This is a genomic window from Pseudomonas sp. ADAK13, from assembly GCF_012935715.1.
Classification (GTDB): domain Bacteria; phylum Pseudomonadota; class Gammaproteobacteria; order Pseudomonadales; family Pseudomonadaceae; genus Aquipseudomonas.
Window position 1 is genome coordinate 6724097 of the sequence record NZ_CP052860.1, and the last position, 55154, is coordinate 6779250.

Genomic DNA, 55154 nt, shown 5'->3' on the forward strand with positions numbered 1-55154 from the left:
CAAGCAATGGCTCTTACCCGCGAACAAATGGCTCAACGCGTCGCCCGCGAAATGCAGGACGGTTTCTACGTCAACCTCGGTATCGGCATCCCGACCCTGGTGGCCAACTACATCCCCGAAGGCATGGAAGTGATGCTCCAGTCGGAAAACGGCCTGCTGGGCATGGGTCCGTTCCCGACGGAAGAAACCATCGACGCCGACATGATCAACGCCGGCAAACAGACCGTCACTGCACGCATTGGCGCATCGATTTTCTCCTCGGCCGAATCCTTCGCGATGATTCGTGGCGGCCACGTCGACCTGACCGTGCTCGGTGCCTTCGAAGTCGACGTGCAAGGCAACATCGCCTCGTGGATGATTCCCGGCAAGCTGGTCAAGGGCATGGGCGGCGCGATGGACCTGGTGGCCGGTGCCGAGAACATCATCGTGATCATGACCCACGCCTCCAAGGACGGTGAATCCAAGTTGCTCAGCCGCTGCAGCCTGCCGCTGACCGGCGCCAATTGCATCAAGCGCGTGCTGACGGACCTGGCCTACCTGGAAATCGAAGATGGCGCTTTTGTCCTCAAGGAACGCGCACCTGGCGTCAGTGTTGAAGAGATCGTCAGCAAGACAGCCGGTAAACTGATCGTCCCGGACCACGTTCCAGAAATGCACTTCCAGTGAGGACAGATTCCATGCAAGACGTCGTGATTGTTGCTGCCACCCGCACCGCCGTGGGCAGCTTTCAAGGTTCGCTGGCGAGCATCCCGGCCCCGGAGCTGGGCGCCGCAGTGATCCGTCGCCTGCTGGAGCAGACCGGCATCGACCCAGCGCTGGTGGATGAAGTGATCCTTGGCCAGGTGCTCACCGCAGGCAGCGGCCAGAACCCGGCCCGCCAGGCGTCGATCCTCGCCGGCCTGCCCCACGCCGTACCGGCCCTGACCCTGAACAAGGTCTGCGGCTCGGGCCTCAAGGCCCTGCACCTCGGCGCGCAAGCGATCCGTTGTGGCGACGCCGAGGTGATCATCGCCGGCGGCATGGAGAACATGAGCCTGGCACCGTACGTATTGCCGGCCGCCCGCACCGGCCTGCGCATGGGCCACGCCAAGATGATCGACAGCATGATCACCGATGGCCTGTGGGATGCGTTCAACGACTACCACATGGGCATCACCGCCGAGAACCTGGTGGACAAGTACGGCATCAGCCGTGAAGCCCAGGACGCCTTCGCCGCCGCCTCCCAGCAAAAAGCCACGGCAGCCATTGAAGCCGGGCGTTTCAGCGATGAGATCACGCCGATCCTGATTCCCCAGCGCAAGGGCGACCCGATTGCCTTCGCGGTGGACGAACAGCCACGCGCCGGCACCACCGCCGAAGCCCTGGCCAAGCTCAAGCCGGCCTTCAAGAAAGACGGCACCGTGACCGCTGGCAATGCGTCCAGCCTCAACGACGGCGCGGCCGCCGTGCTGCTGATGAGTGCCGCCAAGGCCAAGGCCCTGGGCCTCCCGGTACTGGCACGCATCGCCAGCTACGCCAACGCCGGTGTCGACCCTGCAATCATGGGCATTGGCCCGGTATCGGCCACCCGCCGCTGCCTGGACAAAGCCGGCTGGAGCCTGGGCGACCTGGACCTGATCGAAGCCAACGAAGCCTTTGCCGCACAGTCACTGGCGGTGGGCAAAGAGCTGGAATGGGATGCAGCCAAGGTCAACGTCAATGGCGGCGCGATTGCCATCGGCCACCCGATTGGCGCGTCAGGCTGCCGCGTGCTGGTGACCCTGCTGCATGAAATGATCAAGCGTGACGCGAAGAAAGGCTTGGCCACCCTGTGCATCGGTGGTGGTCAGGGTGTAGCGCTAGCGCTTGAGCGCAGCTGATTTCCAAGAGCAACAGGGAGAAGGCCCGGCTGTGGCGAGGGGGCTTGTCCCCCGTTGGGCTGCGTAGCAGCCCCACTACATTGACCTTGGTGGTTCAGGTAGAACTTCATCGCGGGTTTTAGGGGCCGCTGCGCGGCCCAACGGGGGACAAGCCCCCTCGCCACAGGACTGCGATCGGTCAGTCCCGCGCCTGGGGCACCGCGAACACCGCGTTCGCGCGTACCACCACCTTCTCCCCCACCTGCACACTGACCGTGGCAAACGCCATCTGCCGCCCGCGCTTGTGATGCTCCAGCCGCACCTCGATCCATTCGCCCACCTGCACGGCGCCCAGGTAATCCAGGGTCATGCTCGCGGTAATCAATGGCAACGGCGGTTCGCTGGAAAATGCCATGGCGTAACCCATGCCCACATCCGCCAGGGTGGCCAACACGCCACCATGCACGGTGCCACGCCCGTTGGCGTGGCGGTTGTCGGCGCGCAGGCCGATCTCCAATTGCAGCCCTTCGCCCCGGCAGTAAACCGGCCCCAGCAAATCCAGCAATGGGCTGCTGCGACGCAGCGCGGTAAAACCTTCAGGGATGGCATGGGCGGTCATGGCGGAGTCTTCCTTGGGATCAAACGTCATGTGTAACTCACGCTCCCCCCCTCGGCCACCAAGATCAGAGCCGCAAATCCCTTACGATAAGCCTATCGCTTCATACAGCGCTGATAACGCTCATCCACGCGCTTGGCGAACCAGGCCGTGGTCAGGTTGCGGGTAATCTTCGGGCTTTTCAGCACGATGCCCGGCAGGATTGCCCGCGGCACCGGTTTGCCGGCGGCCTTGTCGGCCAGGGCAAACACACGCTGGTACAGGGTGGTGTCTTCAAAATCCAGGCGCTCGCCCTGCTCCAGCTGACTGCGGATGCTCGGGTTGCGCATGTCCAGTGCCTTGCCCAGGGAGCGTACTGCCAGTTCGGTGGTGCCTGGCAGGAACGAGCCGTAGTTGATCAGGTCACCGTCCAGCGCCAGCGTGGTGCCCGAGACCCGACTGACCGCTGCCTGGAATGCCGCATTACGGCTGGCGTACCAACCGGCGTTGAAGTCGGCGAAGCGGTACAGCATCTGGTCATAGTGCACCGGGTAGCCCAGCAAATGGGTGATGCCAAAGTACATGCCACCTCGGCGAGTAAACACTTCCCGACGGATGCTGCCATCCACGGTGTAGGGATAATCCCGGGCCTGCTTCTGTGCAAAGTCGATGCTGACCTGCATCGGCCCGGCGGTGTGCACCGGGTTGAAACCGCCAAACAAGGTATTGCCCAGCGGCACGACGCTGATGAAGTCGTCAAAGATCCCACTCAGGTCCCTCTCGGTACGCGCAGCACTCAGGCGCTCGGCGTAGGACTTGCCCGTGGGCGAGCGCAGTTGCAGCGCCGTGCGCACCAGCACCGCCGGCACGTGGACTTTAGCGGCGCGGCGCAGGATTTCGTCCTGGGCGATCTTGCCCATGTTCGGCACCGGCGGGTCGACCTGATAGGTGGACTCCTGCTCGGTCACGGCCAGCACCGCGCAGATGTTTTCGGTGCCGGGGTAGATGTTCTGCGTGTTGAAGGCGGTGTAGATGTCCTGGGCCCAGCCGTTGCGGTCCGACACACTGGTGGGCATCAGCCGCACGATCTGCGCCTTCACCTCGGCTTCGCTGCGCTCGGGCAATTGCTCGGTGCGGTGGCTGGAGCAGCCAGCCAGCACCAGCAAGGTGGTGAGGCACAGGATCAGGCGGGATGAATGCATGGGGCTTCCTTGGGCGACGATGGGACAGTCTTGGCAGATATCGACCGATAAGTCTAACCGGGGTTCGCCGACCTGCTGCACTCGCCAATAAATGCAGAACATGAAAGGATCAGGCACCCGTCGTTCCTACAAGGAGTTTGAATGCCATGCTCAGCCTGAACTTCCTCATCACCTGCCTGATCGTCGTGCTGATTCCGGGCACCGGCGTGATCTTCACCGTGTCCACGGGCCTTACCGCTGGCAAGCGCGCCAGCGTATTCGCGGCGCTGGGCTGCACCGCAGGGATTGTCCCGCACTTGCTGGCCTCGGTACTTGGCCTGTCGGCCCTGCTGCACACCAGCGCCTTGGCGTTCGAAGCCCTGAAGTATGCTGGCGCCGCCTACTTGCTGTACCTCGCCTACGCCACCTGGCGGGACCGATCGGCCTTTGCCATGAACGACACACCGACGATTTCCAGCGCCCGCAGCCTGATGGTACGGGGCCTGTTGCTGAATATCCTGAATCCCAAGCTGACGATCTTCTTCCTCGCGTTCCTGCCGCAGTTCGTCACCCCGGGCGCAAGCGCACCGGCCTTGCAAATGCTGTTGCTGAGCAGTGTGTTCATGGCAATGACGTTTGCGGTGTTTGTGATTTATGGCCTGCTGGCCAACGTGTTCCGCCGTGCGGTGATCGAGTCGCCACGCGTACAGAACTGGCTGCGCCGCAGTTTTGCGGCGACGTTTGCGGGGTTGGGGCTGAACCTGGCGTTTGCACAGCGGTAAGTCACCGGGCAGCAGATATCGGCTTTTTGTGGCGAGGGAGCTTGCTCCCTCGCCACAGGTTACTCAGATCCCGGCCAGTGCCAGGTCCATCGCAAAGTAGGTGAAGATCAGGTCCGCACCGGCGCGCTTGATCGAGCCCAGGGTTTCCCGGACCACGCGGGCTTCATCGATGGCGCCCGCCTGGGCACCGAATTTGATCATCGCGTACTCACCGCTCACCTGGTACGCCGCCACCGGCAAGCGCGAGGCTTCGCGGATGTCGCGGATGATGTCCAGGTACGCGCCCGCCGGCTTGACCATCAGCGCGTCCGCGCCTTCCTGCTCATCCAGCAACGATTCACGCACCGCTTCGCGGCGGTTCATCGGGTTCATTTGGTAGCTCTTGCGGTCGCCCTTGAGCGCGCTGCCGCCCGCTTCGCGGAACGGGCCATAGAGGGCTGAGGCGAATTTGGTCGAGTAGGCCATGATCGGAATATGGCTGAAACCTGCTTCATCCAAAGCCCGACGGATGGCCTGGACCTGCCCGTCCATCGCGGCGGACGGCGCGATCACATCGGCACCGGCACGGGCGGCGGCCACGGCTTGTTTGCCAAGGTTGACCAGGGTGCGGTCGTTGTCGACCTCGGCGCCGTGCATCACGCCGCAATGACCGTGGTCGGTGTATTCGCAGAAGCAGGTGTCGGACATCACGATCATCTCCGGCACCGCGTCCTTGATGATCGAGGACATGCGCGACACCAGGCCACGTTCTTGCCAGGTGTCGCTGCCCGAGGCGTCCAGGTGGTGGGACACGCCGAAAGTCATCACCGACTTGATCCCGGCATTGGCATAGCGTTCGATCTCGCCGGCCAGCTTCGACTCGGGAATGCGCTGCACCCCGGGCATGCTGGTGATCGGCACGAAGTCGTCGATTTCTTCTTCAACGAAGATCGGCAGCACCAGGTCATTGAGGGTGAATTCGGTTTCCTGGAACAGGCCACGCAACTCCGGGGAGCGGCGCAGGCGGCGTGGACGGGCTTCGGGGAACTGGCTGGACATTGATGCTCCTGAAAAAGGCAGGCCAAAAATCGTTGGGGCGAAAGCTTATGCCTCGTGCACCGCCGAGCACAAACGCCAAGTGCGGAACAGTTTATTGCAGGCCCGGTAACAATTGCATTGATCTAGAGCTGTAGTCGCCCTTCAATGCACAGCGCCACTGCGCCGCCGATCCAGATTTCCTCGCCGCTGCGCTCCACGCGGATGCGCCCGGCGCGGCCCATGGCGGTGCCCTGGCTGACCACATAGCGGCTCGGCGCCAGGCCTTCGCCCAGCAGCCACTGGGCGACGCCGGCATTTAGGCTGCCGGTGGCCGGGTCCTCCGGCGCACCGTCGCCTGCAATAAAGGCACGCACTTCAAATTGCCCCTCATTACCGTCCCGCGCGGGGTCCCACGGCGCGATCACGCCCACGGCCAACCCCAGCAATTGCGAGTAGTCCGGACGCAGCGCCAGTACCTGCTCGCGGTCCTCCAGCATTACCGCCAGCCAGCCCGCACCGTTATCCACCCACTGGCTACGCAAAATCGCTCCGGGTTCAAGGCCCAACCCCCGCCGCACGCGCTCAATCAACTCGCTCTCCAGCGGGCCGGAGCGCAGCAGCGGTGGCGCGATAAACGCCAGCTCATCGCCCTGGCGGCGGATGCGCACCAGGCCAATTTCACACTCCTGGATGATCTCCTCGCCAGCGGGCTGCCCACCGGCCTGCAGCCAGGCATGGCAACTGCCAAGGGTCGGATGACCGGCGAACGGCAGTTCCTGCAGGGTGGTGAAAATCCTTACGCGATAGTCGGCCCGAGGATCACGAGGCTTGAGCAAAAACGTGGTTTCGCTGAGGTTGGTCCACTTGGCGAAATCCGCCATTTGCTGGTCACTCAGGCTGTCGGCGCCCAGCACCACGGCCAACGGGTTGCCCTTGAGGGCCACGCTGCTGAAAACGTCCAGCTGTTTGAAGTCGAAGGAAGGCATGCGGGTCCTTATGCAGGGATGTTCAAGCCACGGATCACCGCTGGCCGGGCGACGAACCCGTCCAGTGCCCGCAGTACGTTCGGGAAGTCGGCAATGCCCACCAGGTCGCCGGACTCATAGAAGCCAATCAGGTTGCGAACCCACGGGAAAGTGGCGATGTCGGCGATGCTGTATTCGTCGCCCATGATCCAGGTGCGGCCCAGCAGGCGTTTCTCCAGTACCTCCAACAGGCGGCGCGACTCGGCCACGTAGCGGTCACGCGGACGTTTATCCTCGTAGGCCGCACCGGCGAATTTGTTGAAGAACCCCACCTGGCCGAACATCGGCCCGATACCGGCCATCTGGAACATCAGCCACTGGATCGTCTCATAGCGCATGGCCGGGTCTTCGGGCAGCAACTCGCCACTCTTCTCGGCGAGGTAGATCAGAATCGCCCCCGACTCGAACAACCCCAGCGCCTGGCCGCCCGGGCCATTGGGGTCGATAATCGCCGGGATCTTGTTGTTGGGGTTAAGCGACAGAAATTCGACGGAGAGCTGGTCCTGGGTCTCGAAGCTGACCTTGTGTGCCTCGTAGGGCAGCCCCAGCTCCTCCAGCATGATCGACACCTTGACCCCGTTGGGCGTCGGGAACGAGTAGAGCTGCAGGCGCTCGGGATGCCGGGCCGGCCATTTGGCGGTGATGGGGAAGTCGGAAAGTGAGTTCATCGTGAAACTCCTGATAAGCGCCTTGAAACAGGCCCTGATAAAAACCCTGATAGTAGTGGCTCGATGCGCGTCCTGCATCCGTCTTAAATCCGCAACATCAGCCGGTTAATCTCCTGCAAACGGCAAGGATGCCGCCCCATCTCCCCTGAGAAACGAACCAAACTGCCTGGGCGCACTCTTAGAAAGCGCCCGCTGGCTGGGCTTGTTCGCCCTGATTCCCCGCACCGAGACTTAGAACCATCATGAATATCAAGCCTCTGTGCCTTGCGAAACGCCTTAAACGCTACGCCTACATCATGCTGCCGGTATTGCTGGTAGGCACCGCTGTCGGCCTTACCCTCGAATCCAGAATCAGCCGCGCCCAACAGGTCGACGGCGTGCAAACCCTGGTCTTCCTGCGCCACGCCGAAAAACCCGTCGGAGGCCTCGGCCAGCTCAACTGCCAGGGCCTGAACCGCGCGATGAACCTGGCCACCGTCCTGCCCGAAAAATTCGGCAAGGCCAATTTCGTGTTCGCGCCCAACCCGACCCGTAATGTCGAGGAAGGCGAGAAAGACAACTCCTACAGTTATATCCGCCCCTTGATGACCATCAGCCCCAGCGCCATCAAACTCGGGTTGCCGGTGAACATCAAATTCTCGGCCAATGACACCAGTGCCCTCGCGGACGAGTTGGTGGAAGACAAGTACCACAACGCCGTCATCTACACCGCCTGGTCCCACGGCTACCTGCCGGACCTGATCAACAAGGTGGCGAGTGAGGCCGTCGGCGAAAAACACGTCATTACCGACGATTGGTCCGGCAACGATTTCGATACCTTGTACGTGCTGACGCTCACCTGGCACAACGGCAAGGCCAGCCTGCTCAGCCGTAACTACAAGCAAGGCCTGGATAACGGCCAGCAGACGTGCCCGGATGCAACACAGGTCAGTGCGGAGATCTGAGTTCCACAGCGTATGATGCGGCGCTATTGACTCACCTGCGGATCATCCACATGTCCAACCTCGCCTCCACCCAGCCCGCCCGGGGCTGGTCCTTCTGGTGGAAACCAGCCCTGTTCCTGCTGGTGGCCTGTATCGGCCTCTACTACGTGAAATGGTCGCCCTACTACGCCAAGGCGTTTATCGCGGCGGATAACCACAGTATCGGCGCCTCGATTCTCAACGATCAGCAAAGCTCACCGCTGGCTGCCGCGCTGGCCTATGCCCAGGTGTATTTCCTGGCGATCTGGAAAGCCGCCGTGCTGGCGGTCATCCTCGGTTCATTGCTGCAGGTACTGATCCCGCGGGACTGGCTGCTGCCTCTGTTTGGGCGCGCCGGGCTGGGCTCCACCCTGCGTGGAGGCCTGTTCGCGTTGCCGGGGATGATGTGCAGTTGCTGCGCCGCACCGGTGGCCGCCGGTATGCGTCGGCAAAACGTGTCGGTCGGCGCGGCGCTGGCGTTCTGGATCGCCAACCCGGTGCTGAACCCGGCGACACTGGTGTTCATGGGCTTCGTGCTGGGCTGGGGCTTTACCGCGTTGCGGCTGGTGGCCGGTGTCGTGCTGGTGGTGGGCGTGTCGCTGGTGGCGCAGCGCATCGCGCGGCCGGAGCAAGTGCCGGAAGCTGCGCTGGACGCCGTGACCCAAGCCAGCCAGAGCGAGACCGAACCGTTCCTGAGCCGCTGGCTGCGCACCTTGTGGCAGCTGTTCTGGAGCACGATTCCGGTGTACATCCTGGCGGTGCTGGTCCTGGGCGCGGCGCGGGTCTGGCTGTTTCCCCACGTTGACGGCGCGATGGCCAACAGCCTGGTGTGGCTGGTGCCACTGGCGATTGTCGGCACGCTGTTTGTGATCCCGACCGCCGCTGAAATCCCCATTGTGCAAACCATGATGACCCTCGGCATGGGCACCGGCCCGGCGGTGGCCTTGCTGATGACCCTGCCGAGCGTGAGCCTGCCGTCGCTGCTGATGCTGCGCAAGGATTTCGATGCGCGGGTGCTGGTGACCGTGGCCGGCCTGACCATGCTGATGGGCGTGGTGTGCGGGCTGATCGGGGCGTTTATCCTGTAGTTATTGGGTGAGGTTGAGGGCCTCTTCGCGAGCAAGCCCGCTCCCACATTTTGACCGCATTCCTACAGGATAAACGCGGTCTCCTGTGGGAGCGCGAAGGGGCCGGTAAACCAACCCATTACTCCCGCCGAGCAGCCCTCTCACGCAGGTACTCCAGTACTGCGCCCTGCTCCCCGGCAAACTCGATACGCGCCCCTTTGCTCTCCCGCTGGAACGCATACATCGGGTCGTAATACTCACGCAACAGCCCTTCGATCCAACCTCGATGCAAATCCACCGCACCGCTGCGGGCCTGTTCCGCCAGGGCGTCCTGCATGATCGCGTGCAACCGCGCAAACCGCTCACCGCCCAGGCGCTTGTGGATATTGCCCAGGCTCTGGGTCAGGCGCTCGGCAAACACGTCTTGGCCGGCGTCGCCAAATACGGCGATGAATTCGGCGCAGAGGTCCACCACGTAATCCTGCAGGATACGCTCCACACGGCCTTCAACGCTGTCTTCCAGCCAGACCATCGGGAAGCCCTGCATGCCCTTGTGCAAGGGCAATGGCAGCGCACAACTGCCGATCATGCGGCTCTCATCCTCGACCACGAACTGTTCGATACCGGCGGCACGTTTTTTCAGCAGGTCCACCGCCAGGCGGTTTTCGAAGTCGATGTTGGAGGGTTGTGCGGTAGCGCGTTTGCCAAAACTGGAACCGCGGTGATTGGCGTGGCCTTCCAGGTCCAGGGCGTTGCTCAATTGGCCAAGCACTTCGGTCTTGCCGGTGCCGGTCATGCCGCCCAGCAACACGAAGTCGCACTGAGCGGTGGCCTTTTCAACGGTATCGAGCAGGAAGGTTCGCATGGCCTTGTAGCCACCCCCCACCCGCGGGTAGTCGATACCCGCCTCGGTTTTCAGCCATTGCTGGACGATCTGCGAGCGCAGCCCGCCGCGAAAGCAGTACAGCACCCCGTCAGGATTGGCCCGGGCAAAGCGTGCCCAGTGCTCGATACGTTCGGCCTTGATCGCCCCCGACACCAGCTCGTGGCCAAGGACGATCGCCGCTTGCTGGCCCTGCTGCTTGTAACAGGTGCCCACTCGTTGGCGCTCATCGTCGGTCATCAACGGCAGGTTGATCACGCCGGGAAAGGCGCCCTTGATGAATTCGACCGGCGCCCGGGTATCCATCATCGGCCGGTCGTTGAGAAAGATGTCGCGGTAATCGGTGATGTCGACAGGCATCAGAACACCTCTACCGCGTTGGTCTGTCGCTCAACCAGCTCGCCGATCGGCTCAAGGTTCAGGCCCAGTTCCGCCGCCACGGCGAGGAATTCCGCATTGCCTTCGGCGGTGACCGCCACCAGCAGGCCGCCGCTGGTCTGCGGGTCGCACAGCACGCGCTTGTGCAGTTCGTTCAGGCGCCCCAGCTTGCTGGCGTAGCTGTCGAAGTTGCGCAAGGTACCGCCGGGTACGCAGCCCTGCTCCAGGTAGTACTCCACCCCGGGCAGGCGTGGGACTTTTTCGTATTCGATGCGGGCGGTCAGATGGCTGCCGTCGGCCATTTCCACCAGGTGGCCCAACAGGCCGAAACCGGTGACATCGGTCATGGCCGTGACACCGGCCAGCTTGCCAAAACGGCTGCCGGGCTTGTTGAGGGTGCACATCCAGTCACGGGCCAGGCCCACATCCGCCTCGCGCAGCTTGCCCTTCTTTTCAGCGGTGGTGAGGATGCCGATGCCCAGGGGTTTGGTCAGGTACAGCTGGCAGCCGGCGATAGCGGTGTCGTTGCGCTTCATGTGGCGCTTCTCCACCAGCCCGGTGACGGCCAGGCCGAAGATCGGCTCGGGGGCGTCGATGGAGTGGCCGCCGGCCAGGGGAATCCCGGCAGCGTCACACACCGAGCGACCACCGCGGATCACTTCCCGGGCAATCTCCGGGGCCAGCACATTGACCGGCCAGCCGAGAATGGCGATGGCCATCAGCGGGTCGCCGCCCATCGCGTAGATATCGCTGATGGCGTTGGTGGCGGCAATGCGGCCGAAGTCGAAGGGATCATCGACAATCGGCATGAAAAAATCGGTGGTGGAAACCACACCGCGCTCGTCGTCGATGGCATACACGGCGGCGTCATCGCGCGACGCGTTACCTACCCACAGCTTGGGGTCGAGGTTCTGTGCGCCACTGCCGGCGAGGATCACTTCCAGCACCTGAGGTGAGATCTTGCAACCGCAACCAGCACCATGGCTGTACTGGGTCAGGCGAATCGGCTCGTTCATGGGTGTCCCTCAAGGCGTCAAGTGGCGGGAGTCTAACAGACAGCAAAAGGCCGACTGCATGCAGTCGGCCTTTTGGTTCAGCCCTTAGTGCTTGGCAGCCAGCCGTTTATGCCGGTTGCGTCGCATCATGTTCAGGCACTCGATAGCCGCCGAGAACGCCATGGCCGCATACACGTAGCCTTTTGGCACATGGGCGCCAAAACCTTCGGCGATCAGCGTCATACCGATCATGATGAGGAAGCCCAGGGCCAACATCACAATCGTCGGGTTGTCGTTGATGAACTTGGCCAACGGCTCGGCCGCCACCAGCATCACGATGACCGAGACCACCACGGCAATGATCATGATCGGCAAGTGCTCGGTCATGCCCACGGCGGTGATGATGCTGTCGATGGAAAACACCATGTCCAGCAGCAGGATCTGGCCAATCGCCGAAGCGAAGCCCAGGGTCACGCTCGGCGCACCGGTGTCCACGTGCTCCTTTTCAGGGTCCATGCTGTGATGGATCTCGGTGGTCGCCTTCCACACCAGGAACAGGCCACCGGCGATCAGGATCATGTCCTTCCAGGAGAACGACTGCCCCAGGATGTCGATGACCGGCTCGGTCAGCTGCACGATGAAGGCAATGGTGCTCAACAGGCCCAGACGCAGGATCAATGCCATGCTGATGCCGATGCGGCGGGCCTTGGCCCGGTGCTTCAGCGGCAACTTGTTGGTGAGAATCGAGATAAAGATCAGGTTGTCGATCCCCAGCACGATCTCCATGACGATCAGGGTGGCCAGTGCGATCCACGCGGTCGGGCTGGCGGCCAGTTGTAAAAGGTAATCCATAGGTCAGTCCTGGTGTGATGTGCCGGTATTAGGTTTCTTGCGAGGTGGACTCAGGTCTGTTGCCTTCCTGTTCCTCCTTGTCCTGCTTGCCTTCCGGCGGCGCGATCAAGCCCTTGGTCGCGTCGCTCAATGCCTGTTCGGCAGCCTGGTGGGTGTCGTCAATCACTTGCTTGGCCGACTCGGTGGCTTTACCCAGCAGTTGTTGCGCGCTTTTTTCCGCTTGGTCACAGCCACTGAGCATGACTAATGAAAGCGCAAGCAACGCCGTTGCGCCCAGGGAATTGAGTTTCATGATGCGTTCCTCGTTAGAACCGTTGGGTCCAAGTAGTGGCCCCTCGATAGCGACGCATTCTATGCAGGCGAACACTTCAGGAAAATTCGTATTTTTTTCGTTTATACTTCGGTTTTCACGAAGTGTTGGCCGCCATGCTCAATTACCGACAACTGCACTACTTCTGGGTCGTCGCCAAGACCGGCAGCATCGTGCGTGCCTGCGAGCAACTGAACCTCACGCCGCAGACCATCAGCGGCCAGATCAGCCTGTTGGAGCAGACGTTCGGTGTGGCGCTGTTTCAAAAGGTCGGTCGCCAGCTGGAACTGACCGAAGCCGGGCGCCAGGCGCTGCCCTATGCCGAGCAGATGTTCCAGTTGGGCAATGAGCTTGAGGCGATGTTGCGCACCCAGCCGAATGAGCAGCAGATCCTGTTCCGGGTCGGCGTGGCGGACGTGGTGCCCAAGTCCATCGTCTACCGGTTGATTGCGCCGACCATGGAATTGAGCGAGCCGATCCGCATCACTTGCCGTGAAGACAAGCTTGAGCGTTTGTTGGCGGACCTGGCGATCCAGCGCCTGGACCTGGTGATCTCCGACAGCCCGATGCCCTCGCACCTGGACATCAAGGGCTACAGCCAGAAACTGGGGGAATGTGGGATCAGTTTTTTCGCGACCCAGGCATTGGCGGACCAGCATCGCGGTGATTTCCCACAATGCCTGCAGGGCGCGCCGCTGTTGATTCCGGGGGCAGAGACGGTGGTGCGCAGCCGTTTGCTGCGCTGGTTTGCCGAGCAGCAGATTCAGCCACGGATTGTCGGGGAGTTCGATGACAGCGCCTTGATGCAGGCCTTCGGCCAATCCGGCAGCGGGATTTTTATCGCGCCCAGCGTGATTGCCGACGAGGTGGAGCGCCAGTACGGCGTGGCGCTGATCGGCCAGACCGATGCGGTGACCGAGTCGTTTTATGCGATCTCGGTGGAGCGCAAGGTCAAGCACCCCGGCATCGTGGCGATTACCGTAGGTGCAAGACGGGAGCTGTTCACCACCCTGCCCTGAAGGCTCAGGCGCTGACGGCGCGGGTCTTGGCAGTCATCAGCCACAGCGCCAGCAGGATCGACAGCAGGATAAAACCGGCGGCGGCAAAACCGAGGCTGCCCAGGCCCAGGGTGTCGATCACATGCCCACCCACCAACGCCCCCAGGCCAATCCCCAGGTTGGCCCCGGCAATGTTCAGCGACGCGGCAAATGCCGGCGCATGGGGCGCGGCCTTCATCAGCCGCACATGGCTGACCAGGAACAACGCCGCTTGGGTCACGCCCCATACGGCCATCGCCGCCGCCAGCCCGACGGTGGAGTGGATCGCAGGTACCAACGCCACCATGCCGGCAATCATGAACCCGCAGAACACCATTGACGCGATCAGCGGATGACGGTCGACCATGCGCCCGCCCAATGAGTTGCCGATCAGGCCGACAGCGCCAAAGCCCATCAGGCACCAGCCCACCACGGTTCCGTCAAAACCCGCCAGGCGCTCAAGAATGTCCGCCAGGTAGGTATAAGCGGTGAACATGCCGCTGAACACCAGGATCGACAGCAGGATATGGCCCTGCATCAACGGGCTGCGCAAGATTTTGAACTGCGAGCGCAAGCTCACCTGATCGTTCTTCGCACGGGTCTTCGGCAGGTAGATAAACAGCAGCAAGGCCTTGGCAAACGCCACCACCGCGAGAATGCCAAAGGCGGTGCGCCAGCCGAACATATCGGAAATCAGCGTGCCCACCGGGATCCCGAAGACGGTGGCACACACGATGCCGAAGCCAATCTTCTCAATCGCGCGGCCGGCGTAATCCGGGCCCACGATGTCCACCGCGGTCTCACTGGCCAGGGCCCAGAACACCGGCAACCCCAGGGCCGGGATCAACCGGGCCAGCGACATGACCCAGATATTCGGCGCCAGTGCCGCCAATGTATTGGCCAGGCCGAACATGATCAGGATCGTGATAAACAGCCGCTTGCGCTCGAACCGCGCGAAATACGCGGTCAGGAACGGGCCAAACGCCGCCACCGTGAACGCGAACAGGGTCACCAGCAACCCGGCCTGGGACACGCTCACGTCGAGGTCCCGGGCGATGGCAGGCAACAGGCCGACGATGATGAATTCTGTGGTCAGCACGGTAAAACCGGCGGCTGACAGCAGCAGGATCGGAAACAACATTAAAAACTCCAGAAAACAGCGACATCAACGAAAGCCCGGAAGGCCCGCTGATAGAGAAGAAATAAGAGGATGGGCAATGTTAACAGAATGTGTCGCAGCGTGGCGACGGAACGCCGCACCCGAATTAGACGTTTCCTACAGATGCTAGACTTCGCCCCTGCCAGATTCACGCTGCCTTAGCTGCATCTATTAAAAAAACTAGAGACAACCTTTTTATGACTGCTGCCCCTTCCCTTTTCCAACGACTGATGTCCGTCACCCTGGTCACTCAAATCGTCATCGGTTTGACCGCCGGTATCCTGCTGGCCCTGTTGTTACCCGACGTCGCGCAAGCCACCGGGTTTATCGGCAAAGTCTTTGTTTCGGCGCTCAAGGCCGTCGCGCCGATCCTGGTGTTTGTGCTGGTGATGGCTTCGATTGCCAACCACAAGCACGGCCAGGAAACCCATATCCGGCCAATCCTGTTCCTGTACCTGCTGGGCACCTTTGCGGCCGCCGTGGTCGCAGTAATCGCCAGCACGCTGTTCCCCTCCTCACTGGTGCTGGCCACCCACGACGTGGCCGTCAGCGCCCCCGGCGGCATTGGCGAAGTGATGCAAAGCCTGTTGCTCAGCGTGGTGGACAACCCGGTCAGCGCGCTGATGAACGCCAATTTCATCGGTATCCTGGCCTGGGCCATCGGCATGGGCATAGCGATTCGCCATGCCAGCGACACCACCCGCACGGTGCTGGGCGACCTGTCCAACGGGGTCACGCTGATCGTTCGCATGGTGATCCGCTTCGCACCCCTGGGGATCTTCGGCCTGGTGGCCTCCACCCTGGCCACTTCCGGCTTCGGTGCCCTGCTGGGCTACGCGCACCTGCTGCTGGTGTTGATCGGCTGCATGCTGTTCGTGGCGCTGGTGATCAACCCGGCCATCGTGTTCTGGAAACTGCGCCGCAACCCCTACCCGCTGGTGCTGATGTGCCTGCGGGAAAGTGGCATCACCGCGTTTTTCACCCGTAGTTCGGCGGCCAACATCCCGGTCAACCTGGCATTGAGCAAGCGCCTGGGCCTGCATGAAGACACCTACTCGGTGTCAATCCCGCTGGGCGCCACCATCAATATGGCCGGCGCGGCCATCACCATCACCGTGCTGACCCTGGCCGCCGTGCATACCCTGGGCATTGCGGTGGACATCCCCACCGCCGTGCTGCTCAGCGTGGTCGCTGCGGTGTGTGCCTGCGGCGCGTCGGGTGTGGCCGGTGGTTCGCTGCTGTTGATTCCGCTCGCGTGCAGCCTGTTCGGCATTCCCAGCGAAATCGCCATGCAGGTGGTGGCCGTAGGCTTCATCATCGGGGTGTTGCAGGACTCGGCGGAAACCGCGCTGAATTCGTCCACCGACGTGTTGTTCACTGCGGCCGCGTGCCTGGGCAAGGAAGAGCAAGCCGCGTAAACGTTACGCGCACAAAAAAGCCCGGGGCGGTTCTTGAATGAACCGCCCCGGGCTTTTTTACGCCTGAAGGCTTAGAACGCGCCCATGTAGTCGCGCTTGCCCACTTCCACACCGTTGTGACGCAGCAAGGCGTAAGCGGTGGTGACGTGGAAGAAGAACTGCGGCAGGCCGTAGGTCAGCAGGTAGGACTGGCCGCTGAAGCGCTTCTCTTTCGGGGTGCCAGGGCGGGTGACGATTTCGATGCCTTCTTTACCGTCGACCTGGGCCGGGGTGATGGTGTCGATAAACGCCAGGACCTTGGCGATGAGCGCTTGCAGGTCAGCGAAGGTGACTTCTGTGTCGTCGTATTTCGGGACTTCGATTTCAGCCAGGCGGGCAGAAACGCCTTTGGCGAAGTCGACGGCGATTTGCACCTGGCGCACCAGCGGGAACATGTCCGGGTACAGGCGCGCTTGCAGGAAGGCGTTCGGGTCGATGTTCTTGGCGGTGGCGTGGGCTTCGGCCTTGTTCAGCACATCGCTCAGGGCGTTGAGCATTTGCTTGAAGACCGGGAGGGAAGCGGCGTACAGGGAAATAGTCATGACAGTCTCGACAGTTGTGGCAGGGTTTGAAACAGCGGCGATTATAGACATGCCGGCAGCCGGCGCCGCTTGTCTTTTATTTTTTCAGGATTAGGCTAGTGGGCTCACTGCATTAGGGAAAGCGCGATGACCACCGAGCACGACACGACTTCTGAAGAACCGCGCCTGAACAGCACGGAAATCCGCATCCTTGGCTGCCTGATCGAAAAACAGGCCACCAGCCCCGAAACCTACCCGCTGACTCTCAACGCGCTGGTGATTGCCTGTAACCAGAAAACCAGCCGCGAGCCGGTGATGAACCTGAGCCAGGGCCAGGTGGGCCAGAGCCTGCGGGCGCTGGAAGGTCGCGGTTTTACCCGGCTGGTGATGGGCAGCCGCGCCGATCGCTGGGAGCATCGGGTCGACAAGGCACTGGAATTGGTGCCGGCCCAGGTGATTCTCAGTGGTTTGCTGTTCCTGCGGGGGCCGCAGACGGTCAACGAACTGCTGACCCGCAGCGGGCGCATGCACGACTTTGAAGACGCCGAGCAGGTGGTGCATCAACTGGAGCGCCTGATTGCCCGTGGGCTGGCGCTGCTGGTGCCGCGTCAGTCGGGGCAGCGGGAAGACCGGTATATGCACGCCCTTGGCGACCCTGCCGATATCGAGGCGATCCTGGCGGCACGTGGCAATCCAGTGGAGCGTGGCGCGGGAAGTGGCGTTTCGCTGGAGCGTATCGAAGAACTGGAAGCGCGGATTGCGGCGCTCGAAGAGCGCCTGTCCCGGCTCGAGTAATCAACCTGTGGGAGCCGGGCTTGCCCGCGATGGCGGTGGATCAGCCACTAAAAGGATGACTGACCCACCGCCATCGCAGGCAAGCCAGCTCCCACATTTGATATGCGCACTGTTCACGCCCGTGCAAACGCCACCGCGGCCTGAAACTGCGCATCCGTCGGTCGTACGCCGGTGTACAGCACAAACTGCTCCAGCGCCTGGATGGCGATCACTTCCAAGCCGGTAATCACCCGCTTGCCCTGGGCGCGTCCTCGCAGGATCAGTGGGGTTTCCGAGGGAATGGCCACCACATCGAACACGGTCTGGGCAGCATCAATGGCCTCGGCCTCAAACGCCAACTGATCAGCCTCGGCGCCGCCGGTCATGCCAATCGGCGTCACGTTGACCAGCATCTGCGGGCGTAAAACCCCCAGCTCCGCCTGCCACTCATACCCCAGGCTCTGGGCCAGCGCCCGGCCCGCGGCTTCATTGCGTGCCACGATCACGCCATTGGCGTAGCCACCATCGCGCAAGGCACTGGCCACGGCCTTGGCCATGCCGCCGCTGCCGCGCAGGGCGAAGGTCGAGTCCTTGGGCACTGCATGCTTCTTCAGCAGTTGCTCAATAGCGATGTAGTCGGTGTTGTAGGCCTTCAAATGCCCATGGGTGTTGACGATGGTATTGATCGACGCAATGGCCCGCGCCGAATCGTCCAGTTCATCCACCAGGGCAATGCAGGCTTCCTTGAACGGCATCGACACGCCACACCCACGAATGCCCAACGCGCGAATACCACCGACGGCGCCCGGCAAATCCTGGCTGCTGAAGGCCTTGTAGTAGAAATTCAGCCCCATCTGCTCGTACAGATGGTTATGAAAGCGCAGGCCAAAATTCCCGGGGCGTGCCGACAGTGACATGCACAGTTGGGTGTCCTTGTTGGGGTTCATCTGCATCGGTAACTCCTTGAAGCCCTTCCAGAGGCGGTTTCGGATAGACGGAATACCCGCGCCTGCGGGTGATCGTGGATCATACGCACTGTGCCCGGCCGCTTGTGTAAGCCAGCCGATACAGACCTTACACAACCTTTACCTATCGGCTGTGCTGTTTTTTAGAAATACGCTGTCTTAAAAGTATCCCCGCGACAATCCTTGAGTCTATTGATTGCAGACCACAAGCGCAGGGGCTAACCGAGGAATGACCATGATTCGTAAAATCCCCAAGATCGCCTTGCTTATCGGTGCACTCGCTATAGCAGGACAGGCCTCCGCCCACGGTGGTGGTTGGGGTGCTCCGCTCGCACTGGGTGCCGTTGTCGGTGCAGTGGTAGGCGGCTCGATCGTTGCCAGCCAGCAGCATCCGGTCTATGTGCAACAGCCGGTGTATGTCCAGCCGCAGCCGGTGTATGCCGCTCCGCCGCCGGTCTACTACGCACCGCCACCGCCTGTGTATGTGCAACAACAGGTTTATTACCGCCCGGCGCCGGTCTATTACGGCCCACCGCGCGGCTACTACGGCCCTCCACACGGCTATTACGGTCGCGGCTGGTAAGCATGAACTGACACACCAGAACAGGCTCCGCCCTAAAAGCGGGGCCTTTTTTTGGCCTGCAGGTCTGAATAAATCTCGCCAAGGTCGTTATAAGGACAATGCCTGTGGCCAAATCCCACATCATTGATCTCAATAGGTGCTTGCCCGATCGGGCCTTGCGCTGTCATGTTTGTGTCTCAAAAGGCTTCCACTATCACCCCTGTCCAGCCAATAACAACAAGGACGACTGACCATGCCCACGCAAAACCCCCATCGCACCGCCGGCCTCTGCACGTCGAGCAAGGTCTATAGCGTGCTGACCGAGCTCAAGGCCCTGGAAGGCCATCGCAACGCCAAGTTCCTGTCCCTGCTGGCGGAAAACCTGGTGCGCAAGGGCCTGCTCAGTGAACAGGAAGTGGTGCACATGCTGGACCAGGTTGTCGACTGAAGGACCGCTCGATAACAGTGATGTCGACTATCGAGCAGGTTAATTTTCCCTTAAGGCCTGCGCACCGTAATGTCACCTCCATAGCGTATCGGAGGTCGTCATGCCCACTATTCAAATCATGTCTGTCATTGGCAGTGCTGTTCCCGCCCCACTCCGGGAGCTGGGCTTGCTCGCTTGCTGGTACCTGGTACGCAATGGCGAGCCTATCAGCGGCCCCATCACGTCGTTGCCGGCTGCCCAGGCCCTGTCGGTCAGAATGGCGCATTGCCTTCATGCCTAAGGCAGTTGCACCCGCGGTTTGGTTTCGACAAACAATGCCCAGCTGGACATAAACAACGCAGCAACCAGCGGCCCGATCACAAAACCGTTCAGGCCAAAGACCGACAGCCCGCCCAGGGTCGAGATCAGGATCAGGTAGTCGGGCATCCGGGTGTCCTTGCCCACCAGGATCGGCCGCAGCACGTTGTCCACCAGCCCGATCACAAACACCCCGAACAGCCCCAGCACCACCCCTTGCCAGATTGACCCGCTCAGCAGGAAATACGCCGCCACCGGCCCCCACACAATCCCCGCGCCCACCGCTGGCAGCAGCGACAGAAACGCCATCAACACCGCCCAAAGCAACGCGCTGGGAATGTCCAGGAACCAGAAGATCAAGCCACCCAAGGCGCCTTGCGTCACCGCTACCAATACGTTGCCCTTCACCGTGGCCCGTACCACCCGGTTGAACTTCAGTTGCAGGCGCCGTTTTTGCGGTTCGGCCAGCGGCACGGCGGTACGCACTTTACGCACCAACTCCGGACCGTCCCGCAGCAGGAAGAACAGCAAATACAGCATGATGAAAAAGCTCACCAGGAAATCAAACGTGCCCTGGCCGAAGCTGAACGCCTGGGTCGCGAAAAACTGGCTGCCCTGCATCGCGCTCTTGACGATTTTCTCCCGCAGGCCTTCCAGGTTGCCCATGCCAAATCGGTCCAGCAGGTGCTGGAAGTACGGTGGCAGGAAGTTCTTGAACTGTTCGATATACCCGGCAACGTCGAGCTTGCCGCTCTCGATGTTCTTGTAAAGCGTGGCGCCCTCCTGCACCAGCAAGGCGCTGGTGATGATCACCGGCAAAATCGCGATCACCAGGCACACCATCAGGGTCGCCAGCGAGGTGAGGTTGCGGTTCCAGGCAAAACGTTGCTGGAAGCGCCGTTGCATCGGCGCAAAGATGATCCCCAGGATCACCGCCCAGAACACCGCACCGTAGAACGGCAGCAGAATCCAGATAAACGCGATGGTCACCAGAACGAGCAGTAACAGCAGGGTTTTGAATTGCAGGTTGGTTTGATTCATGGCCGATCCATCTCAATAAACGCAGGACACTCATGTGCACCCTGATGTTTAGTCCACCGCAAATCCTGCGAGTGCCCTACTTCTTAGACCTGGATCAATAAACGGCGCGGCAGGCACAGCTACCCTGCCGCCCTTTTGCGACCCGAACCCATGCCCCCCGTCATCGCCCCCGAACTGCTCGCCCCCGCCGGCACCCTGAAAAACATGCGGTATGCCTTTGCCTACGGCGCCGATGCCGTCTACGCCGGGCAACCGCGCTACAGCCTGCGGGTGCGCAATAACGAGTTCGACCACGCCAACCTCGCCCTCGGCATCCAGGAAGCGCAGGCCCAGGGCAAGCGTTTCTATGTGGTGGTCAACATCGCACCGCACAACGCCAAGCTGAAAACCTTCCTCAAGGACCTCGCCCCGGTGATCGCCATGGGCCCGGATGCGCTGATCATGTCCGACCCCGGCCTGATCATGCTGGTGCGCCGGCACTTCCCGCACATGCCGATCCACCTGTCGGTGCAGGCCAACACGGTGAACTGGGCTAGCGTCGAGTTCTGGCAGACCCAAGGCATCTGCCGGGTCATCCTGTCGCGGGAGTTGTCGCTGGAGGAAATCGACGAGATTCGCCAGCACGTGCCCGCCATGGAGCTGGAAGTGTTCGTGCACGGTGCGCTGTGCATGGCCTATTCCGGGCGCTGCCTGCTGTCGGGCTACATGAACAAGCGCGACGCCAACCAGGGCACCTGCACCAACGCCTGCCGCTGGAAATACCAGGCCACTCCCGCCGTGGAAAACGCCACGGGCGACATCGTGCAGCAGTACGCGCCCGAACCGACCCTGGGCCTCGGCGCCCCCACCGACCAGGTGTTCCTGTTGCAGGAGGCCAACCGCCCTGATGAACAGATGCCCGCCTTCGAAGACGAGCACGGCACCTACATCATGAACGCCAAGGACCTGCGGGCGGTGCAGCACGTCGAGCGGCTGACGCGCATGGGCGTGCATTCGCTGAAGATCGAAGGCCGCACCAAATCCCACTTCTACTGCGCCCGCACCACCCAGGTGTATCGCCAGGCCATCGACGATGCGGTGGCCGGGCGCGACTTCGACCGGGGCTTGATGACCGACCTCGAATCCCTGGCCCAGCGCGGCTACACCGAAGGTTTCCTGCGCCGGCACGTGCACGATGAATACCAGAACTACCAGAACGGCAGCTCGGTGTCCGAACGCCAACAGTTCGTCGGCGAGCTGACCGGTGAGCGACGCGGAGAGCTGGCCGAGGTCAAGGTGAAGAACCGGTTTGCCGTGGGCAATCACCTGGAACTGATGACCCCAGCCGGGAATTTCCACTTTGACCTGGCCACCCTGCACAACGCCAAGGGCGACGCCATCGACGTCGCGCCGGGCGACGGGCATACGGTGTATCTGCCGATCCCGGCGGAAATGGACCTGAGATTCGGGCTTTTGATGCGGGATGTTTAACTTCGCCAGACACCTTAATTGTGGCGAGGGAGCTTGCTCCCGCTGGGCTGCGAAGCAGCCCCAAAACAGCCAAATGCGCTTCTTCCTGGAAAACCGCATCAGCCGGATAAGGGCCGCTTCGCGCCCCAGCGGGAGCAAGCTCCCTCGCCACAAAAAGCAGGGCGTACGCGCAATAGGTTCATTAGCACAGTAGAATTGGCGGTTCTGCGTACCGCCATCCTGTCTTGAGCGGTCACCCTCTTTTTTTACGGAGATCGCCTTGCGTCTGTTTCACACCTCCGACTGGCACCTTGGGCAAAACCTGCACGGCCAGGAACGCGACTTCGAACACGCCTGCTTCCTCGACTGGCTGCTGGGTCAGCTGGGCCTGCACCGCCCTGATGTGCTGCTGATCGCCGGCGATATCTTCGACACGGTCAACCCACCGCTCAAGGCCCAGGAGCGGCTGTATGACTTCATCATCAGCGCCCACGAGCAAAACCCCGCGCTGACCATCGTGATGATCGCCGGCAACCACGACTCCGGCTCGCGTATCGAATTGCCGGCGCCGTTGATGCGCCGCCTGCGCACCCACGCCCTGGGCCGGGTGTTGTGGCTGGATGACGGGCAACTGGATGTCGAGCGGCTGCTGATTCCATTGCCCGGCGCCGACGGTGACATCGCCGGCTGGTGCCTGGCCCTGCCCTTCCTTCGCCCGGCCGAAGTGACCGGCGCACAACTGGGGGACGATTACCTGCGGGGCATCGGTCAGGTGCATGAATGGCTGATCGCTGCCGCCAACGCCAAGCGCCAGCCGGGCCAGGCGCTGGTTGCCATCAGCCACGCGCACATGGCCGGCGGTTCGGTGTCGGAAGACTCGGAGCGCAGCCTGATCATCGGCAATGCCGAAGCACTGCCCGCCAGCCTGTTCGACGCCAGCGTCAGCTACGTGGCCCTCGGTCATTTGCACAAACCCCAGCGGGTAAATGGCGAGGAGCGGATTCGCTACTGCGGCTCACCCATTCCGCTGTCATTCTCGGAAATCGGCTACCAGCACCAGGTCCTCGACGTGCAGCTGGACGGCGAAACCCTGGTCAGCGTCGAATCCCGGCTGATCCCCCGTTCGGTCAACCTGCAACGCCTGGAAGCCGCGCCCCTGGCCGACATCCTCAAACAACTGGGCGACCTGCCCGACATCGACCTGCTGGCCGAAACCCAGCGCCAGCCGTGGCTGGAAGTGCGGGTGCGCCTCGACGAGCCGCAACCCGACCTGCGCCAGCAAGTGGAAAATGCCCTGCAAGGTAAGGCCGTGCGCCTGGTGCGCATCGCTGCCGAATACGCCGGCAGCGGCAGCCGCGAAGACAGCCAGGAAGACCGCCTGATCGAACTCGACCAGCTCACCCCCCAGGAATTGTTCAGCCGCGCCTGGCAGGAAAGCTACGGCAGTGAGGTGGACGAACAGACCCTGAAGGACTTCGCGGTGCTGCTCCAGGAAGTGCAACAGGAGGGCGAACAGCCATGAAGATCCTCGCCATTCGCCTGAAAAACCTCGCCTCCCTGGCGGGGCCGTTTGAAATCGACTTTACCGCCGAGCCCCTGGCCAGCGCCGGGCTGTTCGCGATTACCGGGCCCACCGGCGCCGGCAAAAGTACCCTGCTCGATGCGCTGTGCCTGGCGCTGTTTGGCGCCGTGCCCCGCCTGGGCGATACCGGCCAGGCAAAAATGCCGGATGCCGACACCGATATTTCCATCGGTGACCCACGCACCCTGATTCGCCGGGGCACCGGTGGCGGTTACGCCGAAGTGGATTTTGTCGGCGTCAGTGGCCGTCGCTACCGCGCCCGCTGGGAAGCCAACCGCGCCCGGGACAAGGCCAGCGGCAAGCTGCAAGCCAGTCGGCAAAGCCTGATTGACCTGGACAGCGAGCAACTGCTGGCCAGTCAGAAAACCGAATACAAGACCCAGCTGGAACTGGCCCTGGGTCTGAACTTCGAGCAGTTCACCCGCGCCGTGTTGCTCGCCCAAAGTGAGTTCAGCGCGTTCCTCAAGGCCAACGACAACGAGCGCAGCGAACTGCTGGAAAAGCTCACCGATACCGCGCTCTACACCCAACTCGGCCGCCGCGCCTTCGACAAGGCCAAGGACGCCCGGGACGCTCACAAACACCTGCAAGACCAGGCCACCGGCGTGACCCCGCTGGCCCCGGAAGCCCGCGCCGAGCTGGACGAACAACTGGCCGCCGCCCAGCAGCAGCTCAAGACCCGGCAGGCGCAACTCAAGCAACTTGAGCTGCAGCACACCTGGCTCAAGGAACTGCGGGAATGGCAGGAACGCCAGCAAGGCGCCGTCGAGCAACTGCAACAGGCCCAGCAACACTGGGAAAGCCAGGGCCCGCAACGCCTGGACCTCAGCCGCCTGGAACAACTGGCGCCGCAACGTCACCACTTCGCCCGCCAGGCTGAACTGACGACGCAACTGCAGCCGCTCGCCGCACAGATCCAGCAGCACCTTGAGCAACAAGCCGCACTGCACACTCGCCAGACTCAGTTGCAACAGCAACAGACGGACGTGCACGCCGCCCTCGCCCAGGCGCTGAAGCAACAAGCCGATGCCGTGCCCCTGCTGCGCCAGGCTTTCGAGGAGCAAACCACCCTCGCCCACCTGACCCGTGAGCTGGCCCGGCGCAGTGAAGAAAAACAGCTGGGCGAAGCCGCCTGCGTGGAAGGCCAAGCGACGTTGACCGGCCTGCTCGACAAGCAAAAGGTTGTCGCCGAACGCCTGAACCGGCTGGCCGCAGAGCTTGAACGCAGCGCCGCCCTCGCGCCCTTGAGTGACGCCTGGAGCGCCTACCGCGACCGCTTGCAACAGCTGATGCTGATCGGCAATCGCCTGAATAAAGGCCAGGGTGAACTGCCGCAACTGGAAGAACGCGCCACCCGTCTCGGTGAAAAATGGACCGAGCAACGTGAAGCCCTCGACCTGCTGTACCACGAAGCGGGCGCCGAGCCCCATGCGGTGGCCGAGCAGATTCAGTTGCTGGGCAGCCTGCTTCAGGACAATCGCAAGCAACATCGGGCGTTTGAAGACCTGGCGCGGCTGTGGGACAGCCATCAGCAACTGGACAACCAAAGCCAGGCCCTGACGCAAAAGCAGACCCTCGCCCAGCAACAGCGCGAACAGTTGAACCAGAGTGGCTTGCAGGCCAAGGCCGAGCTGGCCGTCGCCGAACAGACCCTGACGGTCACCAAGCAACTGCTGGAGCGTCAGCGCCTGGCCCGCAGTGCCAGCGTCGAGGAATTGCGCGGCCAGCTTCAGGACGATCAACCCTGCCCGGTGTGCGGCAGCGTCGAGCATCCGTATCACCAGCCCGAAGCGCTGCTGCAAAGCCTGACGCGGCACGACGAAAGCGAAGAAGCCAACGCGCAAAAAGCCGTCGATGTGCTCAAGGAAAAACTCACCGAGCTGCGTGGCGAAGTGGGCGGCCTGATCGCCCAGCAGAAGGAGTTCCTGCAACAGCAGGAGCAGCTCGCCAGCCAGTTGCAGGCCCTAGTGCCAGCCCTTGAAGCCCATCCGCTGTCCGCCTCGCTGTTCAACCAGGACGCGGCCAAGCGCGATGCCTGGCTCGCCCAGCAACTGAGCCAGCTCAGCCAAAGCCTCACCCAGGACGAACAACGCCAGGGCGCCCTGCTCAACCTGCAACAAAACGCCGGGCGCATGCAGCAGCAACTGCAAGCCGCCCAGGACGCCAGCCAACAGGCCCGCCAATTGCTGATCGACCAGCAGCGGGAACTGTCCAACGACCGCGAACGCCTGGACGAAGAACTCCAAGCCTTCGCCAGCCTGTTGCCGGCCGAGACCCTCGATGGCCTGCGCAGCGAGCCGGCGGCGACCTTCATGTTGCTCGACCAGCAGGTCAGCCAGCGCCTGGAGCAACTGGATAACCAGAAAGAAGAACTGGCCGAGCAGCTACAGCGCCAGCAGGCCATCGACAAAGAACAGGACCGCCAGCAACATCGCCAGCAGCAGTTGGGGACCTTGCAAAAACAGCTCGCCGAACAAAGCACCCTGCAACAGGCTGCCGAGGAAAAACTCGCCGGCCTGCTGGGGGAAAACTCCAGCGCCGAACACTGGCAGCAGCAACTGGACCAGGCCGTCGAGCAGGCGCGACAGCATGAGACCGAGGCCAACCAGCAGTTGCAGGACACCCGCAACCAACTGATCCAGCTGGCCGCCGACCTCAAGTCGCTGCAAGAGCGCCAACAGTCTCTGGATGCCGAGCATCTGGTCCTCACCACGCGCCTGAGCGAATGGCGCGCCCTGCACCCGGAACTCGATGACGCCGGCCTGGCACGCCTGGTGGCCTTCGATGAGCCGCAGGTGGCCGAGCTGCGCCAGCAACTGCAACACAGCGAAAAAGCCATCGAGCAGGCCAAGGTGTTGCTGCAGGAGCGCGAACAGCGGCTCAAGGATCACCAGGCGCTGCACAACGGCAACCTTGAAGCCGGGCAACTGGACAGCGCATTGGCCGAGCTCAACGCCGCGCTGGCCATTGGTGAAAAACACTGCGCCGAACTGCGCGCCCAACAAGCCGATGACCAGCGTCGCCAGGATGCCAACCAGGCGTTGGCAGCCGAGATCGCCAAGGCTTACGAAGAGTGGCAACGCTGGGCACGCCTGAATGCACTGATCGGTTCGGCCACCGGCGATACCTTCCGCAAGATCGCCCAGGCCTACAACCTCGACCTGCTGGTGCACCACGCCAACGTGCAACTGCGCCAACTGGTGCGCCGCTACCGCCTGAAACGCGGCGGCAGCATGCTGGGTTTGCTGGTGCTCGACACGGAGATGGGCGACGAACTGCGCTCGGTGCACTCGTTGTCCGGCGGCGAGACGTTCCTGGTGTCATTGGCCCTGGCCTTGGGCCTGGCGTCGATGGCGTCGAGCACGCTGAAGATCGAGTCACTGTTTATCGATGAAGGGTTTGGCAGTCTCGACCCCGAATCCCTGCAACTGGCGATGGACGCCCTCGACGGCTTGCAGGCCCAGGGCCGCAAGGTGGCGGTGATTTCCCATGTGCAGGAAATGCACGAGCGGATTCCGGTGCAGATTCAGGTCAAGCGCCAGGGCAACGGCTTGAGCACCCTGGAGGTCAAGTGAGCGACGTGGTGCTGTATTCGTTCCGCCGCTGCCCGTATGCCATGCGGGCGCGGATGGCCCTGCGGTACTCGGGGGTGGCGGTACAGACCATCGAGGTCAGCCTCAAGGCCAAGCCGGCTGAGATGCTCGCGTTGTCACCCAAGGGCACGGTGCCGGTGCTGAGTGTGGAGGGCCGGGTGATCGATGAGAGCCTGGCAATTATGCGTTGGGCGCTGGCGCAGCATGATCCTGAGGGGTGGTTGCTTGAGGATGATGGGGCGACGCAGGCGCTGATTGACGAGAACGATCAGGGCTTCAAGTATCAATTGAATCGATACAAGTATGCCGAGCGTTATCCGGAGCAGCCGATGGAGGTTTATCGGGCCGAGGGTGAGGTGTTTTTGTTGAAGCTGGAGGGGTTGCTGGCTGAGCGAGAGTATTTGCTGGCCGGGCACTTGAGCCTGGCGGATGTGGCACTGGCGCCGTTTGTGCGGCAGTTCGCCCATGTGGATCGGGAGTGGTTTGCCCAGGCGCCGTATCCGCGGTTGCAGGCGTGGTTGCAGCGGTTTCTGGAGTCGCCGTTGTTTGTCGCGGTGATGGCAAAACCCCAGGCTTAACACGATTAATGTAGGAGCTGGCTTGCCTGCGATAGCGGTGCATCAGTCGACCAATCTGTTACTGATAAACCGCTATCGCAGGCAAGCCAGCTCCCACATTTGATCTTCAGCGTTTGATGAAACTAACGCTCAGTTCTGGATTTTGTGGTCCAGCGCTGCGTAGAAGTTGGCGCTTTGTTGCAGGTATTTCTGGGTGTAGGCACTGGTGCTGGTTTTTTTGCTGCTGATCTCGACGCTGGCGCTGGCAGGCAACGCAACAGTGGCGGAAACAGCAGAAGCGGCGATGATCGAGAAGAGATTGAAGTTCATGTCGGTAACCCTTGTGTTCGGTTGGCTGGGTGGCCTGTGCTGGCCTTGGAACCAAACTTACGCCCGAGGGGTTAGCCTTAGAAATTCATTGAACCACTAGCCGCTATTAATACGATTAATACAAGGGGTCAGGCCCCGCATGGCGGGGCCTGTGGCTTAGTGTCGCACCAGGAACTTGAGGTCGCTGGGGGCATCAATCGCCAGTTTCTGCACGGTTTTGCCCAACAGGCCGGTCTTGGGGTCGCGCTCGACGACCACAATCTCGTTGCTCTTCTGGTTGGCAATCAGCAGGAACTTGCCGCTGGGGTCCAGGGCGAATTCCCGGGGATGATCACCTTCCACCGAGCGGCGCTGGATCTCCTTCAACTGCGCGGTGGCGGGGTCAATGGCAAACACCAGCATCTGGTTGGCGGTGCCACGGTTGCTCACGTAGAGGAACTTGCCGTCGCTTGAGGTGTGCAACGCGGCACCAGCCTTGTCGGACACCGGCTGGCCGTCCGCAAAGTTGACCAGTTGCTTCTGGGTCAGCTTGCCCTCGTTGTAGTCGAACACCGCCACTTGCGCGCTCATCTCGGTGGTCAGCCAGGCGTGCTTGCCATCCGCGGTGAACAGCAGGTGCCGCGGGCCGCTGCCCGGAGGCAGTTGCACAAACGCAGGGTCGGCCGGGGTCAGCGGCAGTTCATGGTTGGCCTTGGGGTCGTAGTGGTAGGCAAAGATCTTGTCCGCACCGAGGTCCTGGACAAACACGTATTTGCCGTCCGGCGAAGACACCACCGAATGCACATGGTTGGACGCCTGGCGTTCAGGATTGACCCGGCTGGCCGGGTGCCCGCTCAGTTGCACCGGCGGCGACAGCTTGCCTTCGGCGTCCACCGGCAACACCGCCAGGCTTCCGCCCGGGTCTTCCAGCACCGAATAGTTGGCCACGAACAAGTAGCGCCCGTCACTGGCCAGGCTGGAATGGGTCGGCTCGTTACCGAGGCTCTGCACCTGGTTGATCAGGGTCAGTTGATGGTTTTTCGGGTCGATGCTGTAACTGCTCACGCGCCCTACCGGGTCTTTTTGCCCCGGGCCGTTTTCATTCACCACAAACAGGTGCTTCTGGTCTTTGGACAGGGTCAGCCACGACGGGTTGGCCGCCTTGGCGGCGAGCACCGGCTGGCCGCTGAACTGCCCGGTGCGGCTGTCGAACTGCAGGCGGTAGATACCTTCGCTGGTGCCGGCGGTGTAGCTGCCCACCAGCAATTCAAAGGTGTCTACCGGCGCGGCCTGGACCGACATCGCACCTACGCTGCCGGCCATCAGCAGGGGCCAGAATTTACGCATCATCATCCGCTTCATCCTCGTCATTATTGTTGCCGGTAACGCCGCTCATGCAGACCAGGCGGTGTTCGCCCGAGTCACCGGTAAGGGTCCAGCTTTGCAAGGTTTGATCAAAGGTCGCCGCCTTGACCTGCTCCAGGCTGAAACTCCAGCGCTTCTCGGCACGACCGTCCATGCAGATGATCAGTAACTTCTGGTCATCCAGGCTGAAATCGAAGGTATGCAGGCCATCGATTTCGACCATCTGGCAGTCTTCAAACGCGTTGAGCAAGGTAGCGGTGTCGGCAGTCATAACCATCAATCATCAAGAGGAAAGACCTCATGATAGGTCAAATCGTTGCATCGGCCTAAGCCCGCGCAATGCAAAACGCCGTGGCACAGGCCACGGCGTTTTGGCAAACAGCGATGGATCAGTGGGCAAACAACGAATTGCCCTTCTGCCCCGCCAGCTTCTCGGGTTTGATCAGGAAGCGTGCCAGCGCCGGCAACAGCCACAGCGCGCCGAACATGTTCCACAGCAGCATGAAGGTCAGCATCAGGCCCATGTCGGCCTGGAACTTGATGGCCGAGAAGATCCAGGTGCACACGCCGATGGCCAGGCACAGGCCGGTGAACAGCACGGCTTTACCGGTGGACTTGAGGGTCTGGTAATACGCTTCCTGCAACGGCAGGCCGGCCCGCAGGAAACTCTCCAGGCGGCTGTAGATGTAGATGCCGTAGTCCACGCCAATCCCCACGCCCAGCGCCACCACCGGCAAGGTCGCGACCTTGACGCCGATGCCCATGAACGCCATCAGCGCGTTGCCCAGCACCGAGGTCAGCACCAGCGGCAGCACGATGCACAGGGTCGCCGCCCAGGAACGGAAGGTGATCATGCACATGGTGGCCACGCACAGGTACACCAGGATCAGGATGGTCAGCTCGGATTCCTTGATCACCTCGTTGGTGGCCGCCTCGATCCCGGCGTTACCGGCGGCGAGGATGAATTCCAGGCCGTCCTTGTTGTTCTCCCTGGCGAAGTCCTGCACCGCATGCACCGCGCGGTCGAGGGTCTCGGCCTTGTGGTCGTTGAGGAACACCAGCACCGGCGCCAGGGAACAGTTGTTGTTGTACAGGCCATCGGCGCGGGCGATGGAGTTGTTCAGCACGTCAGGGTTGCGCGACAGGGTTTCCCATTTCAGGTTGCCCTCGTTCATGCCCTTGATCATCTGCTTGGACACGGTCACCAACGAGATGGCCGATTGCACGCCCTCGGTGTTCTGCATCTTCCACATCAACTGGTCGATGGGTGCCATGGCTTCATAGCGCGAGCAGCCTTCCGGCGGTGTCTTGACCATCACCACCAGTACGTCGGAGCTGGTGGAGTAGTTGCTGATGATGAAGTTGTTGTCTTTGTTGTAGCGCGAGTCCGGGCGCAGCTCCGGCGCGCCCTGGTCGAGGTCGCCGATTTTCAGGTTCTGGCTGTACCAGAGGCCGCCACCGAAGGCGACCAGCGCCAGGGCGATCGACACCGGGGCAACTTTGGGGCTGGCGAACTTCGACAGCAGGCGCCAGAACGGGTGTTCGCGGTGCGCATCCTTCTTGCTCTTGGCGATGGCGCGCTTGCTGATGCCCACATAGGAGATCGCCACCGGCAGCAGGATCAGGTTGGTGAACACGATGACCGCCACCCCCACCGAGGCGCCGATGGCCAGTTCGCGGATCACGCCGATGTCGATGATCAGCAGGGTGATAAAGCCGACCGCATCGGCGAGGATCGCGATCATGCCGGGCAGGAACAGCTGGCGGAAGGTACGCCGGGCAGCGGTCAGGGCGTTGTCGGCATCACTGGATTGCAGGGCGATGCCGTTGATCTTCTGCACGCCGTGGGAAATGCCGATGGCGAAGATCAGGAACGGCACCAGCATCGAGTAGGGATCCAGCCCGAAACCCAGGGCATGCATCAACCCAAGCTGCCAGATAACCGCCACCAGCGTGGTGCTCAACACCGCGACGGTACTGCGCAGGCAGTTGGTAAACCACAGCAGCAGCACCAGGGTGATGACGAAGGCGATACCGAAGAACATCACCACCATCACCAGGCCGTCGATCAGGTCGCCCACCTTCTTGGCAAACCCGACGATGTGGATCTTGACGTTGGGGTTCTGCGCTTCGAACTTGTCGCGGATCTTGTCTTCGAGTTCATGGGAGAACTTGCGGTAGTCCAGGGCCAGCAACTTGCCCTGGTCTTGCGGGTCCGGGTAGGACTCCAGCAGCGGAATGTCGACGATGCTCGACTTGAAGTCGTTGGCCACGAGGCGCCCGACCTGCCCGGACTTGAGCACGTTGTTGCGCAGCTGATCGAGGCTTTCCGGCGAGCCGTTGTAGCTCTGCGGGATCACTTCACCGCCGGCAAAGCCTTCCTCGGTGACTTCAGTCCAGCGCACGCTGGGACTCCACAGGGACTTGAGCCCGGAGCGGTCGACGCCGGAGATGTAGAACACCTCGTCGTTGATCTGGCGCAGGGTCTCCATGTACTCCTTCGTGAAGATGTCACCGTCCTTGGCTTCCACCGAAATGCGCACCGTGTTGCCCAGGTTCGCCAGGTCGTTGCGGTGTTCCATCATCTTCTCGATGAAGGGGTGCTTCAGCGGGATCATTTTTTCGAAGCTGGTGGACGGGCGAATCAACGTCGCCTGCCAGAACAGGAAAATGCTCACCAACAGGCAGAGGGTGATCACTGCCGGGCGGTTATTGAAAATCAGGCGCTCGAGAAACGTGGCCTTGTCGTTGTGATGACTGCTCATGCTGTCCCCGCCTTCTTATTGTTTTATCAGCTCGGCACCGGTCGGCGTTGCGACGCGAACGCCACCCTGCCCCACCAGAATCAAGTTGCCGTTGCCCGCCGCCGTGACCGCCGACAGCGAAATGCGGTCCGGGCGATTGAATACGCTGAAGGTCAGGCCGTCGTCGTGGCTGACCACCACGCTGCCGCCGTTGCCCACCACCACGATGGAGCCGTCGTCCAGCAGGGTCGCCCCCGACAGGCCGAACTCCAGCGCGCCACGGGTGGCGTTCAACTCCACCGGCTCCCAGGTGCTGCCAAAATCCGTGGAGCGAAACAGGTTGCCGCGCAGGCCGTAGGCCAACAGGGTTTGCGCCTGGGCGGTGCCGATCACGCCGAACAGCGAACCCTCGTAGGGGCCTTCGAGTTTTTCCCAGGTTTGCCCCTCGTCAGGGGAGCGGAACATGCTGCCCTGCTCGCCGACGATAAACAGCCCGGCGTCTTTGACGTGGGCGATGGCGTTGAGGTGGTATTGGTCTTCGTTGTCGAGGCGGTCGCTGACGTCGTCCCAGGTTTTGCCGCCGTCGGTGGTTTCGATCAGCGCACCATAGGCGCCCACGGCAAAGCCGTGGCTGGCGTCCTTGAACCAGACGTCGAGCAGCGGCGCTTCGCGCTTGAGGTCCTGGAATTGTTGGGTCCAGGTCAGGCCGCCATCGGTGCTGACGAGGATCTGTGCGTCATGGCCCACCGCCCAGCCGTGTTGGTCGTCGGCGAAAAACACCGCCGTCAGCAGTTGCCGGGTGGGCACTTTGGCTTGGGTCCAGGTGGCGCCCTGGTCGTCGGAATAGAGAATGTGCCCGCGATCACCGACCGCCACCAGGCGTTTGCCTGCGTGCACCACGTCGATCATCAGGCTTTTGGCAGCCTTGGGGGAATCAATGGCAAACACCGCGGCGGCGGTGGTTTCGGTGGCGGCGTGGGCGGGTGTCGACAACGCGACAGCCCCCAGCAACGAGAGCGCTGTGGCCAGCAATGCGACCCTGCGCGTGGCCTTCGGGCGGAAAAACACCACACCCATGACAGGCTCACTCATAGACCTTTCTCCCATTTATTATTGTTAGGTCGTCTTGCCGTTCGGAGCCCTGAAACCTGCAATCTAGAGCGCCTTGGGGAAGCTGGGCCATCCTAGCGGGCTTTGGAATCGTCTGACAATCGGCGCTACGTTATGTTTTGTTAACTGGAGGCCGTTAAGCCGGTGCTGAATGTAACGTTATCAGCAGCGGTGATTCGTGGAGGGGGCTGTTGTGGCGAGGGAGCTTGCTCCCGCTGGGCTGCGCAGCGGCCCCAATATCTTGGGAGTGCTTCGCACTCCAGCGGGAGCAAGCTCCCTCGCCACGGAGTGCAGTGTGACCTTCGGTAATGAATTTTTATTCTATCTATTGAATATTGGGAATATTTATTCCATAAATAGGCTTCTGACAACAATAATTCGAAGGAACCTGGCGATGCGCGAACTCGGAATCGGCCTGATTGGCACAGGCTTTATGGGGCGTGCCCACGCCCTGGCGTTCAATAACGCGCGGGCGGTGTTCGAGCTGCCGGTGAAGCTCACCCTGGCCGCCCTGGCCGATGCCGATACCGAACGCGCGACCCGTTGCGCCGCGGACTGGGGGTTTGCCCGGGCCCATGGCGACTGGCAGCAATTGATCGACGACCCCAAGGTGGATGTGGTCGCCATCACCACCCCCAATCATCTGCACTACCCGATGGCCATGGCGGCGCTGGCGGCGGGCAAGGCGGTGTATTGCGAGAAACCGCTGGCGGTCAGCCTGGAGCAGGCGAGCGCCATGCGTGATGCCGCACGCAAGGCCGGCGTGGTGACGCGGGTGGGTTACAACTATCAGCACAACCCGATGATTGGCTTGGCCCGGCAGTTGATCGACAGCGGTGAGTTGGGGGAGATCATCAGTTTCCAGGGGGAATTCAGCGAGGATTTCATGGCGGATGCAGCGTCGCCCTGGTCGTGGCGCTGTGAGGTCGGGCATGCCGGCGGTGCGTTGGCGGATTTGGGCAGTCACTTGCTGTCCATGGCGCGCTATTTGGTGGGGGATGTGCTGAGTGTGTGTGCCGATACGCAGACGGTGCATGGGCAGCGACCTGCCACCGCCGGGAGCGAGACGCTGCGGGAGATTGCGGTGGATGATCAGGTGCATGCGTTGTTGCGGTTTGCCAACGGGGCGCGGGGGACGGTGAGCAGTAGTTGGCTTAAGCATGGGTATAAGAACCACCTGAGCTTTGAGATCAGTGGCACGCGGGGCACGCTGTTGTTTGATCAGGAGCGGTTGAATGAATTGCAGTTGTTCCGGGTTGGGCAGGAGGGGTTTCAGCGGCTGTTGGCGGGGCCTTCGTTGCCGGGGTACGCGGCGTTCAGCCCGGCGCCGGGGCATCAGCTGGGGTACAACGAGTTGAAGACCCTGGAGGTGCATGAGTTGTTGATGGCGTTGGCTGGCAAGGGCAGCGACGGGACGGATTTTGCGGCGGCGTGGGAGGTGGAGCGGCTGGCGACGGCGATTCGCCTGGCGGCTCGGGAGGAACGCTGGGTAAGGATTGAGGAGGTCTGAACTTGTAGAGGATTAAATGTGGCGAGGGAGCTTGCTCCCGCTGGGGCGCGAAGCGGCCCCAAAAAATGGGCCTGCTGCGCAGTCCAACGGGAGCAAGCTCCCTCGCCACAGGTTATGTGTAAGCCATCAGGTTCGGGGGCGGCGCATCAGGCGGTACGCCGCCGGGATGACGAAGAGGGATAACAGTGGCGCGGTGAGCATGCCGCCGATCATGGGCGCGGCAATCCGGCTCATGACTTCGCTACCGGTGCCGCCGCCCAACAGGATCGGCAACAACCCGGCGATGATCACGGCCACGGTCATCGCCTTGGGGCGCACGCGCAGTACGGCGCCTTCGGTGATGGCGTCCAGCAACGCCTGGTCCCCTTCTCCCTGGCGTTCAGCCCAGGCGTTTTTCAGGTACAGCAGCATGATCACGCCGAACTCCGCCGATACCCCCGCCAACGCAATAAACCCGACACCGGTGGCCACCGACAAATTGAAGCCCAGCCAGTACAACAACCACACCCCACCCGTCAGCGCGAACGGCAACGTGGCGAGGATCAGCAGCGCTTCATCCACCCGGCGGAACGTCAGGTACAGCAATACGAAGATGATCAGCAAAGTCGCCGGCACCACCAGTTTCAGGCGTTCATTGGCCCGCTCCAGGAACTCGAACTGCCCCGAATAGCTGAGGCTCATGCCCGGTTGCAACTGCACCTGCCGGTTGATCGCCTCACGCAAGTCCTTCACCACCGACGCCAGGTCGCGGTCGCGCACGTCGATGTACACCCAACCGGAAGGCCGGGCGTTTTCGCTCTTGAGCATGGGCGGGCCTTCGGTGACCTTGATCCTCGCCACGGTGCCCAAGGTGATCTGGCTGCCCGACGGCGTATAGATCGGCAGGTTGCCCAATGCGCTCACCGAGTCGCGCCACTCCTTCGGGTAACGCAGGTTGATGGGAAACCGCGCCAGCCCTTCGACCGTCTCGCCGATGTTTTCACCGCCAATCGCCCCGGAAACGATGGACTGCACGTCGTTGATGTTCAGGCCATAACGGGCGGCCGCCGGGCGGTCGATATCCACGTCGATGTAGCGCCCGCCCGTCAGGCGTTCAGCCAGGGCCGAGCTGACGCCGGGCACCGTCTTGGCGACCTTTTCCACGGCCTGGGTCACGGCGTCGATCTGCATCAGGCTGGTACCTGCGACCTTCACGCCAATCGGGCTCTTGACCCCGGTGGCGAGCATGTCGATGCGGTTGCGGATCGGCGGAATCCAAATGTTGGTCAGCCCCGGCACCTGCACCACTCGATCGAGTTCCTTCACCAGTTTTTCCGGGGTCATGCCCGGGCGCCATTGGTCTCGCGGCTTGAACTCAATGGTGGTTTCGAACATTTCCAGCGGCGCCGGGTCGGTGGCGGTTTCCGCGCGCCCGGCCTTGCCGAACACATGGGAAACTTCCGGCACGCTCTTGATCAGGCGGTCGGTACGTTGCAACAAGGCACCGGCTGTTTGCGTCGACAACCCCGGCAGCGCCGAAGGCATGTACAGCAAGTCGCCCTCATCCAGCGGCGGCAGGAATTCACCGCCCAGGTGCGACACCGGCCACAGCGCACTGGCGACCATTAACAACGCCACCAGCAAGGTTATCCGCGGCCAGCGCAATACGGCTTCCAGGGCCGGCTGATAGAGCCTGATCAGGCCGCGATTCAGCGGGTTGCGTTGCTCGTCGGGAATGCGCCCGCGAATCCAGTAACCCATCAGCACCGGAATCAGGGTCACCGACAACCCCGCCGCTGCGGCCATGGCGTAGGTCTTGGTGTAGGCCAGCGGCCCGAACAACCGGCCTTCCTGGGCTTGAAGGGTGAACACCGGGATAAACGACAAGGTGATGATCAGCAGGCAGAAAAACAGTGCCGGCCCCACTTCCACCGCTGCATCGGTGATGACTTTCCAGTGTTCTTCACCGTTCAATTCCTGGTTCGGATGCGCGTGGTGCCAGGCCTCGATCTTCTTGTGGGCGTTCTCGATCATCACCACCGCGCCATCGACCATCGCGCCGATGGCAATCGCAATCCCGCCCAGGGACATGATGTTGGCGTTGATCCCCTGGAAACGCATCACGATAAAGGCCATCAACACCCCCACCGGCAACGAGATGATCGCCACCAGAGAGGAGCGCAGGTGCCACAGGAAGATCCCGCACACCAGCGCCACCACCAGGAACTCCTCCAGCAGCTTGTGGCTGAGGTTGTCCACGGCGCGGTCGATCAGTTTGCTGCGATCGTAAGTGGTGACGATTTCCACGCCGGGCGGCAGGCTGGTTTTCAGTTGCTCCAGCTTACTCTTCACCGCCGCGATGGCCTCGCGGGCGTTCTTGCCACTGCGCAGGATCACCACGCCGCCCACCGCCTCGCCTTCACCGTCCAGCTCGCTGATGCCCCGGCGCATGTCCGGGCCCAGCTGGATCGTCGCCACGTCCCCGAGGGTCACCGGCACGTTGTTGGCGTCGAGCCGCAGGGGAATGGCGCGGAAGTCCTCCAGGGTTTTCAGGTACCCGGAGGCGCGCACCATGTATTCCGACTCGCCCATGTTCAGCACCGAGCCGCCGGTTTCCTGATTCGCCTTGCCGATGGCCTCCACCACTTGCGCCTGGGTGATACCGCGACTGGCCAGGGCCAGCGGGTCGATCTGCACCTGGTATTGCTTGACCTGGCCGCCAATGGTTGCCACTTCGGCGACGTTGGGCAGGGTCTTGAGTTCGAACTTGAGGAACCAGTCCTGCAACGAGCGCAACTGCGCCAGGTCATGTTTTCCGGTGCGGTCCACCAGGGCGTACTGGTAGATCCAGCCGACACCGGTGGCATCCGGGCCCAGCGCCGGCTTGGCTGACGCCGGCAAGCGCGCCTGCAATTGGCTCAGGTATTCCAGTACCCGCGAGCGCGCCCAATACAGGTCGGTGCCTTCGTCAAACAGCACGTAGACGTAGCTGTCGCCGAAGAACGAAAAGCCCCGCACGGTCTTCGCCCCCGGCACCGAGAGCATGGTGGTGGTCATCGGGTAGGTGACCTGGTTCTCGACAATCTGCGGCGCCTGGCCCGGGTACGGCGTGCGGATGATCACCTGCACATCCGACAGGTCCGGCAAGGCGTCCACCGGCGTGTTCTGGATCGACCACAGACCCCAGGCCGTGACAAACAGCGTGGCCAGCAACACCAGAAAACGGTTGGCCACCGACCAGCGAATCAACAGGGCGATCATGGCCGGGCTCCCGGTTGCAGGCTCATGCCGTCCATGGAGGCATCGTTTTTAAAACCGTCGGACGCCGGAGCGGTAATTCCCTTCAAACTTGCTTCAGAATCCAGCAGAAATTGACCCGAGGCGACCACCTGCTGGCCTTCCTGCAAGCCGGCGACGATCACGCTCTGGTCCTGGTTTTCCGCGCCCACCTGGACCTCCACCGGGCGGTAACGTCCGCCCTCCTCGGCCACCATCACCAGCACGCGTTTGCCGGTGCGAATCAGTGCCTCGCTCGGCAGCAACAGCACCGATTGGCCGGTGGATTGGGCGAGGCGCACCTGGGCGGTCATGCCAGGCCGCAACCGGCCGTCAGGGTTGGGCAACTCGACCCGAACCTGCACGGTGCGGCTGTCCAGAGCGGTGGCCGGCAGAATCGCCGCGACGGTGCCTTTAACGACTTGCCCCGGCAACCCGACAAAACGGCTCTCGACGGTTTGCCCAACGGCCAGCTCTGCACCCTGGGCTTCAGGCACGGCGACTTGCAGCCACACGGTGCCCAGGCCATTGACCTGCGCCAGGGTTTGGCCGGCCGCGACGGTCATGCCTTCGCGCACGTCCAGGGTTTGCAACGCGCCGCCCAACGGGCTGGTAATGGTCATCACCGATTGCACGCGGCCGCTGCGCTCCATTTGCGCGATCAACCCGGCGGGCATGCCGCTCAGGCGCAGGCGTTGGCGGGCGGCGGTCAACAGGCCGGGATCGCTGTGGCGCAGGGCCAGGAACTCTTCCTGAGCGGCGGCCCATTCCGGCACCAGAATGTCGGCGAGGGGCGCGTCAGCCTTAAGCACATCACCCGGTGCGCGGGCGTAAACCCGCTCGACAAATCCCGCAGCGCGCGCCTGCACCACCGCCACATCGCGGTCGTTGAAGGCAAGAATCCCCGACAGTTCAAGGCTCGACGCCAACACGCCACGACTGACACTCGCCAGCCGTACGCCGATGTTCTGGGTCAGGCCCGGATCGATACTGATCGCCGCCGTATCCGCAGCCGCGCCCTGCTCGCCGCCATAACGCGGCACCAACTGCATGTCCATAAAGGGCGACTTGCCCGGCTTGTCGAACTTTTGCTGCGGGTACATCGGGTCGTACCAGTACAGCGCCTTTTTCTCGTCCGGCGCCTGCATCGCGCCGGTCATGGCCGGTTTCTGTGCCAGCCAGTAGCCGCCACCCAGCCCCAACAGCAACACACCGCCCAGCAGCGCCGCGTTCACGATTCGGTTATTCATTGGCGGGTTCCCCGTAAGCGAAATACAGCTGGGCGCCGGTCAGGGCGCGCTGCTCAATGGCATCAATCTGTTTGAAGCGTGCCTCGACCCACTCGCGGCGGGCGCTGACCACGTTCATCAGGTCGCCCTTGCCCGCGCGGTAACCCGCCAGGCTCAAGGCAACCTTCTCCTCGGCCAGCGGCACCAGGCTGTCCTGGCTGCGCTGCACGGCGCGGTCCAGGCGCTGATAGTTGGCCAGGTCGTCTTCGAGTTCCTGGGTGTGTTCACGGGTCTTGGCTTCGCGCTCGGCGTCCAGTTGGTCGAGTTGAGCCTGCTTGGCGGCGATGCCGGGGTTCTGCCGGCGACCGGGGAAGATCGGTAGGTCGAAGGTGAATTGCAGGCTGACCATGTCACCGTATTCGCGGCCACGGTGCTGGTAGTCCACCTCCCAACTCCAGTCCGAAGTCTTCTGCGCCTTGGCCTCGTTCAGCCGGGCTTCGGCCTCGCGGGTACGCGGCACAAAGGCTTGCAGCTCCGGGTGCTGGTGCAGGTTGTGGGTGAAGCCGTGGGTGTCGATTGTCCAGTTCGGTAACTGGCCACTGGGGGCTTCGCTGGCGGCGGGTCCGATCCAGCGCTTGAGGGCGGCGCGGGCCTGGGCCCGTTGCTGGGTCAGCTCATCTTCGCGCTCGGCAAGGTCAGCGGCTTCCTGCCGGGGGATCACGGCGTCGGACGGCTGGCCACGGCCACCGGCCAATTGCGCCCGCACGGTGTCTTGCAGCAGGCGATTCTGCTGATAGAAGTCCTTGAACAGTGCTTCCTTGCGCTCCACCGCATAGGCGCGAATCCACGCCTGGGCAGTGGCCTGGCGCACGTTCAGGCGTTCGATCCGGCCTTCGGCGGCCGCCGTATCCACGCTGGCCGAGGCCAACTCCACCCGCGCCTTGCGCTTGTCGCGGCTGGGCACTTGTTGCTGGATACCGATCATTTGCTCGGTCATGTCATCGCCATACAGCGTGCCGCGATTGGGCCCGCCAATGGGGAAGTTTTGCAGGCCCACCACCAGTTTCGGGTCCGGCAGTTCGCCTGCCGGAATCGCCGCCTGGGTGGCAGCCTGCAATTTTGCGGATTCAGCCGCCAGCGACGGCGCGTTGTTCTGCGCCAGGCGCAGGGCTTCATCCAGGGTCAGCGCAGACGCCAGCGTCGGCCACGCCAGCACGCCCACCACCAGGGCACGCACGCATAGGGAATTCATCTTGAAGTTTCCTGTTCTGTTGCGCTGCGCACCGCTTTACGCGGCCCACAGCAAGGCCATCCCGGGTCAGGGACGAGTCTTCAGGTGCAACAGGATTCAGGTACGGGGTGGGCGCCAGACGCCGGACGGCGTGCGGTCGGGGATGAAATCAGAACCCAGGCCGGCAACCACGGGCCTGGACACAGCAATGGGTGACTTGAGCACTGGCATGGACAGCTGCAGCATGCCGCCGGTCTTGCATTCCTGGCCGGGCTTGCAGCTTTTTCCGTGGTCGGCGTGGCCCGCACCGTCCGCGCAACAGTCCGGGGACATATCGCTCATCATCTGCATGTCGGACATCTGCATCGGGCACGGCTCGGTGCTCGAAGGCACGCCCGCCATCCCGGTCAGGGGAAGCGCGAGACTCAACAGCAGGACCAGGAAAAAACGCAGATAGCGGCTCATGGGACGGGAGCTTAGCCAAAAGGCGGTTAAGCAACAATTAACAAACAACAAAAAGCCGCACCTGCTGGAGCAGGCGCGGCTTGGGTCAAACAGACAGCAGGATCAGTGCATGAAGATCGCGATCAGGATAATGACCGGGATAGGCACACCGAGGAAAAACAGCAGTAATGAGCGCATGACGTTCTCCTTGAATTAACGAACAGGTGGCAGCGAAGTGGAAGTGGTGTACGCATCGGTTTCCAGATACACCACCGCGTCCCGGCGACGACCACCAAAGGTCGCAGCGAGGCTGGCAAAAAACGCACCGATCAACAGCGCCACGAAGGTCCACAGCGACGTATAGGCAGCGACCTTCGCAGCAGTGTCGGCGGCTTGCTTGGCTTTCAACTTGGCGTCTTCCAGTGTTTTCTGAGCCTGGCCGTAAACCTGGTCGACACGCGCCTCGGCATCAGCCTGGCTGAGGTTGGTGCGCTGGCTGATCAACTGCGCAAGGTACGCACGGTCTTCCGGTGCCAACTGACCGTTGTTGCTCACGGTACGGGCAAAGATGCGGGCGACCACACCGTGCAACGCGTCATCACTGACGGCTGCCGGGCGATCATCGCGGAACAGGCTGTCGACGTAATAGCCGAAGTCTTCACCCTTGGTCGCCGCACCCGCCACCTGGCTCATGCCACTGGCAGCACCCGAGGCCACACTGGCACCGGCCTTTACACCACCGCTGACCACACTGCTGACCGAACCGACGATCAGCACCGCCGTCACCAGTGTCGCCACGGCCCAGGCCAGGAAGCCATGGGCGGTATCGCGAAAGTACACCTCATCGCCGTGCATGTTGGCCCATTTCACCCGCAGGCGACCGGCGAGGTAACCGCCCATCCCTGACGCAATGATTTGCGTAACCGCCAGCCAGACAATGGTGGAAATGCCAAGCCCCTTGGCGCTGATGCCACTGTCGGCCCACGGCGACACCGCCGAAAAGCCCAGGCCGAAGCCCAGCAGTACCAATATCAAGGACAGCGCAGCCGCAGCAGCGGCCCCGGCAAATATCGCCCCCCAGGAAACCCCGGAGAGCGCGCTCGACTCTTGCAGCGTGGATGAGGATGTGATCATTGTTGTTTTGCTCCAGGCATGAAAAATAGTGTTACAAGTCTCAAAAGGGACAGTGCAGGCGACGTGCCAGGAGCCATGAAATTAAAACTTCATATATTTCAACGATTTAAGTAATTTGAACTAATTTGAACCATGCAACTTGCAAGAAACGCCCCGGTGCGGCGGGCGTTATGCATTCCTCGTACGAAACAACCCGTGCGTCAGCGATGAAGTGCAAAAAATCCTGCGCCCACAGCATTCGTTCAGATTCACCGGGGTAAGGTGAATTGTGTCGTTTATGCCTACATAAATTTTTATTTAGGAAGCGGGCTATCATTTCTTGGCAAAATGCCCGTACTTCAGTGTGAATCGCTCACCAGGTAATCCTTATGACCCGCATTTTGACCATCGAGGACGACGCCGTAACGGCCCGCGAGATCGTTGCCGAGCTGAGTAGCCATGGACTGGACGTAGACTGGGTAGACAATGGCCGCGAAGGCCTGGTCCGTGCCGTCAGCGGTGATTACGACCTGATCACCCTCGACCGCATGCTCCCGGAACTGGATGGCCTGGCCATCGTCACCACCCTGCGCACCATTGGCGTGTCGACACCGATCCTGATGATCAGCGCCCTCTCCGACGTGGATGAACGGGTACGCGGCCTGCGGGCCGGTGGCGATGACTACCTGACCAAACCGTTCGCCTCCGACGAAATGGCCGCCCGCGTCGAAGTGCTGCTGCGGCGCAAAAGCACGGTCAAGGAGTTCGAAACCGCACTGCGCGTGGCCGATCTGGAACTGAACCTGATCAGCCGTGAAGCCAGCCGCGCCGAACAGCCCCTGAGCCTGTTGCCGACGGAATACAAACTGCTGGAATTCCTGATGCGCAACACCGGGCAAATCCTGTCGCGGATGATGATCTTCGAGGAAGTCTGGGGGTATCACTTCGACCCGGGCACCAACCTGATCGATGTGCATATCGGTCGCCTGCGCAAAAAAATCGACCCGCCGGGCCTCACGCCGCTGATCCGCACGGTACGAGGTTCCGGGTATGTCATTGCTGAACCCCTCTAAAGGCTGGCGTTCCTCCAGCAGCCGGCTGCTGGCGCTCTACAGTTCGTTGTTCGTGGCCTGGAGCTGCATCCTCATGGGCGTGCTGTACTACGAGGTGTCCGGTTACCTGGGCGACCTCTCGCGCCACTCGTTGATGCAGCGCCAACACTTGTTCCAGCGTTTTGACGGCGAAGAACTGGTGGAAGCCCTGACCACCAGCATGACCTTCGACATGAAGGGCGTGGACGCCTACGGGCTGTTCGACGATCAGTTCAACCCTATCAGCGGCCCGATCCGCGTGATACCGCCGGACCTGCCGATGGACGGGCACATCCATGCCCTGGCCAACTGCATCAACTCCGACGACCCGAAACTGCCCCGCGACAGCTGCGACGCCGTGGCCACCCACACCGAAGACGGGCGCTGGCTGATCCTGGTGCGCGCCAACGGCTCGCTGTTTGGCGTGACGCGGATCATCCTGCATGCGTTGTTGTGGGGGATCACCCTGACGATCATTCCCGGCGCGGCCGGCTGGCACCTGCTCCGGCGACGCCCGTTACGGCGGATTCGCGGGATCCAGGCCAGCGCCGAAGCCATCGTGGCCGGCGACCTGACTCACCGCCTGCCGCTGTCGGACCGACGCGATGAACTGGACATGCTGGCGGCCATCGTCAACGCGATGCTCGATCGCATCGAGAAGCTGATGAACGAGGTCAAGGGCGTGTGCGACAACATCGCCCACGACCTGCGCACCCCGCTCACTCGCCTGCGGGCCCAGTTGTACCGGATCCAGCAGCAGGCCGATGAAGACGCGCCCCACGCCCTGCAACTGGACGCGGCCATTGCCGAGACCGACACCTTGATGGCGCGTTTTCGCGGTTTGCTGCGGATTTCCGAACTGGAAGACCACCAGCGCCGCTCCGGCTTCCTGGTGCTCGACCCCCTGCCCTTGCTGCAGGAACTCCACGACTTCTACCTGCCGCTGGCGGAAGAAGGCGAGATGGAATTGCTGCTGGAAGTACCGGCCTCGTTACCGTGGATCACCGGCGACCGCGCCTTGCTGTTCGAAGCCCTGGCCAACCTGCTGAGCAACTCAATCAAATTCACCCCACCGGGCGGTGAAGTGATCCTGCGGGGCGTGAACGATGCCGGCAGCACCCGCATAGAAGTGCTCGACTCCGGACCCGGGATTCCGGCCGCAGAGCGTGCCGCAGTGTTCCAGCGCTTTTACCGAGTGGACGAAGGCAATCAGCAACAAGGCGGGTTTGGGTTGGGGTTGTCGATTGTGGCCGCGATCATCAACCTGCACGGCTTCAAACTGGAAGTGGGCAGCAGCGAAAGTGGCGGCGCAAAGCTCATCCTCGAATGCCGCCAACAACTGATGCCAGAGGCCTGAAGAACACCACAAACCCAATGTAGGAGCTGGCTGGCCGGCGATGCAGACACCTCGGTGCATCAGGTACACCGAGCTGATGCGATCGCCGGCAAGCCAGCTCCTACAGTTGAGCCTTATTAACCCGGGAAATTGCCCCGCAGCGCCTCAAGCCCACCGCTGTAGACACCGGCAAACAACTCCTCCACCGCCGCGTCCGTCACACCGGCCACCGGGGTAAACACGCCCGACCAGGTCACCTTGGCAGAACGGGCAGTCAGCCCTTCTACCTTCAAGGTCGCCAGGTATTCACTCACTGGAAACGGCGACTCGCTGATCGAGTAGCTGTAGGTGCGTGCGACGTTATCAAAGCTTTGCAACCGCTCCACCACCACACCGCCATCCGCAGTTTGCAGATGACGCACACGCCCGCCTTCGCTCGGCTCGCTCTTGACGATAAAGGGCAGCCAATCCGGCAGCGAATTGAAACCGCCCACCAATTGCCAGACCTGTTCGGCCGAAACCGGAATTTCAATAACAGCAGATGCTTTTGCCACGATTCACACTCCAAACCATTCAAGAAAAATCAGATTGCCATGCTGTCGACAACGCCGCCGTCGACCCGCAACGCGGCACCGGTGGTTGCAGAGGACAACGGTGAAGCAATGTACGCCACCAGATTCGCCACTTCATCCACATTCGCTGCGCGCTGGATGATCGACGTCGGCCGCGCATTGCGCACAAACACATCGGCCTCGTCCCGCGCACTGCGGCCGGACTTGGCAACCGCGTCCTTGAGCATGTGCTCCAGGCCGTCGGTAAAGGTCGGGCCCGGCAGGATCGCGTTGACCGTCACCCCAGTGCCCGCCAGCCGTTTGGCCAGCCCGTGGGACACCGCCAGGTTGGCGCTTTTGGTGACGCCGTAGTTGATCATGTCGGCGGGGGTTGCCACGCCGGATTCAGACGATACGAAGATCACCCGGCCCCAGCCCTGCTTGACCATGCCCGGCGTGTAATGCCGCGACAGCCGCACGCCGGAGATCACGTTGACCTCGTAGAAACGCGTCCACTCGCTGTCGGGTGCGTCGAAGAAATCGACGTCGTTGAAGATCCCGAGGTTGTTCACCAGGATGTCGGCCCGCGGCTCGGCGGCGAACAATTTTTCAGCGCCCTCCAGCGTGCCGAGGTCCGCCACCAATCCACGCAACTCGGCGCCGGGTACGGCCTGGCGAATCGTCGCCAGCGCCTCATCGACCTTGCCCGATTCACGCCCGATCACCACCACCGTGGCGCCGGATTGGGCCAGGGCCTGGCTGATGCCCAGGCCGATCCCGGCGGTGCTGCCACTGACGATTGCGACTTTGCCACTGATATCAATTTTCATCGTTCGCGTTCCTGTGGTTAGAGCGGCAGCGGTGCACGGGCCGAAATCAATCGGGCCTCGCGCAGGGCCTGCCAAAAGGCTGCGGGAATCTTCTCTGACAACGCCGCGACGTCTTCGGCAATTCGACCCGGACGACTGGCACCCGGAATCACTGCCGCCACCGCCGGGTGGGCCAGGGAGAATTGCAGGGCCGCGGCTTTCACGCTGACGCCATGGGCAGCGGCAATCGCCTTGATCTGCTCGACCTTGCTGATGATCGCCGGGCTGGCTTTCTGGTATTCAAAATGTGCACCGCCGGCCAGGATCCCCGAGCTGTAAGGGCCGCCGACCACGATCTCGACGTCCTGCGCCAGGGCCGCGTCCATCAGGCGCTGCAAGGCACGTTCGTGGTCGAGCAAGGTGTAGCGACCCGCGAGCAGGAAGCCATCGGGCTGGGCTTCGGTCAGATCCAGGGTCAATTCGCACGGCTCGACGCGGTTGACGCCCAGGCCCCAGGCCTTGATCACGCCTTCTTCACGCAGGCGGGTCAGCACTTTGAAAGCCCCGGTGCGCGCCTGATTGAAGTAGTCCAGCCATTGGTCGCCGTAGAAGTCCTGGGCGATGTCGTGAATCCACACAATGTCGAGGCGATCGGTTTGCAGACGGTTGAGGCTGTCTTCGATGGAACGCAGGGTGGCGTCGGCGCTGTAGTCGTTGACCATCTTGTTCGGCCGGCCATGTTCGAACACGCCGCTTTTCTCGCCCAGGTCGCGGGCGCTTTCTTCCACTTCATCCAGGATCACCCGGCCGACCTTGGTGCTGAGCACATAGTCGTCGCGGTTGTACTTCGACAGGGCCTGGCCCAGGCGAATTTCCGAGAGGCCCGAACCGTAGAACGGCGCGGTGTCGAAGTAGCGCACGCCCTGGTTCCAGGCCGCTTCGACAGTGGCTTGCGCCTCGTCTTCAGGAATTGCACGGAACATGTTCCCCAACGGGGCGGTGCCAAAACCCAGCACACCGGGCAGTTTGTCTTTCAAGCTCATGGGGTAAATCCTCAAGATTGTTCAAGGTCGCTGTGTTGACCGTTGAGCAGATCGTAGATTGCAGAGATCGGACCGTCCAAGACATACTGCGACCAACTTGAGTCCTTACAGGTCTGACATGATCGATTTTCGCCAACTGCGCTACTTCGTTGTAGTCGCTGAAGAAGAACACGTGGGGCGTGCTGCCGAACGGTTGCACATCTCCCAATCGCCCCTGAGCCGACAAATCGCCCAACTGGAAGAACGCCTGGGCCTGACCCTGTTCGAGCGCAGCCAACAGCGCATCCGCCTGACCCGCGACGGCCAGACGTTCCTCGCCGAAACCAAGGCGCTGCTGACTCACGCCAACCGCCTGGAATCGTTGGGCCGGCGCCTGGGCAAAGGCGAAGAAGGCGGGTTGTGTATCGGCTACATCGAAAACGCCATGCACGCGGGCGTACTGCCCAACGCCCTGAAGGTACTGCGTGACGCCCGGCCCAACGTGCATATCGCCCTGTACAACCTGCCCTCCATTGAGCAACTGGAAGGCTTGCGCCAGCGCAGCCTCGACATCGCCCTAGTAGGTGAACCGCCGGCAGCAGATGACCCCGACCTGATTGCCTTGCAAGTGCTGGACGATCCGATGTTGCTGGCGCTGCCCGAGCAGCATCCGCTGGCCAGCCTCAGCGAACTGCTGCCCGAACACCTCGCCGAGCAACAATGGATCGGCGTACAACGCAAACCCGGCGCAAACCCGGCGGATGACTTCGTCGCGGCGTGCATTCGGGCAGGTTTCACCCCGCAGATTCCGATGGAAGCCAGCGAGCCGTTTACCGCGCTGGGACTGGTGGCGTCGGGGTTGGGTGTGGCGATGGTGCAAAAGGGTTTGAGCCGCAATGCACCACCGGGCGTGGTGCTGCGGGAACTGCCGTGGCTGACCTACACCACACCGCTGTGGGCGGCGTGGCACCGGATCAATTTGCGGCCGTTGGTGGAGACGTTCAGGAAAGTGCTGACGGAGCCCCTACCACAGGTGGGAGCCGGTGTTGTTGCTGACAGTGGTGAAGGATCAATACCGCCAATGCCCCGGCACCCATAACCACTGCCCGTTCCCCCAGCGATAGTGCCCCCGCACCCACTGATACCCCGGCGCCGGTGCCACCGGCACCACTTCAACCAAGGGCGGCGGACGACGCGGGTGAACAGGTTCGACAATACAACCGGATAACGCAGCCGCCATCAACGTGGCGGTCAGCGTGGCTTTGAATAGGCGGGACATGGTGCGGTTCCCCAATGAGACTAGCCGTCGCCTGAGTGGCGGGCTTACCGGGGTTAAACGTCGTCAGCCGGGAAAATCCGTCGCCGGTCTCGTCAAACTCATTCCCACGCTCAGCGTGGGAATGCATCCCGTGACGCTCCGCGTCACCCCTGCGCAAGAGCTGATCCTTGCATCGCCAGTGGGACGCAGAGCGTCCGAGGCGGCATTCCCACGCAGAGCGTGGGAACGATCAGCGTCCGTCTCAGTTCTTTTTGGCGACCTGGCCCTTCGCCTGCCCCTTCAGATACAACGCTTCCACCAACCGCTGGCGCTCGTCCCGGGGCAAGGTGCTGGCGAACTGCGCAAGGGTGTTGTCCACCAACGCCCGGAGCGCCATGTCGGCTTCCCGGGCTTTGCCCAGGTCGGTCACCAATGCCTCGCGGTCCAGGGTCGGCGCTTCCAGTTGCTTGATCACATCCAGCCGCGCCTCGCGCCCGGCCAGCACCAGCGGTTGACTGTCCGAGCGATTCTGACGCAGCAGTTGGCGCAATTCCTTGCGCCGTTCCGGCGGCAGCTTGACCATCGCCTGGCGCAAGCCATGCTGGTTCACCACGGCCTCGGCGGGTTTGGTATTCGCCAGCCAGTGGTACAGGCCACCGCCGACCCCGCCGATCAAAAACACGTTGAACAACACCGACACAACCAGCAGCGGCTTCAGGTATTTGGGTGACGGGGTCATTGCTCGCTTTCCTCGGCGTTGACGGTGAAGACGACTTCGGCGTCGCCCTGGTCGAAGACACTCGGCAAGACTTCAGGGCCGAGCATGGGCAGCGGCACGCTCAAGGACGCCACCAGGATTCCGGCGGCGATCCCGGCAATGCCCACGCCGACGAAACCGGCGGGCGACAGCCAGCCGGCGTAGCGGGCCCAGAAGGATGGGCGCTGGGGAAACGACTGGCGGATCTGCCGGGCCAGCGCCGGGTCGACCGGCGCCAGTTGATAGCTATCCAGTTGGCCATCGAGCCAGCGTGCCTGATGCAACACCTCCAGTGCGCCGTCATCGCCTGCGTCCAGCAGTGCCTGGGCCTCGGCCTGTTCGGCGCGGGGCCAACGGTGCAAGTGGCCGCCGTAAGCCTCGGCCAATTGGGCAAATCGTTCGGGCGTCATGGTTTTCCCCTTCCTGGGCGGGCGGGCCCGGGTGTGTCGTCAAGGTAACTGCGCAAGTTGCGCCGGGCCCGTGACAGCAGGCTCTCCAGTGCCTCGACGCTGATGTTCATCAGCGCCGCGGCGTCGATATTCGACAGCTCTTGATAGTACTGCAGCACGATCGCCTCGCGCTGGCGATCAGGCAGCGACGCCAACGCCCGCGCCATATGCTCGCTGCGGGCAACCGCTTCGAGCTGCTCATCGGGCGCAGACGCGCTGTCGACCACCTCGTTCATGGCCTCCTCGTCGTTCAACGGGCGCTCCTTGCGCCGACGCAAATGGTCATGGCACAGGTTGAGCACCACGCGGTGCAACCAGGTGTCGAAGCGCGCTTCGCCGCTGCGCCAGTTCGCAGCCTGGCGCCAGATACGCAGGAAGCTTTCCTGGGCCACGTCCCTGGCCTCGTCGGCATCCCCGAGGATCCGACTGGCGAGCGCCAACAAACGTGGAAGTTTGCGCGTCACCATTTCGTTGATGGCCGCCGGTTCGTTGTTACCGATGCGGGCCAACAGCTCAACGTCCGGATCAGTGTCTTTCAATAGGGCAAGTCTCGGTCCGGTGGCTAAGGGTCAGGTTGACGGGCGGGTCAGCGAATCCAGTGGCCTTCGATCCAGAACCAGTTGGGGCCGCGCGACTCCCAGTGGCCAGGTTCCCAACGGGCGTTGCGCATCACCGGCTGCCAATGGCCCGGCACCCACACGTAGCCACGCCCTTCGTAGCGCCAGTGCCCGCGGTCCCACACGTAGCCAGGACGCTCGACGGGAATCGCCTCGACGCGCATCGGCGGCGGCGCATCGCGGATGATCACTTCGGTCTGGGCAAAGGTCGGCGTGCTGACCAGGGCAGCCAGGGCCAGCGGGAGCAACAAGGCATAACGTAATGTGGCCAGCGGTCGTGCAACTCTCATGACAACTCCTTCATCGGCGATCGCCAGTGATCGCAGCTGCAGGGTTGAACGGCGGGTGCCGGGGAAATCCGTCGCGTCAAAAATGATTTTTTTTCGCGACGCGCGAGCACGCCAGACAGGGCCAGTATTGCCCAGGGTTTGCGGGGGTTTGATGAAATATGCAAAAAGCCGCGACGGATTTGGCCAGGCGGTCGCGTTCAAGGGTTAACCGTTGGCGATCCGCAGGCCTGCCTGTTGAGCGGCAACGTTCACTACCTTGAGGAAATCACCATGTCTCGTCGAATTTCACTGCTGGTTGCCGCCGTCCTGCTCATGAACCTTGGCGGCTGCGTGTTCCTGCCGGGGCACCGCGAGCATTGCTGCTGGCGCGGTTACGGGGTAGTCACGACCCCGACGGCACAAGCGATCTCCTGATCGACTAACTAACCGCCGCAAACCCCCTGCGCCCGGCCTTGATCTCGGTGCGCAGTTCGCCTATCAGGTTTGAGATGGAACGGATGCTGTCCAGACCCTGGGGCGAGACACGGGTCAACAGCAGGTCGACGCGGCCGGAGACCGGGTCGAAGATATTGATGCGCAGCGAACCGTCGCTGTTCAACGAGCAGTCACAGGCAAGGGGCAGGAAGCCCGACTCCATGATGTGGCGAAACTCGGCTATCGAGACCATGCGGGCACCCTTCGCTGGACCAGACTCGGTGGACGTGATCCGTCTAGGGTAGATGAGCTTTTTCAACCTGCCGGGGAATTAAGTCAAAAGTGATACTCAGTGCTCATTTTGGCTAAAACCGCTGGCCGGCTGACGCCAGAAAAACCACACCACGACCTCTCATCCGATGCCGCGCGAAGCACTTGATTCCTGTCGATGATGGCCAGATGCTCTGGGTTTTTGCCGCCATCAAGAGCGTCCCTTATGAGCATCGAACCGCCGAGCGAACCCGACAGTGCCGTGTACAAGACCTTGCTGGAATCGACCAAGGCCATTCCCTGGCGCATCGACTGGGCAACCATGACCTTCAGCTACATCGGCCCGCAAATCGAGACATTGCTGGGCTGGACCCCGCAGAGCTGGGCCACCGTCGATGACTGGGTGGAACGCATGCACCCGGACGACCGCGAATACGTGGTCAACTTCTGCGTCTCGCAGTCCCGCGCCGGGGTCGACCACGAAGCCGATTACCGGGCCCTGACCGCCAGCGGCGAGTACGTGTGGATTCGCGACGTGGTGCACGTGGAGCGCAAGGACGGCGAGGTGCAAGCGCTGATCGGCTTCATGTTCGATATCAGCGAGCGCAAGAAGACCGAAGAGCACTTGATCCGCCTGCAGAAACAGCTGGAGGAGTATTCCTTCCAGGACGGCCTGACCGGCATCGCCAACCGGCGCATGTTCGACACCGTGCTGGCGCGCGAATGGACCAGTGCCCAGCGCAGCCAATTGCCGCTGTCGTTGATCCTGCTGGATATCGATTATTTCAAGCAGTACAACGACCTCTACGGCCATATCAAGGGCGACGAGTGCCTGCGCCAGGTGGCACGCACGCTGTCGCAGGCGGCCAACCGGCCACGGGACTTCATTGCGCGCATCGGCGGTGAAGAGTTTGTGTGGTTGCTGCCGGAAACCGATGCCGAATCCGCCCGGCGCGTGGCCGAACGCTGCCTGCACCTCATACGCCAGCAACAGATCGGGCATGGGCATTCGGCGGTGTCCGACCTGCTGACGCTGAGTCTTGGGGTAGGCACCTGCACGGTAAAACCGGGCAGCGCGGCGCTGGAGTTTGTCGAAGCGGTCGACAAGCTGCTGTACCAGGCCAAGCGCAATGGCCGGATGCGCGCGGAGTTTGCCGACGTGGCGAATTGATACAAAGGTCAAATCGCGGGCAAAAAAAATCCCAAGTAGCTGATGGAAACTTGGGATTTAAAAATGCATAAACCGTGGGAGGTGAACGCCCGGCTATATTACCCAGCGGGAAAACTTGTAACAAGATAATTTTCAACCTTTCGTCGGATTAAAACAGCGCTAAGTCATTCAATAACCACACATTTTTAATGGATCCGATTATTAAAAATGCCACTTTTTGGTGCAATAACTCCCTAAATTAAACAAACTTGCGCTGTTTAATTCCGCGATAAAAATAAGGTTATTAATTAAAAGTGTGTGGGCTTCTTCAGGTAATGCTCACTCAAGTGTCTGCACGGATCCACCAGCACCAATTCGTCCTGAGGAGAGGCACGCGAAACGGCGGCCGCCTGACGACACAACGCCAGGCGCTCAGCCGCTTCTTCCCGCTGCCGATCAACCTGGGCATTGAGCCGTACGAAATAGGCCCCCAGCATCACCGCCACACACAGAACCCCGACAACAAAATAGCGGAAGGCGTTGGATGGAGGGGGTTCCAGCTCACTCATACACTCATTGCACCTTGTGTTTCTGATAGCGAACGTCGTCGCCCAGCTTCTCACCGAGACGCTCAATTGTATGTAAATTGAAACACATGGGTTGTGTTGGATTTGTAAAACAGTCAGCCGAATGACGCGTTAATCCTGCTCACGCCGCCTGAACTGCCCCGGCGCCAGCCCGTGGGCCTTGCGGAAACACCGGGAAAAATACGCTTCATCGGTAAACCCGCAACGGTCGGCGATCGCGCCGATCCTCTGCGGGCTGTTGAGCAGCAGCGTGCGCGCCAGTTGCATGCGCCGGTCGAGCACCAGTTGGGAAAACGGCTTGCCGGTTTCCTTGCGCAGCAGGTGGGTCAGGTAGTTGGGCGACAGAAAGGCGGCCGCCGCCGCTTCGGTGAGGTTCAGCGACGGTTCGTGCAGATGCTCACGGATGTAGCCTTGCACCCGCGCCAGGGCGTCCTTGCGGCCACGGCGGGTGGCGTTGTTGGCGGCGAAGGCCTGGAGCGGTTCGGCGTACTGTTGGCACACCAGCCCGATCAACTGGAACAGGTAACCCTTGAGCCGCTCCCGGGCGCCGAAGCTGCGGTGGGCGTCGAGGGTGCGCATGTGTTCCAGCCAGGTTTTGACTTCCTCGAATGCCGCGTCTTCAAGGATGAAATCCAGTTGTTCCTGGAAACGGAACGGCGACAGCTCAGGGGCCTGGCCGATGGGAATGTCTTCCAGGTCCAGCGGGTCGCAGGTCAGTTGCGGCAGGAAAAAACCCTGGCTGAAATTGATCAGCATGAAGTCGCCGTCTTCGGGATGGGGGATCACGTGCAGGCGATGAGGCAGGATAAAGGCCAGGGCCTTTTTCGGGAACGGGCGCACCGCACCGCCGATGTGCTGCACGGTGTCGCCGCCGAGGTTGATCTGGATCTGGAAGTATTCGTGGCGATGGGGACTGGTCAGCGCCGCCCTGCCCCGCTTGTCGCGGATATAGAAGTCGGAGCGGTCGCTGCGCTGTTCCATGCCGTAGGTGGTGATGCGGGTGCCGGGCATACGTCATTCTCGGGAAGCCTGGGCACCACTGTAGCGTCAACCCTGGCCGAGGGTGAAGCCCAGCTCGGCCAGGCCGTCGATTCCGGCGGTCACGACATCCCCCGGTTGCAAGGTGCCGACGCCCGCCGGAGTACCGGTGAAGATCAGGTCGCCAGCCTTCAGCGCCACGGATTGGGACGCATGGCTGATCACCTCGGCCACCGACCAGATCTGGTCCGCCAGGTCGCCCACCTGGCGTTGTTCACCATTGACCTTCAGCCAGATTCGCCCAGTGCCCGGGTGGCCGACGGCGCTCACCGGCTGCAACGCCGTGCAAGGTGCCGACGCATCGAAGGCCTTGGCCCATTCCCAGGGACGCGACTGTTTTTTCGCCTGGGCCTGGAGGTCGCGGCGGGTCAGGTCGATGCCCAGGCCGTAACCCCAGACATGCGCGAGGGCATCTTCCGGGGCAATGTCCACCCCGCCCTTGCCGATGGCTACCACCAACTCGACTTCATGGTGCAGGTCGGCGGTCAGCGGCGGATAGGCGATCACGCCCTCGGCGGGCACCACGGCATCGGCCGGTTTCATGAAAAAGAACGGCGGCTCGCGGTCGGGGTCGTGGCCCATTTCACGGGTATGTTCGCCGTAGTTGCGCCCCACACAGAACACCCGGCGCAGCGGGAAGCGAGCGTCGTCGTCCTGGATGGCGAGGGACGGGATTTCGTTGGGAGTGATGACGTAGCGGGTCATGGCAGGTGCCTCTTCGTTTACCTGGGGCCAGTATGCGCACTGGCGCCAGGGCGAAGTTGGACAGCCTTACGCAGATTTTGCACTGAGCGGTGCATCGATCACTTTGCCGACCGAACCCAACGCTGCTAGCCTCATCGCGCTTTCACCCAACGATCCCGCAGAAAGGACTCTGATGAACATCATTCGCGCCGTCGCCCTCTTCGCCGCCTCATTGTTCTCGATGAACACGTCGGCCAAGGCCCCGCTCCCGGGATTCCAGTTGCCCAAGGCAGATTCGGAGTACGACGAACAGGTATTGGCGGATATCAAGAAAATCGGCTGGCATCATGTACATGTGCGTGCCGAAGACGGGGAGCCGTCGTTTGCCTACTCGCTGGGGTTCTACGCAAATTTCGGCCAGCCGGAAATCATCGTATTCGGGCTGCCACCGCAGATTGCACAGCAGTTGCTGAACATCACCGCGATCCGCTTTGCCGGCGCGAAAGCCGCCTATGAAACCTACACG

The 55154-nt window shown here is 62.1% G+C and carries 57 protein-coding genes (1 of these 57 cut by a window edge); 22 read left to right on the forward strand and 35 right to left on the reverse strand.

Features of this window, described 5'->3' with window-relative positions; all coding sequences use genetic code 11:
* Positions 1–6 precede the first annotated feature (6 nt).
* Complete coding sequence (locus HKK54_RS31075) at positions 7–666, forward strand: CoA transferase subunit B (protein ID WP_010172271.1); 660 nt, start codon at positions 7–9, stop codon at positions 664–666.
* 11 nt (positions 667–677) lie between these two features.
* A complete protein-coding gene (locus tag HKK54_RS31080; protein ID WP_169388966.1) occupies positions 678–1859 on the forward strand; it encodes an acetyl-CoA C-acetyltransferase in 1182 nt (393 codons plus the stop codon).
* A gap of 178 nt (positions 1860–2037) precedes the next feature.
* Here the strand turns inward: HKK54_RS31080 and HKK54_RS31085 are convergent, their stop codons facing one another.
* On the reverse strand, positions 2038–2457 hold the full coding sequence (locus HKK54_RS31085; protein WP_010172275.1) for a PaaI family thioesterase: 420 nt from the start codon (positions 2455–2457) through the stop codon (positions 2038–2040).
* Positions 2458–2549: 92 nt separating this feature from the next.
* A complete protein-coding gene (locus HKK54_RS31090) occupies positions 2550–3635 on the reverse strand; it encodes a DUF1615 domain-containing protein (protein WP_169388967.1) in 1086 nt (361 codons plus the stop codon).
* Between the two features lie 146 nt (positions 3636–3781).
* On the opposite strand from HKK54_RS31090, the gene HKK54_RS31095 reads away from it, so the two are divergent.
* On the forward strand, positions 3782–4396 hold the full coding sequence (locus HKK54_RS31095; protein ID WP_010172279.1) for a LysE family translocator: 615 nt from the start codon (positions 3782–3784) through the stop codon (positions 4394–4396).
* Positions 4397–4459: 63 nt separating this feature from the next.
* Here HKK54_RS31095 and hemB read toward each other — a convergent pair whose 3' ends face one another.
* From hemB to HKK54_RS31110, 3 genes are all read right to left on the reverse strand, one after another.
* Positions 4460–5434 carry a porphobilinogen synthase gene (gene hemB, locus HKK54_RS31100; RefSeq protein ID WP_010172281.1) on the reverse strand — a complete coding sequence of 325 codons (975 nt, stop codon included), beginning with the start codon at positions 5432–5434 and terminating at the stop codon, positions 4460–4462.
* Between the two features lie 122 nt (positions 5435–5556).
* On the reverse strand, positions 5557–6399 hold the full coding sequence (locus HKK54_RS31105) for a PhzF family phenazine biosynthesis protein (protein WP_169388968.1): 843 nt from the start codon (positions 6397–6399) through the stop codon (positions 5557–5559).
* An 8-nt stretch (positions 6400–6407) separates the two neighbouring features.
* The gene (locus HKK54_RS31110; RefSeq protein ID WP_169388969.1) at positions 6408–7106 is read right to left on the reverse strand and encodes a glutathione S-transferase N-terminal domain-containing protein; all 699 of its coding nucleotides are present in this window, start codon (positions 7104–7106) and stop codon (positions 6408–6410) included.
* Positions 7107–7348: 242 nt separating this feature from the next.
* Between HKK54_RS31110 and HKK54_RS31115 the strand changes: the two genes are divergently transcribed.
* Positions 7349–8050 carry a histidine phosphatase family protein gene (locus tag HKK54_RS31115; protein ID WP_169388970.1) on the forward strand — a complete coding sequence of 234 codons (702 nt, stop codon included), beginning with the start codon at positions 7349–7351 and terminating at the stop codon, positions 8048–8050.
* Between the two features lie 50 nt (positions 8051–8100).
* Positions 8101–9156, forward strand: a complete 1056-nt coding sequence (locus tag HKK54_RS31120) for a permease (RefSeq protein ID WP_169388971.1) — start codon at positions 8101–8103, stop codon at positions 9154–9156.
* Positions 9157–9274: 118 nt separating this feature from the next.
* On the opposite strand, the gene mnmH is transcribed toward HKK54_RS31120, so the two are convergent.
* The 4 genes from mnmH to HKK54_RS31140 all read right to left on the reverse strand — a co-directional run bounded on the left by mnmH (position 9275) and on the right by HKK54_RS31140 (position 12535).
* Entirely contained in the window at positions 9275–10378 is a 1104-nt protein-coding gene (gene mnmH / locus HKK54_RS31125; protein WP_169388972.1) for a tRNA 2-selenouridine(34) synthase MnmH, read from the reverse strand.
* Positions 10378–11412 carry a selenide, water dikinase SelD gene (gene selD / locus HKK54_RS31130; protein ID WP_169388973.1) on the reverse strand — a complete coding sequence of 345 codons (1035 nt, stop codon included), beginning with the start codon at positions 11410–11412 and terminating at the stop codon, positions 10378–10380. The genes mnmH and selD overlap by 1 nt, the downstream gene beginning before the upstream one ends.
* Positions 11413–11496: 84 nt before the next feature.
* Positions 11497–12243, reverse strand: coding sequence for a TerC family protein (locus tag HKK54_RS31135; protein ID WP_010172304.1), 747 nt, complete (start codon positions 12241–12243; stop codon positions 11497–11499).
* Between the two features lie 28 nt (positions 12244–12271).
* Positions 12272–12535, reverse strand: coding sequence for a hypothetical protein (locus HKK54_RS31140; RefSeq protein ID WP_010172306.1), 264 nt, complete (start codon positions 12533–12535; stop codon positions 12272–12274).
* Positions 12536–12669: 134 nt separating this feature from the next.
* On the opposite strand from HKK54_RS31140, the gene nhaR reads away from it, so the two are divergent.
* Positions 12670–13572 (forward strand): transcriptional activator NhaR, encoded by a 903-nt coding sequence (nhaR, locus tag HKK54_RS31145; protein ID WP_169388974.1) that lies wholly within the window; start codon positions 12670–12672, stop codon positions 13570–13572.
* 4 nt (positions 13573–13576) lie between these two features.
* Here nhaR and HKK54_RS31150 read toward each other — a convergent pair whose 3' ends face one another.
* The gene (locus HKK54_RS31150; RefSeq protein ID WP_169388975.1) at positions 13577–14731 is read right to left on the reverse strand and encodes an MFS transporter; all 1155 of its coding nucleotides are present in this window, start codon (positions 14729–14731) and stop codon (positions 13577–13579) included.
* Positions 14732–14946: 215 nt separating this feature from the next.
* Here HKK54_RS31150 and sstT point away from each other — a divergent pair, with 215 nt between their 5' ends.
* Positions 14947–16167, forward strand: coding sequence for a serine/threonine transporter SstT (sstT, locus tag HKK54_RS31155; RefSeq protein WP_169388976.1), 1221 nt, complete (start codon positions 14947–14949; stop codon positions 16165–16167).
* A 71-nt stretch (positions 16168–16238) separates the two neighbouring features.
* Here the strand turns inward: sstT and HKK54_RS31160 are convergent, their stop codons facing one another.
* A complete protein-coding gene (locus tag HKK54_RS31160) occupies positions 16239–16748 on the reverse strand; it encodes a DUF1993 domain-containing protein (RefSeq protein ID WP_010172314.1) in 510 nt (169 codons plus the stop codon).
* Between the two features lie 126 nt (positions 16749–16874).
* Between HKK54_RS31160 and HKK54_RS31165 the strand changes: the two genes are divergently transcribed.
* Complete coding sequence (locus tag HKK54_RS31165; protein WP_003211232.1) at positions 16875–17522, forward strand: YceH family protein; 648 nt, start codon at positions 16875–16877, stop codon at positions 17520–17522.
* A gap of 113 nt (positions 17523–17635) precedes the next feature.
* On the opposite strand, the gene HKK54_RS31170 is transcribed toward HKK54_RS31165, so the two are convergent.
* Complete coding sequence (locus tag HKK54_RS31170; protein WP_169388977.1) at positions 17636–18454, reverse strand: shikimate 5-dehydrogenase; 819 nt, start codon at positions 18452–18454, stop codon at positions 17636–17638.
* 241 nt (positions 18455–18695) lie between these two features.
* Here HKK54_RS31170 and HKK54_RS31175 point away from each other — a divergent pair, with 241 nt between their 5' ends.
* The 3 genes from HKK54_RS31175 to HKK54_RS31185 all read left to right on the forward strand — a co-directional run bounded on the left by HKK54_RS31175 (position 18696) and on the right by HKK54_RS31185 (position 19756).
* Entirely contained in the window at positions 18696–19049 is a 354-nt protein-coding gene (locus HKK54_RS31175) for a hypothetical protein (protein ID WP_169388978.1), read from the forward strand.
* A 232-nt stretch (positions 19050–19281) separates the two neighbouring features.
* Positions 19282–19476 (forward strand): hypothetical protein, encoded by a 195-nt coding sequence (locus HKK54_RS31180; RefSeq protein ID WP_010172323.1) that lies wholly within the window; start codon positions 19282–19284, stop codon positions 19474–19476.
* A 100-nt stretch (positions 19477–19576) separates the two neighbouring features.
* The gene (locus HKK54_RS31185) at positions 19577–19756 is read left to right on the forward strand and encodes a hypothetical protein (protein ID WP_010172325.1); all 180 of its coding nucleotides are present in this window, start codon (positions 19577–19579) and stop codon (positions 19754–19756) included.
* Here the strand turns inward: HKK54_RS31185 and HKK54_RS31190 are convergent.
* Positions 19753–20814, reverse strand: a complete 1062-nt coding sequence (locus HKK54_RS31190; RefSeq protein WP_010172327.1) for an AI-2E family transporter — start codon at positions 20812–20814, stop codon at positions 19753–19755. The genes HKK54_RS31185 and HKK54_RS31190 overlap by 4 nt on opposite strands.
* A gap of 150 nt (positions 20815–20964) precedes the next feature.
* Between HKK54_RS31190 and trhP the strand changes: the two genes are divergently transcribed.
* The 4 genes from trhP (at position 20965) to HKK54_RS31210 (ending at position 28016) form a co-directional block, all read left to right on the forward strand.
* Positions 20965–22284: a prephenate-dependent tRNA uridine(34) hydroxylase TrhP gene (gene trhP, locus HKK54_RS31195; protein WP_169388979.1), complete on the forward strand. Its 1320-nt coding sequence runs from the start codon at positions 20965–20967 to the stop codon at positions 22282–22284.
* A 259-nt stretch (positions 22285–22543) separates the two neighbouring features.
* Positions 22544–23785: an exonuclease SbcCD subunit D C-terminal domain-containing protein gene (locus HKK54_RS31200; protein ID WP_010172331.1), complete on the forward strand. Its 1242-nt coding sequence runs from the start codon at positions 22544–22546 to the stop codon at positions 23783–23785.
* On the forward strand, positions 23782–27420 hold the full coding sequence (locus HKK54_RS31205; RefSeq protein ID WP_169388980.1) for an AAA family ATPase: 3639 nt from the start codon (positions 23782–23784) through the stop codon (positions 27418–27420). Before HKK54_RS31200 ends, HKK54_RS31205 begins: the two co-directional genes overlap by 4 nt.
* Complete coding sequence (locus tag HKK54_RS31210) at positions 27417–28016, forward strand: glutathione S-transferase (protein ID WP_169388981.1); 600 nt, start codon at positions 27417–27419, stop codon at positions 28014–28016. Before HKK54_RS31205 ends, HKK54_RS31210 begins: the two co-directional genes overlap by 4 nt.
* 129 nt (positions 28017–28145) lie before the next feature.
* Here HKK54_RS31210 and HKK54_RS31215 read toward each other — a convergent pair whose 3' ends face one another.
* The 5 genes from HKK54_RS31215 to HKK54_RS31235 form a co-directional block, all read right to left on the reverse strand.
* Positions 28146–28325: a hypothetical protein gene (locus HKK54_RS31215; RefSeq protein ID WP_003211212.1), complete on the reverse strand. Its 180-nt coding sequence runs from the start codon at positions 28323–28325 to the stop codon at positions 28146–28148.
* Positions 28326–28481: 156 nt separating this feature from the next.
* A complete protein-coding gene (locus HKK54_RS31220) occupies positions 28482–29657 on the reverse strand; it encodes a lactonase family protein (protein ID WP_010172340.1) in 1176 nt (391 codons plus the stop codon).
* Positions 29644–29940: a DUF5629 family protein gene (locus HKK54_RS31225; protein WP_010172342.1), complete on the reverse strand. Its 297-nt coding sequence runs from the start codon at positions 29938–29940 to the stop codon at positions 29644–29646. The genes HKK54_RS31220 and HKK54_RS31225 overlap by 14 nt, the downstream gene beginning before the upstream one ends.
* 118 nt (positions 29941–30058) lie before the next feature.
* Positions 30059–32434, reverse strand: coding sequence for an efflux RND transporter permease subunit (locus tag HKK54_RS31230; protein ID WP_010172344.1), 2376 nt, complete (start codon positions 32432–32434; stop codon positions 30059–30061).
* A gap of 15 nt (positions 32435–32449) precedes the next feature.
* Positions 32450–33490: a WD40/YVTN/BNR-like repeat-containing protein gene (locus HKK54_RS31235; protein WP_237151101.1), complete on the reverse strand. Its 1041-nt coding sequence runs from the start codon at positions 33488–33490 to the stop codon at positions 32450–32452.
* Positions 33491–33917: 427 nt separating this feature from the next.
* On the opposite strand from HKK54_RS31235, the gene HKK54_RS31240 reads away from it, so the two are divergent.
* The gene (locus HKK54_RS31240) at positions 33918–35033 is read left to right on the forward strand and encodes a Gfo/Idh/MocA family protein (RefSeq protein WP_169388983.1); all 1116 of its coding nucleotides are present in this window, start codon (positions 33918–33920) and stop codon (positions 35031–35033) included.
* A gap of 126 nt (positions 35034–35159) precedes the next feature.
* On the opposite strand, the gene HKK54_RS31245 is transcribed toward HKK54_RS31240, so the two are convergent.
* The 5 genes from HKK54_RS31245 to HKK54_RS31265 all read right to left on the reverse strand — a co-directional run bounded on the left by HKK54_RS31245 (position 35160) and on the right by HKK54_RS31265 (position 42326).
* Positions 35160–38273: an efflux RND transporter permease subunit gene (locus HKK54_RS31245; RefSeq protein ID WP_169388984.1), complete on the reverse strand. Its 3114-nt coding sequence runs from the start codon at positions 38271–38273 to the stop codon at positions 35160–35162.
* Complete coding sequence (locus tag HKK54_RS31250) at positions 38270–39538, reverse strand: efflux RND transporter periplasmic adaptor subunit (RefSeq protein WP_169388985.1); 1269 nt, start codon at positions 39536–39538, stop codon at positions 38270–38272. The genes HKK54_RS31245 and HKK54_RS31250 overlap by 4 nt, the downstream gene beginning before the upstream one ends.
* Positions 39531–40769 (reverse strand): TolC family protein, encoded by a 1239-nt coding sequence (locus HKK54_RS31255; protein WP_169388986.1) that lies wholly within the window; start codon positions 40767–40769, stop codon positions 39531–39533. The genes HKK54_RS31250 and HKK54_RS31255 overlap by 8 nt, the downstream gene beginning before the upstream one ends.
* A gap of 96 nt (positions 40770–40865) precedes the next feature.
* Positions 40866–41213, reverse strand: coding sequence for a hypothetical protein (locus HKK54_RS31260; protein WP_169388987.1), 348 nt, complete (start codon positions 41211–41213; stop codon positions 40866–40868).
* A gap of 192 nt (positions 41214–41405) precedes the next feature.
* Positions 41406–42326 carry a hypothetical protein gene (locus HKK54_RS31265; protein ID WP_169388988.1) on the reverse strand — a complete coding sequence of 307 codons (921 nt, stop codon included), beginning with the start codon at positions 42324–42326 and terminating at the stop codon, positions 41406–41408.
* 368 nt (positions 42327–42694) lie between these two features.
* On the opposite strand from HKK54_RS31265, the gene HKK54_RS31270 reads away from it, so the two are divergent.
* A complete protein-coding gene (locus tag HKK54_RS31270) occupies positions 42695–43378 on the forward strand; it encodes a response regulator transcription factor (protein WP_003219726.1) in 684 nt (227 codons plus the stop codon).
* Positions 43356–44753 carry a sensor histidine kinase gene (locus HKK54_RS31275; protein WP_010172362.1) on the forward strand — a complete coding sequence of 466 codons (1398 nt, stop codon included), beginning with the start codon at positions 43356–43358 and terminating at the stop codon, positions 44751–44753. Before HKK54_RS31270 ends, HKK54_RS31275 begins: the two co-directional genes overlap by 23 nt.
* 116 nt (positions 44754–44869) lie before the next feature.
* Here the strand turns inward: HKK54_RS31275 and HKK54_RS31280 are convergent, their stop codons facing one another.
* From HKK54_RS31280 to HKK54_RS31290, 3 genes are read right to left on the reverse strand one after another with little or no spacing between them, the layout of a single operon-like run.
* The gene (locus HKK54_RS31280) at positions 44870–45286 is read right to left on the reverse strand and encodes an SRPBCC family protein (RefSeq protein WP_169388989.1); all 417 of its coding nucleotides are present in this window, start codon (positions 45284–45286) and stop codon (positions 44870–44872) included.
* A gap of 29 nt (positions 45287–45315) precedes the next feature.
* Positions 45316–46113 (reverse strand): SDR family NAD(P)-dependent oxidoreductase, encoded by a 798-nt coding sequence (locus HKK54_RS31285; protein WP_237151032.1) that lies wholly within the window; start codon positions 46111–46113, stop codon positions 45316–45318.
* Between the two features lie 17 nt (positions 46114–46130).
* Positions 46131–47135 (reverse strand): aldo/keto reductase, encoded by a 1005-nt coding sequence (locus HKK54_RS31290; RefSeq protein ID WP_169388990.1) that lies wholly within the window; start codon positions 47133–47135, stop codon positions 46131–46133.
* A 118-nt stretch (positions 47136–47253) separates the two neighbouring features.
* On the opposite strand from HKK54_RS31290, the gene HKK54_RS31295 reads away from it, so the two are divergent.
* Positions 47254–48213, forward strand: coding sequence for a LysR substrate-binding domain-containing protein (locus HKK54_RS31295; protein ID WP_010172371.1), 960 nt, complete (start codon positions 47254–47256; stop codon positions 48211–48213).
* On the opposite strand, the gene HKK54_RS31300 is transcribed toward HKK54_RS31295, so the two are convergent.
* From HKK54_RS31300 to HKK54_RS31320, 5 genes are all read right to left on the reverse strand, one after another.
* Entirely contained in the window at positions 48184–48393 is a 210-nt protein-coding gene (locus tag HKK54_RS31300; RefSeq protein WP_081480101.1) for a YXWGXW repeat-containing protein, read from the reverse strand. The two genes, HKK54_RS31295 and HKK54_RS31300, sit on opposite strands and share 30 nt — an antisense overlap.
* Positions 48394–48634: 241 nt before the next feature.
* Positions 48635–49111 (reverse strand): periplasmic heavy metal sensor, encoded by a 477-nt coding sequence (locus HKK54_RS31305; RefSeq protein ID WP_169388991.1) that lies wholly within the window; start codon positions 49109–49111, stop codon positions 48635–48637.
* Positions 49108–49539: a hypothetical protein gene (locus HKK54_RS31310; RefSeq protein WP_169388992.1), complete on the reverse strand. Its 432-nt coding sequence runs from the start codon at positions 49537–49539 to the stop codon at positions 49108–49110. Before HKK54_RS31310 ends, HKK54_RS31305 begins: the two co-directional genes overlap by 4 nt.
* Positions 49536–50117 (reverse strand): RNA polymerase sigma factor, encoded by a 582-nt coding sequence (locus tag HKK54_RS31315; RefSeq protein WP_169388993.1) that lies wholly within the window; start codon positions 50115–50117, stop codon positions 49536–49538. Before HKK54_RS31315 ends, HKK54_RS31310 begins: the two co-directional genes overlap by 4 nt.
* 47 nt (positions 50118–50164) lie before the next feature.
* Positions 50165–50485: a YXWGXW repeat-containing protein gene (locus HKK54_RS31320; protein WP_169388994.1), complete on the reverse strand. Its 321-nt coding sequence runs from the start codon at positions 50483–50485 to the stop codon at positions 50165–50167.
* Positions 50486–50755: 270 nt separating this feature from the next.
* Here HKK54_RS31320 and HKK54_RS31325 point away from each other — a divergent pair, with 270 nt between their 5' ends.
* On the forward strand, positions 50756–50899 hold the full coding sequence (locus tag HKK54_RS31325) for a hypothetical protein (RefSeq protein ID WP_166742173.1): 144 nt from the start codon (positions 50756–50758) through the stop codon (positions 50897–50899).
* Between the two features lie 4 nt (positions 50900–50903).
* Here HKK54_RS31325 and HKK54_RS31330 read toward each other — a convergent pair whose 3' ends face one another.
* Positions 50904–51152 (reverse strand): DUF1652 domain-containing protein, encoded by a 249-nt coding sequence (locus tag HKK54_RS31330; protein WP_010172381.1) that lies wholly within the window; start codon positions 51150–51152, stop codon positions 50904–50906.
* A 243-nt stretch (positions 51153–51395) separates the two neighbouring features.
* Between HKK54_RS31330 and HKK54_RS31335 the strand changes: the two genes are divergently transcribed.
* Positions 51396–52340 (forward strand): sensor domain-containing diguanylate cyclase, encoded by a 945-nt coding sequence (locus HKK54_RS31335; RefSeq protein ID WP_010172383.1) that lies wholly within the window; start codon positions 51396–51398, stop codon positions 52338–52340.
* Between the two features lie 287 nt (positions 52341–52627).
* Here the strand turns inward: HKK54_RS31335 and HKK54_RS31340 are convergent, their stop codons facing one another.
* From HKK54_RS31340 to HKK54_RS31350, 3 genes are all read right to left on the reverse strand, one after another.
* Complete coding sequence (locus tag HKK54_RS31340; protein WP_169388995.1) at positions 52628–52888, reverse strand: hypothetical protein; 261 nt, start codon at positions 52886–52888, stop codon at positions 52628–52630.
* A 129-nt stretch (positions 52889–53017) separates the two neighbouring features.
* Positions 53018–53917, reverse strand: a complete 900-nt coding sequence (locus tag HKK54_RS31345) for a helix-turn-helix transcriptional regulator (protein ID WP_010172387.1) — start codon at positions 53915–53917, stop codon at positions 53018–53020.
* A gap of 36 nt (positions 53918–53953) precedes the next feature.
* Positions 53954–54649: a fumarylacetoacetate hydrolase family protein gene (locus HKK54_RS31350; RefSeq protein ID WP_169388996.1), complete on the reverse strand. Its 696-nt coding sequence runs from the start codon at positions 54647–54649 to the stop codon at positions 53954–53956.
* Positions 54650–54821: 172 nt separating this feature from the next.
* Here HKK54_RS31350 and HKK54_RS31355 point away from each other — a divergent pair, with 172 nt between their 5' ends.
* A protein-coding gene (locus HKK54_RS31355) for a DUF4262 domain-containing protein (protein ID WP_169388997.1) crosses the window boundary here: on the forward strand, positions 54822–55154 show its 5' portion. It continues 219 nt past the right edge of the window; 333 of the gene's 552 nt are visible here — the first part of the coding sequence; its start codon is at positions 54822–54824; its stop codon lies beyond the right edge, outside the window.

Bases quoted from the DNA above. Each gene is read 5' to 3' on its own strand.
- HKK54_RS31075 (WP_010172271.1), top strand. From the start codon at position 7: ATGGCTCTTACCCGCGAACAAATGGCTCAACGCGTCGCCCGCGAAATG.
- HKK54_RS31080 (WP_169388966.1), top strand. From the start codon at position 678: ATGCAAGACGTCGTGATTGTTGCTGCCACCCGCACCGCCGTGGGCAGC.
- HKK54_RS31085 (WP_010172275.1), bottom strand. From the start codon at position 2,457: ATGACCGCCCATGCCATCCCTGAAGGTTTTACCGCGCTGCGTCGCAGC.
- HKK54_RS31090 (WP_169388967.1), bottom strand. From the start codon at position 3,635: ATGCATTCATCCCGCCTGATCCTGTGCCTCACCACCTTGCTGGTGCTG.
- HKK54_RS31095 (WP_010172279.1), top strand. From the start codon at position 3,782: ATGCTCAGCCTGAACTTCCTCATCACCTGCCTGATCGTCGTGCTGATT.
- hemB (WP_010172281.1), bottom strand. From the start codon at position 5,434: ATGTCCAGCCAGTTCCCCGAAGCCCGTCCACGCCGCCTGCGCCGCTCC.
- HKK54_RS31105 (WP_169388968.1), bottom strand. From the start codon at position 6,399: ATGCCTTCCTTCGACTTCAAACAGCTGGACGTTTTCAGCAGCGTGGCC.
- HKK54_RS31110 (WP_169388969.1), bottom strand. From the start codon at position 7,106: ATGAACTCACTTTCCGACTTCCCCATCACCGCCAAATGGCCGGCCCGG.
- HKK54_RS31115 (WP_169388970.1), top strand. From the start codon at position 7,349: ATGAATATCAAGCCTCTGTGCCTTGCGAAACGCCTTAAACGCTACGCC.
- HKK54_RS31120 (WP_169388971.1), top strand. From the start codon at position 8,101: ATGTCCAACCTCGCCTCCACCCAGCCCGCCCGGGGCTGGTCCTTCTGG.
- mnmH (WP_169388972.1), bottom strand. From the start codon at position 10,378: ATGCCTGTCGACATCACCGATTACCGCGACATCTTTCTCAACGACCGG.
- selD (WP_169388973.1), bottom strand. From the start codon at position 11,412: ATGAACGAGCCGATTCGCCTGACCCAGTACAGCCATGGTGCTGGTTGC.
- HKK54_RS31135 (WP_010172304.1), bottom strand. From the start codon at position 12,243: ATGGATTACCTTTTACAACTGGCCGCCAGCCCGACCGCGTGGATCGCA.
- HKK54_RS31140 (WP_010172306.1), bottom strand. From the start codon at position 12,535: ATGAAACTCAATTCCCTGGGCGCAACGGCGTTGCTTGCGCTTTCATTA.
- nhaR (WP_169388974.1), top strand. From the start codon at position 12,670: ATGCTCAATTACCGACAACTGCACTACTTCTGGGTCGTCGCCAAGACC.
- HKK54_RS31150 (WP_169388975.1), bottom strand. From the start codon at position 14,731: ATGTTGTTTCCGATCCTGCTGCTGTCAGCCGCCGGTTTTACCGTGCTG.
- sstT (WP_169388976.1), top strand. From the start codon at position 14,947: ATGACTGCTGCCCCTTCCCTTTTCCAACGACTGATGTCCGTCACCCTG.
- HKK54_RS31160 (WP_010172314.1), bottom strand. From the start codon at position 16,748: ATGACTATTTCCCTGTACGCCGCTTCCCTCCCGGTCTTCAAGCAAATG.
- HKK54_RS31165 (WP_003211232.1), top strand. From the start codon at position 16,875: ATGACCACCGAGCACGACACGACTTCTGAAGAACCGCGCCTGAACAGC.
- HKK54_RS31170 (WP_169388977.1), bottom strand. From the start codon at position 18,454: ATGCAGATGAACCCCAACAAGGACACCCAACTGTGCATGTCACTGTCG.
- HKK54_RS31175 (WP_169388978.1), top strand. From the start codon at position 18,696: ATGACCATGATTCGTAAAATCCCCAAGATCGCCTTGCTTATCGGTGCA.
- HKK54_RS31180 (WP_010172323.1), top strand. From the start codon at position 19,282: ATGCCCACGCAAAACCCCCATCGCACCGCCGGCCTCTGCACGTCGAGC.
- HKK54_RS31185 (WP_010172325.1), top strand. From the start codon at position 19,577: ATGCCCACTATTCAAATCATGTCTGTCATTGGCAGTGCTGTTCCCGCC.
- HKK54_RS31190 (WP_010172327.1), bottom strand. From the start codon at position 20,814: ATGAATCAAACCAACCTGCAATTCAAAACCCTGCTGTTACTGCTCGTT.
- trhP (WP_169388979.1), top strand. From the start codon at position 20,965: ATGCCCCCCGTCATCGCCCCCGAACTGCTCGCCCCCGCCGGCACCCTG.
- HKK54_RS31205 (WP_169388980.1), top strand. From the start codon at position 23,782: ATGAAGATCCTCGCCATTCGCCTGAAAAACCTCGCCTCCCTGGCGGGG.
- HKK54_RS31215 (WP_003211212.1), bottom strand. From the start codon at position 28,325: ATGAACTTCAATCTCTTCTCGATCATCGCCGCTTCTGCTGTTTCCGCC.
- HKK54_RS31220 (WP_010172340.1), bottom strand. From the start codon at position 29,657: ATGATGATGCGTAAATTCTGGCCCCTGCTGATGGCCGGCAGCGTAGGT.
- HKK54_RS31225 (WP_010172342.1), bottom strand. From the start codon at position 29,940: ATGACTGCCGACACCGCTACCTTGCTCAACGCGTTTGAAGACTGCCAG.
- HKK54_RS31230 (WP_010172344.1), bottom strand. From the start codon at position 32,434: ATGAGCAGTCATCACAACGACAAGGCCACGTTTCTCGAGCGCCTGATT.
- HKK54_RS31235 (WP_237151101.1), bottom strand. From the start codon at position 33,490: ATGGGTGTGGTGTTTTTCCGCCCGAAGGCCACGCGCAGGGTCGCATTG.
- HKK54_RS31240 (WP_169388983.1), top strand. From the start codon at position 33,918: ATGCGCGAACTCGGAATCGGCCTGATTGGCACAGGCTTTATGGGGCGT.
- HKK54_RS31245 (WP_169388984.1), bottom strand. From the start codon at position 38,273: ATGATCGCCCTGTTGATTCGCTGGTCGGTGGCCAACCGTTTTCTGGTG.
- HKK54_RS31250 (WP_169388985.1), bottom strand. From the start codon at position 39,538: ATGAATAACCGAATCGTGAACGCGGCGCTGCTGGGCGGTGTGTTGCTG.
- HKK54_RS31255 (WP_169388986.1), bottom strand. From the start codon at position 40,769: ATGAATTCCCTATGCGTGCGTGCCCTGGTGGTGGGCGTGCTGGCGTGG.
- HKK54_RS31260 (WP_169388987.1), bottom strand. From the start codon at position 41,213: ATGAGCCGCTATCTGCGTTTTTTCCTGGTCCTGCTGTTGAGTCTCGCG.
- HKK54_RS31265 (WP_169388988.1), bottom strand. From the start codon at position 42,326: ATGATCACATCCTCATCCACGCTGCAAGAGTCGAGCGCGCTCTCCGGG.
- HKK54_RS31270 (WP_003219726.1), top strand. From the start codon at position 42,695: ATGACCCGCATTTTGACCATCGAGGACGACGCCGTAACGGCCCGCGAG.
- HKK54_RS31275 (WP_010172362.1), top strand. From the start codon at position 43,356: ATGTCATTGCTGAACCCCTCTAAAGGCTGGCGTTCCTCCAGCAGCCGG.
- HKK54_RS31285 (WP_237151032.1), bottom strand. From the start codon at position 46,113: ATGAAAATTGATATCAGTGGCAAAGTCGCAATCGTCAGTGGCAGCACC.
- HKK54_RS31290 (WP_169388990.1), bottom strand. From the start codon at position 47,135: ATGAGCTTGAAAGACAAACTGCCCGGTGTGCTGGGTTTTGGCACCGCC.
- HKK54_RS31295 (WP_010172371.1), top strand. From the start codon at position 47,254: ATGATCGATTTTCGCCAACTGCGCTACTTCGTTGTAGTCGCTGAAGAA.
- HKK54_RS31300 (WP_081480101.1), bottom strand. From the start codon at position 48,393: ATGTCCCGCCTATTCAAAGCCACGCTGACCGCCACGTTGATGGCGGCT.
- HKK54_RS31305 (WP_169388991.1), bottom strand. From the start codon at position 49,111: ATGACCCCGTCACCCAAATACCTGAAGCCGCTGCTGGTTGTGTCGGTG.
- HKK54_RS31310 (WP_169388992.1), bottom strand. From the start codon at position 49,539: ATGACGCCCGAACGATTTGCCCAATTGGCCGAGGCTTACGGCGGCCAC.
- HKK54_RS31320 (WP_169388994.1), bottom strand. From the start codon at position 50,485: ATGAGAGTTGCACGACCGCTGGCCACATTACGTTATGCCTTGTTGCTC.
- HKK54_RS31325 (WP_166742173.1), top strand. From the start codon at position 50,756: ATGTCTCGTCGAATTTCACTGCTGGTTGCCGCCGTCCTGCTCATGAAC.
- HKK54_RS31330 (WP_010172381.1), bottom strand. From the start codon at position 51,152: ATGGTCTCGATAGCCGAGTTTCGCCACATCATGGAGTCGGGCTTCCTG.
- HKK54_RS31335 (WP_010172383.1), top strand. From the start codon at position 51,396: ATGAGCATCGAACCGCCGAGCGAACCCGACAGTGCCGTGTACAAGACC.
- HKK54_RS31340 (WP_169388995.1), bottom strand. From the start codon at position 52,888: ATGAGTGAGCTGGAACCCCCTCCATCCAACGCCTTCCGCTATTTTGTT.
- HKK54_RS31345 (WP_010172387.1), bottom strand. From the start codon at position 53,917: ATGCCCGGCACCCGCATCACCACCTACGGCATGGAACAGCGCAGCGAC.
- HKK54_RS31350 (WP_169388996.1), bottom strand. From the start codon at position 54,649: ATGACCCGCTACGTCATCACTCCCAACGAAATCCCGTCCCTCGCCATC.